The 55,000-nt window shown below is 73.3% G+C and carries 53 protein-coding genes and 3 pseudogenes (1 of these 56 cut by a window edge); 33 read left to right on the plus strand and 23 right to left on the minus strand.

Translation table 11 applies throughout. The annotated features are described in order from the left end of the window. Nucleotides 1-492 precede the first annotated feature (492 nt). From ACFW3D_RS11845 to ACFW3D_RS11855, 3 genes are all read right to left on the minus strand, one after another. A complete protein-coding gene (locus tag ACFW3D_RS11845) occupies nucleotides 493-1,782 on the minus strand; it encodes a DUF2637 domain-containing protein (protein ID WP_500503934.1) in 1,290 nt (429 codons plus the stop codon). Nucleotides 1,783-1,901: 119 nt separating this feature from the next. Then, complete coding sequence (locus ACFW3D_RS11850) at nucleotides 1,902-2,606, minus strand: DUF3558 domain-containing protein (RefSeq protein WP_500503935.1); 705 nt, start codon at nucleotides 2,604-2,606, stop codon at nucleotides 1,902-1,904. A gap of 65 nt (nucleotides 2,607-2,671) precedes the next feature. Further along, the gene (locus ACFW3D_RS11855) at nucleotides 2,672-3,478 is read right to left on the minus strand and encodes a hypothetical protein (RefSeq protein ID WP_500503936.1); all 807 of its coding nucleotides are present in this window, start codon (nucleotides 3,476-3,478) and stop codon (nucleotides 2,672-2,674) included. Nucleotides 3,479-3,695: 217 nt separating this feature from the next. Between ACFW3D_RS11855 and ACFW3D_RS11860 the strand changes: the two genes are divergently transcribed. Then, nucleotides 3,696-4,889 (plus strand): RtcB family protein, encoded by a 1,194-nt coding sequence (locus ACFW3D_RS11860; RefSeq protein ID WP_500503937.1) that lies wholly within the window; start codon nucleotides 3,696-3,698, stop codon nucleotides 4,887-4,889. Nucleotides 4,890-4,961: 72 nt separating this feature from the next. Here ACFW3D_RS11860 and ACFW3D_RS11865 read toward each other — a convergent pair whose 3' ends face one another. The 5 genes from ACFW3D_RS11865 to ACFW3D_RS11885 form a co-directional block, all read right to left on the minus strand. After that, entirely contained in the window at nucleotides 4,962-5,537 is a 576-nt protein-coding gene (locus ACFW3D_RS11865) for a L,D-transpeptidase family protein (RefSeq protein ID WP_500503938.1), read from the minus strand. A 151-nt stretch (nucleotides 5,538-5,688) separates the two neighbouring features. Beyond that, on the minus strand, nucleotides 5,689-6,039 hold the full coding sequence (locus ACFW3D_RS11870) for a hypothetical protein (protein ID WP_500503939.1): 351 nt from the start codon (nucleotides 6,037-6,039) through the stop codon (nucleotides 5,689-5,691). A 267-nt stretch (nucleotides 6,040-6,306) separates the two neighbouring features. Further along, nucleotides 6,307-7,404, minus strand: coding sequence for a peptidoglycan-binding protein (locus ACFW3D_RS11875; protein ID WP_500503940.1), 1,098 nt, complete (start codon nucleotides 7,402-7,404; stop codon nucleotides 6,307-6,309). Between the two features lie 415 nt (nucleotides 7,405-7,819). Further along, nucleotides 7,820-8,575 (minus strand): SDR family NAD(P)-dependent oxidoreductase, encoded by a 756-nt coding sequence (locus ACFW3D_RS11880; RefSeq protein WP_500503941.1) that lies wholly within the window; start codon nucleotides 8,573-8,575, stop codon nucleotides 7,820-7,822. A gap of 362 nt (nucleotides 8,576-8,937) precedes the next feature. Then, nucleotides 8,938-10,437 carry an FAD-dependent oxidoreductase gene (locus ACFW3D_RS11885; protein WP_500503942.1) on the minus strand — a complete coding sequence of 500 codons (1,500 nt, stop codon included), beginning with the start codon at nucleotides 10,435-10,437 and terminating at the stop codon, nucleotides 8,938-8,940. A gap of 128 nt (nucleotides 10,438-10,565) precedes the next feature. On the opposite strand from ACFW3D_RS11885, the gene ACFW3D_RS11890 reads away from it, so the two are divergent. Together ACFW3D_RS11890 and ACFW3D_RS11895 are read left to right on the plus strand one after the other, a co-directional pair. After that, nucleotides 10,566-11,144, plus strand: coding sequence for a TetR/AcrR family transcriptional regulator (locus tag ACFW3D_RS11890; RefSeq protein WP_500503943.1), 579 nt, complete (start codon nucleotides 10,566-10,568; stop codon nucleotides 11,142-11,144). A 59-nt stretch (nucleotides 11,145-11,203) separates the two neighbouring features. Continuing rightward, a complete protein-coding gene (locus tag ACFW3D_RS11895) occupies nucleotides 11,204-12,190 on the plus strand; it encodes a 2-hydroxyacid dehydrogenase (protein WP_500503944.1) in 987 nt (328 codons plus the stop codon). Nucleotides 12,191-12,251: 61 nt separating this feature from the next. On the opposite strand, the gene ACFW3D_RS11900 is transcribed toward ACFW3D_RS11895, so the two are convergent. Next, the gene (locus ACFW3D_RS11900) at nucleotides 12,252-13,001 is read right to left on the minus strand and encodes a hypothetical protein (RefSeq protein WP_500503945.1); all 750 of its coding nucleotides are present in this window, start codon (nucleotides 12,999-13,001) and stop codon (nucleotides 12,252-12,254) included. Nucleotides 13,002-13,318: 317 nt separating this feature from the next. Between ACFW3D_RS11900 and ACFW3D_RS11905 the strand changes: the two genes are divergently transcribed. Beyond that, a complete protein-coding gene (locus ACFW3D_RS11905) occupies nucleotides 13,319-14,302 on the plus strand; it encodes a phosphotransferase family protein (RefSeq protein ID WP_500503946.1) in 984 nt (327 codons plus the stop codon). A 253-nt stretch (nucleotides 14,303-14,555) separates the two neighbouring features. Beyond that, nucleotides 14,556-16,013 carry a VCBS repeat-containing protein gene (locus tag ACFW3D_RS11910; protein ID WP_500503948.1) on the plus strand — a complete coding sequence of 486 codons (1,458 nt, stop codon included), beginning with the start codon at nucleotides 14,556-14,558 and terminating at the stop codon, nucleotides 16,011-16,013. Between the two features lie 103 nt (nucleotides 16,014-16,116). Here the strand turns inward: ACFW3D_RS11910 and ACFW3D_RS11915 are convergent, their stop codons facing one another. Continuing rightward, nucleotides 16,117-16,647, minus strand: coding sequence for a hypothetical protein (locus ACFW3D_RS11915; protein WP_500503950.1), 531 nt, complete (start codon nucleotides 16,645-16,647; stop codon nucleotides 16,117-16,119). Between the two features lie 114 nt (nucleotides 16,648-16,761). On the opposite strand from ACFW3D_RS11915, the gene ACFW3D_RS11920 reads away from it, so the two are divergent. Further along, complete coding sequence (locus ACFW3D_RS11920; RefSeq protein ID WP_500503951.1) at nucleotides 16,762-17,493, plus strand: DUF429 domain-containing protein; 732 nt, start codon at nucleotides 16,762-16,764, stop codon at nucleotides 17,491-17,493. Between the two features lie 277 nt (nucleotides 17,494-17,770). Here the strand turns inward: ACFW3D_RS11920 and ACFW3D_RS11925 are convergent, their stop codons facing one another. The 3 genes and pseudogenes from ACFW3D_RS11925 to ACFW3D_RS11935 form a co-directional block, all read right to left on the minus strand. Further along, on the minus strand, nucleotides 17,771-18,199 hold the full coding sequence (locus tag ACFW3D_RS11925) for an ATP-binding protein (protein ID WP_500503952.1): 429 nt from the start codon (nucleotides 18,197-18,199) through the stop codon (nucleotides 17,771-17,773). After that, the gene (locus ACFW3D_RS11930) at nucleotides 18,199-19,101 is read right to left on the minus strand and encodes an MEDS domain-containing protein (RefSeq protein WP_500503954.1); all 903 of its coding nucleotides are present in this window, start codon (nucleotides 19,099-19,101) and stop codon (nucleotides 18,199-18,201) included. The genes ACFW3D_RS11925 and ACFW3D_RS11930 overlap by 1 nt, the downstream gene beginning before the upstream one ends. Before the next feature lie 313 nt (nucleotides 19,102-19,414). After that, nucleotides 19,415-19,972 (minus strand): annotated as a pseudogene (locus ACFW3D_RS11935) (metallophosphoesterase family protein); the annotation flags it as partial. A 513-nt stretch (nucleotides 19,973-20,485) separates the two neighbouring features. Here ACFW3D_RS11935 and ACFW3D_RS11940 point away from each other — a divergent pair. From ACFW3D_RS11940 to ACFW3D_RS11950, 3 genes are read left to right on the plus strand one after another with little or no spacing between them, the layout of a single operon-like run. Continuing rightward, complete coding sequence (locus tag ACFW3D_RS11940; RefSeq protein WP_500503955.1) at nucleotides 20,486-24,403, plus strand: Pls/PosA family non-ribosomal peptide synthetase; 3,918 nt, start codon at nucleotides 20,486-20,488, stop codon at nucleotides 24,401-24,403. Then, entirely contained in the window at nucleotides 24,400-25,764 is a 1,365-nt protein-coding gene (locus ACFW3D_RS11945) for a M1 family metallopeptidase (RefSeq protein WP_500503956.1), read from the plus strand. Before ACFW3D_RS11940 ends, ACFW3D_RS11945 begins: the two co-directional genes overlap by 4 nt. Further along, on the plus strand, nucleotides 25,761-26,051 hold the full coding sequence (locus ACFW3D_RS11950; RefSeq protein ID WP_500503958.1) for a glutaredoxin domain-containing protein: 291 nt from the start codon (nucleotides 25,761-25,763) through the stop codon (nucleotides 26,049-26,051). The genes ACFW3D_RS11945 and ACFW3D_RS11950 overlap by 4 nt, the downstream gene beginning before the upstream one ends. Here ACFW3D_RS11950 and ACFW3D_RS11955 read toward each other — a convergent pair. The 3 genes from ACFW3D_RS11955 to ACFW3D_RS11965 form a co-directional block, all read right to left on the minus strand. Continuing rightward, complete coding sequence (locus tag ACFW3D_RS11955; RefSeq protein WP_500503959.1) at nucleotides 26,030-26,470, minus strand: protein-tyrosine phosphatase family protein; 441 nt, start codon at nucleotides 26,468-26,470, stop codon at nucleotides 26,030-26,032. The genes ACFW3D_RS11950 and ACFW3D_RS11955 overlap by 22 nt on opposite strands. A 4-nt stretch (nucleotides 26,471-26,474) precedes the next feature. Further along, a complete protein-coding gene (locus ACFW3D_RS11960) occupies nucleotides 26,475-27,203 on the minus strand; it encodes a hypothetical protein (protein WP_500503960.1) in 729 nt (242 codons plus the stop codon). 79 nt (nucleotides 27,204-27,282) lie between these two features. After that, the gene (locus tag ACFW3D_RS11965) at nucleotides 27,283-27,513 is read right to left on the minus strand and encodes a hypothetical protein (protein WP_500503961.1); all 231 of its coding nucleotides are present in this window, start codon (nucleotides 27,511-27,513) and stop codon (nucleotides 27,283-27,285) included. Between the two features lie 519 nt (nucleotides 27,514-28,032). On the opposite strand from ACFW3D_RS11965, the gene ACFW3D_RS11970 reads away from it, so the two are divergent. Beyond that, nucleotides 28,033-28,335 carry a hypothetical protein gene (locus ACFW3D_RS11970; protein ID WP_500503962.1) on the plus strand — a complete coding sequence of 101 codons (303 nt, stop codon included), beginning with the start codon at nucleotides 28,033-28,035 and terminating at the stop codon, nucleotides 28,333-28,335. Nucleotides 28,336-28,367: 32 nt separating this feature from the next. Here the strand turns inward: ACFW3D_RS11970 and ACFW3D_RS11975 are convergent, their stop codons facing one another. Then, nucleotides 28,368-28,946: a hypothetical protein gene (locus ACFW3D_RS11975; protein WP_500503963.1), complete on the minus strand. Its 579-nt coding sequence runs from the start codon at nucleotides 28,944-28,946 to the stop codon at nucleotides 28,368-28,370. A gap of 106 nt (nucleotides 28,947-29,052) precedes the next feature. On the opposite strand from ACFW3D_RS11975, the gene hemL reads away from it, so the two are divergent. The 8 genes from hemL to ccsB all read left to right on the plus strand — a co-directional run bounded on the left by hemL (nucleotide 29,053) and on the right by ccsB (nucleotide 37,380). Further along, on the plus strand, nucleotides 29,053-30,366 hold the full coding sequence (gene hemL, locus ACFW3D_RS11980) for a glutamate-1-semialdehyde 2,1-aminomutase (protein WP_500503964.1): 1,314 nt from the start codon (nucleotides 29,053-29,055) through the stop codon (nucleotides 30,364-30,366). Next, a complete protein-coding gene (locus ACFW3D_RS11985) occupies nucleotides 30,363-31,037 on the plus strand; it encodes a histidine phosphatase family protein (RefSeq protein ID WP_500503965.1) in 675 nt (224 codons plus the stop codon). Before hemL ends, ACFW3D_RS11985 begins: the two co-directional genes overlap by 4 nt. A 255-nt stretch (nucleotides 31,038-31,292) precedes the next feature. After that, nucleotides 31,293-32,591: a polysaccharide deacetylase family protein gene (locus ACFW3D_RS11990; RefSeq protein ID WP_500503966.1), complete on the plus strand. Its 1,299-nt coding sequence runs from the start codon at nucleotides 31,293-31,295 to the stop codon at nucleotides 32,589-32,591. 46 nt (nucleotides 32,592-32,637) lie between these two features. Next, entirely contained in the window at nucleotides 32,638-33,063 is a 426-nt protein-coding gene (locus ACFW3D_RS11995; protein ID WP_500503968.1) for a DJ-1/PfpI family protein, read from the plus strand. Nucleotides 33,064-33,150: 87 nt separating this feature from the next. Further along, nucleotides 33,151-33,768 carry a TlpA family protein disulfide reductase gene (locus tag ACFW3D_RS12000; protein ID WP_500503969.1) on the plus strand — a complete coding sequence of 206 codons (618 nt, stop codon included), beginning with the start codon at nucleotides 33,151-33,153 and terminating at the stop codon, nucleotides 33,766-33,768. A 1-nt stretch (nucleotide 33,769) separates the two neighbouring features. After that, nucleotides 33,770-34,528, plus strand: a complete 759-nt coding sequence (locus ACFW3D_RS12005; protein WP_500503970.1) for a cytochrome c biogenesis CcdA family protein — start codon at nucleotides 33,770-33,772, stop codon at nucleotides 34,526-34,528. Nucleotides 34,529-34,531: 3 nt separating this feature from the next. After that, nucleotides 34,532-36,304 (plus strand): cytochrome c biogenesis protein ResB, encoded by a 1,773-nt coding sequence (gene resB, locus ACFW3D_RS12010; RefSeq protein WP_500503971.1) that lies wholly within the window; start codon nucleotides 34,532-34,534, stop codon nucleotides 36,302-36,304. Next, complete coding sequence (ccsB, locus tag ACFW3D_RS12015) at nucleotides 36,301-37,380, plus strand: c-type cytochrome biogenesis protein CcsB (protein ID WP_500503972.1); 1,080 nt, start codon at nucleotides 36,301-36,303, stop codon at nucleotides 37,378-37,380. Before resB ends, ccsB begins: the two co-directional genes overlap by 4 nt. A gap of 61 nt (nucleotides 37,381-37,441) precedes the next feature. Here the strand turns inward: ccsB and ACFW3D_RS12020 are convergent, their stop codons facing one another. Both ACFW3D_RS12020 and ACFW3D_RS12025 read right to left on the minus strand, forming a co-directional pair. Next, nucleotides 37,442-37,888 carry a nucleoside deaminase gene (locus ACFW3D_RS12020; protein ID WP_500503973.1) on the minus strand — a complete coding sequence of 149 codons (447 nt, stop codon included), beginning with the start codon at nucleotides 37,886-37,888 and terminating at the stop codon, nucleotides 37,442-37,444. A 21-nt stretch (nucleotides 37,889-37,909) separates the two neighbouring features. Beyond that, nucleotides 37,910-38,320, minus strand: a complete 411-nt coding sequence (locus tag ACFW3D_RS12025) for a PLD nuclease N-terminal domain-containing protein (RefSeq protein WP_500503974.1) — start codon at nucleotides 38,318-38,320, stop codon at nucleotides 37,910-37,912. A gap of 88 nt (nucleotides 38,321-38,408) precedes the next feature. Here ACFW3D_RS12025 and ACFW3D_RS12030 point away from each other — a divergent pair, with 88 nt between their 5' ends. Both ACFW3D_RS12030 and mqnP read left to right on the plus strand, forming a co-directional pair. Then, nucleotides 38,409-39,860 carry a menaquinone biosynthesis decarboxylase gene (locus ACFW3D_RS12030; RefSeq protein WP_500503975.1) on the plus strand — a complete coding sequence of 484 codons (1,452 nt, stop codon included), beginning with the start codon at nucleotides 38,409-38,411 and terminating at the stop codon, nucleotides 39,858-39,860. Next, nucleotides 39,857-40,780, plus strand: a complete 924-nt coding sequence (gene mqnP / locus ACFW3D_RS12035) for a menaquinone biosynthesis prenyltransferase MqnP (protein WP_500503976.1) — start codon at nucleotides 39,857-39,859, stop codon at nucleotides 40,778-40,780. The genes ACFW3D_RS12030 and mqnP overlap by 4 nt, the downstream gene beginning before the upstream one ends. A 27-nt stretch (nucleotides 40,781-40,807) precedes the next feature. Here the strand turns inward: mqnP and ACFW3D_RS12040 are convergent, their stop codons facing one another. Continuing rightward, nucleotides 40,808-41,410, minus strand: coding sequence for a DUF4870 domain-containing protein (locus ACFW3D_RS12040; RefSeq protein ID WP_500503977.1), 603 nt, complete (start codon nucleotides 41,408-41,410; stop codon nucleotides 40,808-40,810). 44 nt (nucleotides 41,411-41,454) lie between these two features. Next, nucleotides 41,455-42,099, minus strand: coding sequence for a rhomboid family intramembrane serine protease (locus ACFW3D_RS12045; RefSeq protein WP_500503978.1), 645 nt, complete (start codon nucleotides 42,097-42,099; stop codon nucleotides 41,455-41,457). Between the two features lie 190 nt (nucleotides 42,100-42,289). Here ACFW3D_RS12045 and ACFW3D_RS12050 point away from each other — a divergent pair, with 190 nt between their 5' ends. The 5 genes from ACFW3D_RS12050 to ACFW3D_RS12070 all read left to right on the plus strand — a co-directional run bounded on the left by ACFW3D_RS12050 (nucleotide 42,290) and on the right by ACFW3D_RS12070 (nucleotide 45,811). Next, nucleotides 42,290-42,979, plus strand: coding sequence for a UbiX family flavin prenyltransferase (locus ACFW3D_RS12050; protein ID WP_500503979.1), 690 nt, complete (start codon nucleotides 42,290-42,292; stop codon nucleotides 42,977-42,979). Nucleotides 42,980-43,060: 81 nt separating this feature from the next. Then, on the plus strand, nucleotides 43,061-43,516 hold the full coding sequence (locus ACFW3D_RS12055; RefSeq protein WP_500503980.1) for an Lrp/AsnC family transcriptional regulator: 456 nt from the start codon (nucleotides 43,061-43,063) through the stop codon (nucleotides 43,514-43,516). Nucleotides 43,517-43,563: 47 nt separating this feature from the next. After that, complete coding sequence (mqnE, locus tag ACFW3D_RS12060; RefSeq protein ID WP_500504085.1) at nucleotides 43,564-44,727, plus strand: aminofutalosine synthase MqnE; 1,164 nt, start codon at nucleotides 43,564-43,566, stop codon at nucleotides 44,725-44,727. Nucleotides 44,728-44,883: 156 nt separating this feature from the next. Next, nucleotides 44,884-45,402 (plus strand): GNAT family N-acetyltransferase, encoded by a 519-nt coding sequence (locus ACFW3D_RS12065; protein WP_500503981.1) that lies wholly within the window; start codon nucleotides 44,884-44,886, stop codon nucleotides 45,400-45,402. Nucleotides 45,403-45,511: 109 nt separating this feature from the next. Further along, nucleotides 45,512-45,811, plus strand: a complete 300-nt coding sequence (locus tag ACFW3D_RS12070) for a DUF4229 domain-containing protein (protein WP_500504086.1) — start codon at nucleotides 45,512-45,514, stop codon at nucleotides 45,809-45,811. A gap of 62 nt (nucleotides 45,812-45,873) precedes the next feature. Here ACFW3D_RS12070 and ACFW3D_RS12075 read toward each other — a convergent pair whose 3' ends face one another. Then, a complete protein-coding gene (locus ACFW3D_RS12075; RefSeq protein ID WP_500503982.1) occupies nucleotides 45,874-46,734 on the minus strand; it encodes a MaoC family dehydratase in 861 nt (286 codons plus the stop codon). A gap of 602 nt (nucleotides 46,735-47,336) precedes the next feature. On the opposite strand from ACFW3D_RS12075, the gene ACFW3D_RS12080 reads away from it, so the two are divergent. After that, nucleotides 47,337-47,585 (plus strand): hypothetical protein, encoded by a 249-nt coding sequence (locus tag ACFW3D_RS12080; RefSeq protein WP_500503983.1) that lies wholly within the window; start codon nucleotides 47,337-47,339, stop codon nucleotides 47,583-47,585. An 87-nt stretch (nucleotides 47,586-47,672) separates the two neighbouring features. Here ACFW3D_RS12080 and ACFW3D_RS12085 read toward each other — a convergent pair whose 3' ends face one another. Next, nucleotides 47,673-47,876, minus strand: coding sequence for a cold-shock protein (locus ACFW3D_RS12085; protein WP_004943697.1), 204 nt, complete (start codon nucleotides 47,874-47,876; stop codon nucleotides 47,673-47,675). A 342-nt stretch (nucleotides 47,877-48,218) separates the two neighbouring features. On the opposite strand from ACFW3D_RS12085, the gene ACFW3D_RS12090 reads away from it, so the two are divergent. The 7 genes and pseudogenes from ACFW3D_RS12090 to ACFW3D_RS12120 form a co-directional block, all read left to right on the plus strand. Continuing rightward, nucleotides 48,219-49,055: a menaquinone biosynthetic enzyme MqnA/MqnD family protein gene (locus tag ACFW3D_RS12090; protein WP_500503984.1), complete on the plus strand. Its 837-nt coding sequence runs from the start codon at nucleotides 48,219-48,221 to the stop codon at nucleotides 49,053-49,055. 33 nt (nucleotides 49,056-49,088) lie between these two features. After that, a pseudogene (locus ACFW3D_RS12095) lies at nucleotides 49,089-49,439 on the plus strand (dihydropyrimidinase); the annotation flags it as partial. Nucleotides 49,440-49,573: 134 nt separating this feature from the next. Continuing rightward, nucleotides 49,574-51,292 (plus strand): protein kinase domain-containing protein, encoded by a 1,719-nt coding sequence (locus tag ACFW3D_RS12100; RefSeq protein WP_500503985.1) that lies wholly within the window; start codon nucleotides 49,574-49,576, stop codon nucleotides 51,290-51,292. Nucleotides 51,293-51,343: 51 nt separating this feature from the next. Continuing rightward, complete coding sequence (gene mqnC, locus ACFW3D_RS12105) at nucleotides 51,344-52,543, plus strand: cyclic dehypoxanthinyl futalosine synthase (protein WP_500503986.1); 1,200 nt, start codon at nucleotides 51,344-51,346, stop codon at nucleotides 52,541-52,543. A 9-nt stretch (nucleotides 52,544-52,552) separates the two neighbouring features. Continuing rightward, nucleotides 52,553-52,957 (plus strand): imidazolonepropionase-like domain-containing protein, encoded by a 405-nt coding sequence (locus ACFW3D_RS12110; protein ID WP_500503987.1) that lies wholly within the window; start codon nucleotides 52,553-52,555, stop codon nucleotides 52,955-52,957. Between the two features lie 252 nt (nucleotides 52,958-53,209). After that, nucleotides 53,210-53,899, plus strand: coding sequence for a demethylmenaquinone methyltransferase (locus ACFW3D_RS12115; protein ID WP_500503988.1), 690 nt, complete (start codon nucleotides 53,210-53,212; stop codon nucleotides 53,897-53,899). A 79-nt stretch (nucleotides 53,900-53,978) separates the two neighbouring features. Then, nucleotides 53,979-55,000, plus strand: a pseudogene (locus ACFW3D_RS12120) (geranylgeranyl reductase family protein); its annotated part runs 310 nt beyond the window's last position; the annotation flags it as partial.

A 55,000-nucleotide genomic window follows, 5' to 3' on the forward strand; every position in this document is an offset into this window, starting at 1 on the left:
GCCGCGAATATTCGAACGCGGTGGAGGCGTGCCCCGCGCTAGGGTCGTCGCACGCGGGGCGGCTCACGGTGTGCTTCCTTCTCTCACTTTCCCTGAACCAGCGCACCGGCTTCCCGCCCCGCCCAGGCGACCGGCGTCACCGGCCCGGACATGGGGACCGGGCACGGGACCACCGGTTCCCGGGGCGGCTCCCGGGTGTGCTTCCTTCTCTTCTCTGCGAAGTCGCCTCCGGCGATGGATTCCAGCGCGCCCACTTCCCGCCCCGGCACATCCACCAGGGGGAGACACCGGCATGTCCACGGCCACCACCGCCGCCGGCACGACCACGCCGCGCACGCTCACCGGCGTCCTGCTCGCCCGCCGCGGAGCCGTCTACCCGCCGGCCTCCCCGACCGGGCCCGCTGCACCCGGCGGCGCTCGACGCGGCGCAGGTGCGGCTGCTGTCGGCGTCCGACGTGGTCGCCTCGCCGGCCCCGGCCGCCGGCTGAGGCGCTACGACGCGAACTGGCCGTCGAGTTCGAGCCGGCGGCGCAGTTCGCGGACGTAGGGGCGCAGCGTGCTCTCGCTGAGCGGGCCGCCGTTGGGGCTGGAGATGCCGTACCGGTCCTGCAGGATCAGGCCGAACTGGCGGGCGTTGGGGAAGTTGCCGAACTGCTGGTGGTAGGCCCGGAAGGCGCGGTCGTAGATCTCCTCGCGCGAGGTGTCCTCCATGACCGGCTCCACCGGCTCCGGCTCGGTTTCGGCATCGGGGTAGTACTCCGGGTCCGGATCCGGGGTGAACTCGGTGCGGGGCGTGGGGATCACGCCGTTGCCGTCGGCGAGGGCACGGCGGCGGTTTCCGGCGCCGACCGGGGCGGTGACGGGCTCGGCCGCGGGGACGGGTGCCTGGTACGTCTCCGGCGCCCGGTAGGGCTCGGCCACCGGTTCCGGGGCGGCCGCGGCTTCGGGGGCCTGGTACTGGACCTGCGGTTCGGCCGGGACCGGCTCGGGGGCCGGTGCCGGGGCGGGCCGCTCGGGCGCGGGCAGCGGCGCCGGTCCGGGCGCGGGGGCCGCCTCGGCGGCGGGCAGCGCGGCGGCGGCCGGGGCCGGGGCCGGTGCCGGGGCCGGGAGGTCGATGCCCGCGGCGGCCAGGCCGAGGGCCGCGGTCTGCTCCATCGGCACTCCGTACCGGGCGAGCTTCAGCGGCATCAGGGCCTCGACCGGGGCCTTGCGGCGCCAGGCCCGGCCGTAACGGGCGCGCAGCCGGGCCCGGTAGACGAGACGTTCCTGCTCGACCCGGATGACCTCGTCGTAGCTGCGCAGCTCCCACAGCTTCATGCGCCGCCAGAGGCGGAAGGTCGCGAAGGGGGCCAGCAGCCAGCGGGCGAGCCGGACCGACTCCATGTGCTTGTCGGCGGTGATGTCGGCGACCCGGCCGATGGCGTGCCGGGCCGCCTCCACCGAGACGACGAAGAGGATCGGGATGATGCCGTGCATCCCGACGCCGAGCGGGTCCGGCCAGGCCGCCGCGCCGTTGAAGGCGATGGTGGCCGCGGTCAGCAGCCACGCGGTCTGGCGCAGCAGCGGGAACGGGATGCGCAGCCAGGTCAGCAGCAGGTCGAGCGCGAGCAGGACCACGATCCCGGCGTCGATGCCGATCGGGAACACGTTGGCGAACCAGCCGAAGCCCTTGTGCAGCGCCAGCTCGCGCACGGCCGCGTACGAGCCCGCGAAGCCGATCGCGGCGATGACCACCGCGCCCGTGACGACCACACCGGTCAGGATCCGGTGCGTCCGGTTCATGCGTATCGCGGACACCCGCGACCCTCCCAGGCTCGGAAACTGGCCTGCCCAGCCTGCCACACGGGGCAACGGGCAGGTTGCCCAAACGTGGTGAATCGGTACAGCGGATCGCGCAGTTGTTACGCGTTCGCCGCCGCGACCGCGGTGGCCGCCTCCTTGGCCGCCTTGAGCGCGCCGGACTTCAGGCCGGACCCGGCCGGGGTCTTCGCGTCCTCGAAGCCCGCGCCGTTGTAGGTGAGCACCAGCACGGCGTTCCCGGTGCGGGCGACGACCGTGACGTCCCGGTACTCCTCCTTGTCCTTCTTCACCGTCGAGGTGATCGTGGTGCCCGCGTCCCACACGCCGTCCACCGTGACCGGAGCGCTCTTGGCGCCCTTCGCCCGGCCGGCCTCGGCGACCTGCTCGGCGTAGCGCTCCTTCGCCTGCTCCTCGGCCGAGCCGAGGCCCGCGACCGTGTCGTAGCGCTGGAGCGAGACGTCCAGCCAGCGGTACTGGTAGCCGTCCAGGCCGTTCCAGGAGCAGCCGCCGCGCTCGTCGCGCTCGGCGGAGTGCGCGGGGGTGCCCGCGGCCTTCTTCGCCTTGGGGACCAGGGACTTGACGGTCTTGGCGCCGATGACCCGGCAGGGGTCCGGGAGTTCGGTGAACCTGGCGGCGACGGCGCTGGGCGACGGTGACGCGGACTTCGACGCGGGGGACGGCGCGGCGGCCGCCTTCTGCGCGTCGTCCTTCGACGAGTCCGAGCCGGAGGAGCAGCCGGCGACGAGCATCACCGGCACGGCCGCGCCCACCAGCAGGCGGGCGAGGTGCGGGGCTGATCGGTGCATGGATCCTTCGCTCATTTCGTTGCGTGTCATGTCATGGCACAAACGGCCAGACTACGCGCTTCGTCTCATTCGTCGAGTTGATCTGCCAGCTCCGCGGCGACCCGCCGGGCGCCCAGCTGCAGCTCCTCGCTGGGCGGTTCGACCGATTTGTCCGTTGACCATTGCGAGAGTTCGACGGTGACCAGGACGTTCGCCATGCGGAAGACCACGGTGATGTCGCGGTGGAGTCCGGAGCCCTGGGTCTTGAGGACGTCGTTGAGGAAGGCCCCGTCGCCGAGGTCGTCGAGGGTGCGCAGGGAGATGTCGCCGGTGGCCGTGACGGACGGCGAGGGGGTGCCGGAGGCCGCGGGGCTCCCGCCCTCCGGGCTGGGCGGGCCGGCGGTGGCCGACGCGGAGGCCGCGGCATCGGCGGGCGCCGTGGCGGCCGGGATGTGGGCCTGCGCGGCGCGGCTGTCGAAGTCCGCCGTCGCCTGGCTCTCGTCGCTGACGGATGTGTCGTACGACACGACGCGCTCGAGGTTGATGTGCAGGTAGCGGTTGCCGAGGCCGGTGCGGCCGGTCCACCTGCAGCCCACCTTGCGGTCCGTGTCGAATGTCACGGTCGCCTCGCCCGCGTAGTCGTCCGCGTCCGGGACGAACTTCTTGAGCGTGTCCGCGGCGATCGAGCCGCACGGCTCGGGCAGAACGCGGTACCGGCCGGGCGGGGCCGCCGGGGTGGACTGCCTGCCGCCCGCGATGTCGCCGTTGCGCGCGCCGTCCCCGGAGCCGCTCGACCCCGAGCACCCGGCCAGCGTCGCGACGGCGAGCGCGGTCGTGCATGCCGCGGCCACCAGGCCCCGGACCGGGTGGACGCGGTCTCCCCTTGGCAGCACTTGAGGTGGCCCCTTCCTCCGGCGATCGGTCCGGCGCCCGCATAAATCCCTTGGCGGGGGTGGGCGACGGGTAGACACAATGTCTACCGCACGCGCTGCGGCCGTCGCCGGATCATGGGGCTGTATGGCTGACTTCGCCCTTTATTTCGCTTTCCATCGAGACGCGTTGTTTGTGTTGTCCTGATGGATTCCACCGTCCGACCCAGGGGGGAACGACATGTCGTACACAGAAGTGCCCGGAGTGCGGGTGCCGATCCGCATGTGGACGGACCCGGCCGCGGTCGAGGGCGTCGCCATGCAGCAGCTGCGCAACGTCTCCTCGCTGCCGTGGATCAAGGGGCTCGCCGTCATGCCCGACGTCCACTACGGCAAGGGCGCCACGGTGGGTTCGGTGATCGCGATGCACGGCGCGGTCTGCCCGGCCGCGGTCGGCGTGGACATCGGCTGCGGCATGAGCGCCGTACGGACCTCGCTGACGGCGAACGACCTGCCCGGTGACCTCTCGCGGCTCCGCTCCAAGATCGAGCAGGCCATCCCGGTCGGCCGCGGCATGCACGACGAGGCCGTCGACCCCGCCCGGCTGTACGGTCTGTCCGCGGCCGGCTGGGACGGGTTCTGGGACGGCTTCGACGACCTGGCCGAGCCCGTCCGGTTCCGGCACGAGCGCGCGACGAAGCAGATGGGCACGCTCGGCTCCGGCAACCACTTCATCGAGGTCTGCCTCGACGAGGACGGCGCGGTCTGGCTGATGCTGCACTCCGGCTCGCGCAACATCGGCAAGGAACTCGCCGAGTACCACATCGGCGAGGCCCAGAAGCTGCCGCACAACCAGGGCCTGGTCGACCGCGACCTGGCCGTCTTCATCGCGGACACCCCGCAGATGGCGGCCTACCGGCGCGACCTGTTCTGGGCCCAGGACTACGCGAAGCGCAACCGGGCGATCATGATGGCCCTGTTCCAGGAGGTGCTGCGGCGCGAGTTCCGCAAGGCCAAGGTCACCTTCGACCAGGTCATCTCCTGCCACCACAACTACGTCGCCGAGGAGCGCTACGAGGGCATGGACCTGCTCGTCACCCGCAAGGGCGCGATCCGGGCCGGCAGCGGCGACCACGGCATCATCCCGGGCTCCATGGGCACGGGTTCGTACATCGTCCGCGGCCTCGGCAACACCGACGCCTTCAACTCCGCCTCGCACGGCGCGGGCCGCAAGATGAGCCGCAACGCGGCGAAGAAGCGGTTCTCCACGCGGGACCTGGAGGAGCAGACCAAGGGCGTCGAATGCCGCAAGGACTCCGGCGTGGTGGACGAGATCCCGGGCGCGTACAAGCCGATCGAGAAGGTGATCGAGCAGCAGCGCGACCTCGTGGAGGTCGTCGCGAAGCTCAAGCAGGTCGTCTGCGTGAAGGGTTAGCCCGCCGGACGGCGGGGCTCCCGCCGTCCGGCCCCTCGGCACTCGCGGCGCCGAGGCGTTCTTGCCGCCGTGTCAGGACACGACGCGCAGGTGAGTCGGCCAGCCGATGCGGTCGAGGAGTCGGAACATCTCCTTGATGTGGGTCGGGTGCAGCTTCACACACCCCCAGGACCTGTAGTCGCCGGCGCCGTTCCATCGGCGGTCCTCGTTGGCGCCCGGGCTGCCGTCGCGGTTCATCTCGGAGTGGATGAACATCTCCGTACGCTTCACGGTGCCCTTGGAGCACCGCATGTCCTCGAGGTGGACGGCGTAGCCCTTGATGAGCCGGCCGTTGTAGGTGCGGGACTTGAGCTTGATCTTCCAGTTGCCGTTCGGAAGCCAGCCCCTCTTGAGCGTGCAGTCGTTCTTGTCGCCGAGACCTGATCCGGCACGGTAGGCGGCCATGAGCCTCTTGCCCTGGTAGACCGAGAGCCGCGAGTTGGTGGGGTCGGTGGGGTTCTTGTCGTAGACCAGGGAGGTTGCCGTGACCGCCGACGGCGCCTTGGCGGGCTCCTGCGCCGCGAGTGCCGGTGCCAGGGTCAGGGTCAGGGTGGTCGCCGCGGCTCCGGCGATCACGGCGGCACGCAGGCGACGTCCGTTGCTGTTCATGTTCTTCCTCGTTCTTCCCGCACGGCTCTTTGGCTCCGGCCGCGCATGTGCGGTGTTCGTGATGTGTGGTGGGCGCTCGTGAGTGCCGTGGTCCGGGCTGTGAGCGCATCCGCGGGCCGGGGCGGGCGGCGTGACCCGCCCCGGCCCGCGGTCAGGCGATGGCCAGGCGGGCCTGTGCGGACTCCGTGCCGGTGAAGGTGAAGGAGAACTGCTCGCGGACCCCGGAGGAGCACGCGGACTTCGTGCGGTAGTCACCGTTACCGGCGTTGATGCGGACCACGGCGCACTTGGCGTCCCTGCGGGTGTCCTGGAGCCAGCCGGCCACCGTGACGTTGCCGCCGGAGCAGCGCAGGGTCCAGCTGGCCGAAGCGCCGTCGATCACCGGGGACGCGGAGGACGGACAGGTGGCCGCGCTGGCCTGACCGGCGGCGGAGACCGCCAGCCCACTGGCGATGACGGCGGCCGACGCGGCGGAGGTGATGAACTTGCGGACAGCGGACATGAGTGACCCCTTCGGGCAGCGTGCTGACAGGAAGCGGACCGGCGGAGGACCCGGACCTGCCGCCCCGTCGACGAGGCGGGCCGTCCAGGAGTGCCGGCCGCGGAATCAGCATTGCCGCGACGACTGGGTGACGGAACACGATTCCGGCCGCTTACCGAGGCACATCGATGCACCCCGCATGCCAGGGCTCTGACCTGCTGCTATGGGCCGATGCATGCGTGGCGCGTCATGCGGACGCCATGCCCCCGGGCGGGTGTGCCGTGCTTGTCACTCGGAAGCCGACGACGGCCGGCTCGTGGTCCGCTGGTACGCCGGCGTATCGACTGGCTGGGCCTGCTTCACCAGCAGGGCCAGCCAGGTGTTCTCGTCGACCCGGCCTGACTCGCGCAGGCCGTGGGTGCGCTGAAAATAGCCCACGTCCTCGGCGGTGGCCGCCGTGAACCGCCCTGTCACCGGGGTACCGCCCTGGTCCACGTTGTTCAGGAGTTCCTGCACGGCCCGCACGGCAAAGGCGTTGGACCCGGGACCGACCTTCCCCTTCACCAACGCCGGCCAGGTGAGCTTGCCGACCTTGCCGTCGGTCGGCAGCTCCTCCCGTTTCTGGAAGTCCACGACGGCGTCCCTGGTGTCTTCCCTGAAGAAGCCGTCGGCCCGGACCTTGTAGCCGTGCGCGTTCAGCAGGTTCTGCAGGGCGCGGGCGCGGGTGAACTGGTCGGCCTTGCTCATGTACAGCAAGGGCCACTCGTACCGAGCCTCGCCGGCGGAGGCGGCACCAGATGCACCGTCGGCCGTGGCCACGCCGTCCCGGGCGGAGAGCCGTTCGTGGAAGACCGCTCCAGCGGTGAACGCCAGCGCCACGGACGCCGTGACCACGACCAGCCGGAGCCGTCGGAAGCGGGACAGGCCTGCCGTGCCCCGGACAACCCAGCGGTACGCACCGACGGTGCCGCCGGTGGCCGTGGCCCCCTTCATCGCGGGGGTGACACCCGGTCCGGATGTTGCGTCGGAGCCGCCTGCGCCGTCGGCCGGTGTGGCGTGCTCTCCGCTGCTGTCGGCGACCCGGTGGCGGGCGTTCTCCTGCAGCGCGGCCCGGCACAAAGCCCGGGCCCGTTCGAGATCCGGCGCCGGGGCGCGCAACTGAATGTGCAGGGCCTCGACCACTCTCAAAGGAGCGTTCGACACGTGTTTCGGATTCAAGTACCGCGAGAGCGTCGTCTGGTCGACCCCCAGCCTCGCGGCCAGCGCCTGCTGAGTAGGCCGGATGCCGCCGTCCGGGCCCCCGGCCTCCTCCCACCAGCGGCGCAGCAGCCTCGCCAACTGCACCCCTGCGCTCTCCCGGTCGTGGGCATCCTGCTCGTGCACCATGTACGTCCGTCCCCGTCGTCGAGTCGGGCCTCCGCATCGCCTGCATGGCCACATAACAGCAGGTCAGGTGCGTGCATGATGACAGGCATCGATGCATCGGCCTCAGGGGCGGAGATCGTAACGATGTTGTCGGGGCGTTCGGCACGGGCGCTCGCGGGCGGTTCGCGGACCTTCACCCGGCTCTGGACGTTCCGTGGCCGTGCGGCCAAGCCGCCGCCACCTTCGGCGAGAGCGAATGGCCCTTTGGTGGTGACGATCAACAGTCACCCGGACGAGTGCGTGCGCGGCACGGGGCAGGAGCGGTCGGCTCACCCGTGGGAAGGCAGGCCCGGACGGCCACCCCGACGAAGTCGTCGTGGCCACCCGGGGCACCCTGCTCGCGCTGGGACTCTGACGGCGCCGGGGCCCTGGGGGCCTACGGCTCCCGGTGCACGCGGTGCTGGGCGGCCTGGGCGCGGGGGCGGACGACCAGCAGGTCGACGTTGACGTGGGACGGGCGGGTGACTGCCCAGGTGACGGTGTCGGCGATGTCGTCGGAGGTGAGGGGCTCGGCCACGCCCGCGTAGACGGCGGCGGCCTTCTCCTCGTCCCCGTGGAAGCGGGTGAGGGCGAAGCCCTCGGACTTCACCATGCCCGGGGCGATCTCGATCACGCGGACCGGCTCGCCGAGCAACTCCAGACGGAGGGTGCCGGCGAGGGCGTGGGTGCCGTGCTTGGCCGCCACGTAGCCGCCGCCGCCCTCGTACGGGGTGAGGGCGGCCGTGGAGGAGAGCACGACCACGGTGCCGTCGCCGGAGGCGATCAGCCCGGGCAGGAAGGCCTGGACGGTGTGGAGCACGCCGAGGACGTTGACCTCGTACATCGTGCGCCATTCCGCGGGGTCGGCGGTGGCGACCGGGTCCGCGCCGAGGGCGCCGCCGGCGTTGGCGAACAGGACGTCCACCCGGTCCAGCGAGGCGGCGAGCGCGTCGACGGCGCTCCGGTCGGTGACGTCGAGGGCGACGGCGGCCGCGGAGTGGCCCGCGGCGGTGATCTCCTTGGCGAGCGCCTCCAGACGGTCGGCGCGGCGGGCGGTGAGCACGACGTGGTAGCCGGCTTCGGCCAGCCTGCGGGCGGTGGCGGCACCGATGCCGCTGCTCGCGCCGGTCACGACTGCGGTACGGGGGCTCATGGTCGTGCTGCCTTTCGCCGGTCGGGAGGTCGGGAGGTCGGGAGCGACAAGTGCCCGCCCACGCTTGCAGCATAGGCGCGGTGGTGCCGGGCGCTCTCAGGGCGGTCCGCCGGGTGAACCACGGCAGGAACACCCTCGCGCCGCCCGCCGGTGCCGCGAGGGCCTGATGACCGGCGGCTCCGCCGCAGGGCCCCGGCGAGCCGGAGACGACCTGAGGACGGTCCGGGAGAGGACGGCGTCGACCGCAACGAGCGCCGGCCGGAGTCCGGGCCGGGCGCGGACAGGCCGAAGGACGCCCCGCCGCGCCGCGCCGTGCCCGGCCCCCGTCGGACGCGGGTGCCCGCGGTCGGCCGGGACATCCGTCATGCCGCCCCGGCTTCCCCGGCCCAGGCGGCGAGGGCGGCGGCGCGGTCCCCGCCGGCGGCGTCCTCTGCGGCCCAGGCGACGTAGCCGTCGGGGCGGACGAGCAGCGTCGTGCGGCTGCCGTCCGTGCGGATGACGTGGACGGCGCGCGGGTCGGCGGAGGCGGGGCCGTCCGCGGGCCCGGCGGGGGTGACGAGCACGAAGCGGCCGGCGCGCAGCGCCTCGTACAGCCGGCCCTCGCGCAGGGGCAGGTCGGGCGCGCGCCCGCCGGTCAGGGGGTGGGCGCCTCGCGGAGCGGGGTAGGCGATGCCGATGCCGGTGACCGCGCCCAGGGCCCTGCGGCGCAGCGGCGGGAGGTGGCCGACGGCGAGCGAGACCAGGTCGCGGAGGGCCCGCTGCGGGGCGGTGTGGGCCATGGCGAGCCGGATGATGCCGCCGCTGCTGCGCAGCACCGTCGCGCCCACCGGGTGCCGTTCGGCCTGGTAGGTGTCGAGCAGGGTGTCGGACGCGCGGGCCCGGACCACGGCCGCGAGCTTCCAGCCGAGGTTGGCGGCGTCCTGCAGACCGGTGTTCATCCCCTGGCCGCCGGCGGGGGAGTGGACGTGCGCCGCGTCGCCGGCGAGCAGCACGCGGCCGGCGCGGTACACGGGCACCTGGCGCTCGTCGCTGTGGAAGCGGGAGAGCCAGCGGGCCTCACCCATGCCGTGGTCGGTGCCCAGGGCCCGGCGCGTGATGTCGCGGACCTCGTCGAGGCCGACCGGGTCGCCGTCGGGCCGCTCGCCGGTGCGGTCCCAGCACATCACGCGGTACCAGCCGTCGCCGAAGGGCGCGATGAAGGCGAAGGCGTCACCGGTACCGGCCACGGTCAGCAGCTCCGGGGGCGGCTCGGCGAGCCGGACGTCGGCGAGCACGATCGACCGGATCACGGACCGGCCGGGGAAGGGCAGGCCCAGGGCGGTCCGGACGGCGCTGCGATGGCCATCGGTGCCGACGGCGTACGCGGCGCGGCGGGTGGCGACGGTGCCGTCCGCGGCGCGGACGTCGAGCGTGACGCCCCGGTCGTCCTGGTGCACGGCCAGTACCTCGGCACCGTGCTCGAAACGCACGCCGGCGGCGCGGGCACGGCGCTCCAGCAGCCGCTCGACCTCGTACTGGGGGGTGATCAGCAGGTACGGGAAGCGGGAGGGCAGTTCCGCCAGGTCCAGCGAGAGGCGGCGGAAGAGCCGCAGGCCGCGCAGCCGGTGGCCGGTGGCGACCAGTTCGTCGGCGAGGCCGCGGGCGTCGAGGAGTTCGAGGGTGCGGGCGTGGACACCGAAGGCCCGGCTCAGGTTGCCGTGTCCCGTGGCGCGGCGCTCCAGGACGGTGACGGGGACGCCGGCGGCGGCGAGGTCCCCGGCGAGCAGCAGGCCGGTGGGGCCCGCCCCCACGACGAGGACCCCGGCCGGGTGGTCGGCGGTGCCGGGGCGGTGGACGGCGTCGGTGCGGTTCTCGGTGGTCATGGCGGCCTCCTGGGAGTCGGCGCCTGCGGGCCGACGCTGTTGGTCAACAGTTGTTTGCCAACGCTTGTTGGCAAACGTAACCCCACTCTTCGGTTGATGTCAACGCGTGTTGGCCTACAGTTGTGGGCATGACCGCGACCTCCTCCGCCCCCCGCCGATCCGACGCCACCCGCGCAGCGATCCTCACCGCGGCGCGCGACCGCTTCGCCGCCGACGGCTACGAGCGCGCCACCATCCGGGCCATCGCCCGGGACGCCGGCATCGACCCCTCGATGGTCATGCGCTACTACGGCAACAAGGAGGGGCTCTTCGCCGCCGCCTCCGAGTTCGACCTGCGGATGCCGGACGTCACCGCGGTCGCGGCCGAGGACGTCGGGGCCGTCCTCGTCACGCACTTCCTGGAGCGCTGGGAGGAGGACGAGACGCTGACCGCGCTGCTGCGCGTGGGCGTCACCAATCCGGCCGGGGCCGAGCGGATGCGGTCGATCCTGCAGCGGCAGCTCGCACCCGTCGCCGCCGCCGTGTGCCCGGACCCGGAGCCGGGCCGGGCGGCGGAACGCGCCGTGCTCGTGGCCTCGCAGATCCTCGGCATGGCCGTCAGCCGGTACGTGCTGCGCTTCCCGCCGGCCGCGGCGATGCCGCGCGAGGAGGTCGTGGCCTGGCTGGCGCCCACCGTCCAGCGATACCTGACGGCCGAGGGGCCCTGACCCCCACGGGCGGTCACCGTCCGCGCGGGCGGATCCGCGAACGAAGGGACTGACGACGCATGGAACAGCCGAAGAAGGTCCTCGCGGTGGTCGCGCCGCACGTCGGGGGCCGCGCCGTCGGTGCCGCCCTGGCCCGGCTCTTCGAGGGGCGGGCCGCCGTCACCGTGGTCGAGTCCACCGACGAGGACCCGGCGGCGCTGGCCGCGGCGCACGTGATCATGACGGCGCTGGGCCCCGTGACGGCCGGGCACCTCGCCCGGGCCTCCGCCCTGGGACTCGTGCAGTGCACCAGCCACGGCCACGAGCACGTGGACGTCGCCGCCGCCCACGCCCGCGGCGTGACCGTGTGCACCATCGGCTCCAGCGGGGCCGTGACGCAGAGCGTCGCGGAGCAGGCCTTCGCGCTGATGCTCGCCCTCGCCAAGCGGATCGTCCCCGGGCACGAGGCGCTCTCCCGCGGCGAATGGCCGCTGCCCCGCCTGCAGCGCTCGCTGACCGAGCTGGACGGCAGGGTCCTCGGCGTGATCGGCCTCGGGGCGATCGGACAGGCCGTGGCCCGGCGTGCCGCCGCCTTCGGGATGACCGTGCTCTACACCTCGCGCGGGCCCGTACCGGCCGCGACCGAGCGGCTGCTCGGGGCCCGTCGCGTGCCGCTGGAGGAGCTGCTGGCCGGTGCCGACTACGTCTCCGTCCACGTCCCGCTGACCGATGCGACCCGGCATCTGCTCGACGCGCGCCGGCTGGCGCTGCTCAAGCCCACGGCCTTCCTGGTCAACACCGCGCGGGGCGCGATCGTCGACCAGGACGCCCTCGCGGACGCCCTGGAGGGCGGGCGTCTGGCGGGTGCGGGGCTCGACGTCTTCGACCCCGAGCCGCCGCCGGCCGGGACGCGGCTGCTCCGCGCGCCCAACGTCCTCCTGTCGCCGCACGCCGGCGGCGCCACCCGGGACACGCTGGCGCGGATCGCGCAGGCCGCCGTGCGCAACGTCCTGGACCACCTCGACGGCCGTCCGCCCCGGGACGTCGTGCCCGCCGCGGAGGCCTGAACGGGACGCCCCCCGCACGGCAGGGGGCGGTTGACGGACACCGCCGCGGTCGGCCCCCGGCTCAGGCGCTCTGGTCGCCCTCGACGTTGGTGCCCGGGCCGAGCCCGGCGAGCGCGTCCTTGGCCGCCGTCAGGGCGCCGTCGCGGACCTCGCCGTCGATCGGCGCCTTCTTGTTCTCAAAGTCGCTGCCGTTGTAGGTGACCGTCACGACCGCGTTGCCCTTGCGGAACACGACGACCGCCTCGCGCGTCTGCTGCTTGTCCTCGGTCGTCAGCTCGACCGACACGGAGGCCTCGTCACCGATGCCGGACGCCGGGATCGACTTCTTCAGGCGTTCGTACGAGGCCTTCGCCGCCGCCTCGCCGTCCTGGCCGCCGCGGGTAGTGGACACCTCGAAGGTCACGTCGAGCCACCGGTAGTCGAAGCCCTTGAGGGCGTTCCACGAGCAGCCGGTGCGGTGCGAGGGGTCGGTGAGGGACAACTGCTTGCCCGCCGTCTTGGCCTCCGGCACCAGCTTCTTGATGGTCGCGGCCTTGATCGCGGTGCAGGGCGCGGGCGGCTTGGAGTACGTGGCGGGCGCGTCTTTCGAGCCGTCCGATCCGGAACCCGGGCCGGAGCCGGAACCGGAGGACCCGGACCCGGACCCGGAGTCCGATCCCGAGCCGGACGGCGCGGCGGAGCCGGTCTGGGATCCGTTCGCCGACGTGCGGCCGGCCTCCTCGTGGGACGAGGAGGCCATCGTCCAGCCGACGATGGCGAGTATGGCGGTGGGCAGCAGACGAGCCGCCAGGGTGAGGGGCAGGGACGCCACGGCGGTCTTCTCTTCGTCGATCCTGAGGAACCTGGGGCAGAGGAGTGAGCGTGGGGGACGTGGGGCCTGAGCGTACGACGTGAAGATGAGATTGCCATATGAAAGTGGCCCGGGAACAGACCAGTCGCGTAGGGGTTGCGGCACCGGGCGTGACGGGTGTACCCGCGCGCCCCCCGGATCCGGGTGCGCCGCGGTTGCGCCGGCCGCCCGCGGCCGGCGGCACGGGTACGCCGAGGGCGGCGGCCGCGCCCGTGTTCCTCGCGTCGTCCGTTTCCGGCCGGTGACATCGTGGGAGCGCTCTCATAGCATGCGGGGGCATGAGGAGCCTGACCAAGCGCGCTCTGTCCGCCGGTCAACTGGCCGCCCTGCTGCGGGAGTCGGCGGGCGTCGGCTGCAGCGTGGAGGCCGAGCTGACGGACGGCTGGTTCAACGCGGCCTACCGGGTGCGGCTCGACGACGGGCGTCCGGCGGTGGTGAAGATCGCCCCACCGCCGGACGCCGTCGTGCTCCGTTACGAGCGCGGCATCATGGCCACGGAGGTCATGGCGCACCGCCGCATGGCCGCCCTCGGCGACGTCCCGCTGCCGGAACTGCTCCACGCGGCACCGGACTTCCTGGCGCTGTCGGTCCTGCCCGGCACCCCCTGGGACAAGGCCGCCGACCGTATCCCCGCGGACCGGCAGGCCGCGCTCCGCCGTGAACTGGGCCGGATCGTGGCCCGGTTGCACACACTCGCCCCGGAGGACGGCCGGTACGGCTACCCGGCGCCCGAGGCCGGGCTGTCGGCGGCGGACTGGCCGACGGCGTTCGGCGCCATGGTGGACGCGCTGCTGGACGACGCCGGGCGCTGGGACACGCCGCTCGGCGTCGCGCCCGACGGGATCCGCGCACTGGTCGCGGAGGGCGCGGACGTCCTGGCCGAGGTGACCGAGCCGCGGCTGGTCCACTTCGACCTGTGGCCCGGCAACGTCTTCGTCGCCGACGACGGCTCCGCCGTCACCGGGCTCATCGACCACGAGCGGGCCTTCTGGGGCGACCCGGTGGCCGAGCTGGTCTCCCTGGCCCTCGGCGGCGACGCCGGCCCCGGCAGCGATCTCGTCGCCGGCTACCGGGAGGCGGGCGGCGTCCTCGACTTCGGGCCGTCCGTGCTCCACCGGCTGGCCCTCTACCGGGTCTACCTGGGTCTGATCCTGGTCGTCGAGTGCGGCCCGCGGGGCTACCCCGCCGACCACGCGGACCACGTCCGCGACCTGCTCGGCCGGTGGGTCGCGGAGCTGCGGACCGTCCGGCGGGGCTGGTAGGCACTGTCGTCACGTGTCCTCCCCCGGCGTTCGGGAGGGGGAGCCGTCGAATCGTCCGAGCGGCCCACCACGAGGACGATCCTCAGCCCCGCGATGCACCGCACCTGGGGGCACCCCCCCAGCGGCGGCGGGAGGGGAGCTCATGTGACGATACGGCGCAGTACAACCCGGGTGGCCCATCGTGGGTCTCCTCCCCGCGGCACCCGGGTCCCGGGCTCCCGCCCGACCCCGTCCCCCGCTTGGAGACACGCAAGTGAAGCACCCCCTGCGCGGCGCCGCCGCGCTGGCCACCCTGCTCGCCGCGGGCCTGGCCCCGTTCGCCCTGTCCTCCCCCGCCTCCGCCGCCCCCTCCGGCCTCGCGGGCGACTTCAACGGCGACGGCTACCGGGACGTTGCCGTCGCCGCCCCCGCCGCCAAGGTGAGCGGGAAGCTCTGGGCCGGCCAGGTCGCCGTGGTCTACGGGACGGCGAGCGGGCTGAACCCCGCCAGGCACCAGGTCATCAGCCAGAACACCGCGGGCGTCCCCGGCGCGGCGGAGGCGGACGACGAGTTCGGCGACCAGGTCGCCGCCGCGGACCTCAACCGCGACGGCTACAGCGACCTCGTGATCGGTGCCCCGCGCGAGAAGGTCGGCAGCCACCCGGACGCGGGCATGGTCGTCATCGTCTGGGGCTCCAAGAGCGGCCTGTCCGGTGGCACGGCGGTGAAGAACCCGCTCTCGTTCGCCGGTAGTTACTTCGGCACGGGCCTCGCGGCCGCCGACTTCACCGGTGACGGCAAGCCCGACCTGGCCGTCTCGGCGCAGGGCAACACGGGCGAGGCCTCCTGGCGGATCCGACTGATCCGCGGCCCGTTCGCCAAGTCGGGCAGCACCGGCACGGTGTCCTCGTACGCCCCGGGCATCGACCGGCCCGCCCTCACCGCGGGCCGGGTCGACGGCGACAACCGGGCCGACCTCGTGGCCACCGGCGGCAAGGCCAACCGCGACCAGCTCGGCTCCGCCGTCTACTACCGCGGCACCGCCTCGGGCATCACCAAGGGGGCGACCCTGCGGCCCGCCGAGACGGCGGCGATCGGAGACCTGAACAAGGACGGCTACGGCGACATCGCGCTCGGCAACCCCGAGGACCGGGCCGGCGAGCCCTCGGGCACCACCGGCGGCAGGATCGACGTCGTCTACGGCACGTCGTCCGGTCCGAGCGCCACCAGGCGCGTCGCGCTCACGCAGAACTCCGCGGGCGTCCCGGACTCCTCCGAGACCGGGGACCGCTTCGGCCAGGCACTCGCGATCGGGGACTTCGACAAGGACGGTTACGGGGACCTCGCGGTCGGCGTGCCGGGCGAGTCCTTCGGCGACGCCGTCGACGTCCGGACGTGGGCCGGGGCGGTCACGCTGCTCCGGGGCACGGCCTCAGGCGTCACCACGACCCGGTCGGTGTTCCTCACGCAGGACAGCCCCGGCGTGCCCGGCGCGACGGAGATGGCAGACACCTTCGGCCACCGCCTCCTGGCCTCCGACGTGAACCGCGACGGCCGTGCCGATCTCACCGTCGTCGCCGACGGGGAGAACGACCCCGAGGGCGGGGTCTGGTTCCTGCCGGGTGCCGCGTCCACGCTCTACTCGACGACGGCCTCGACGAGCTTCGGCCCGGCCAAGGTGGGGCTGCCGGCCCGCACCTACACGGCGTTCGGCTTCGACCTCGCGGGCTGATCCGCCGGCCGTACCCCCCGGTTGAAGCGGAAGAGGTCGCCGGGGTCGAGGGCCGACTTCAGACGGTCGAGGCGGTCGAGGTCGGGTGCCGGGTGGCCGGGAGCTATCCGGCGGCGGTCGTGGGCTGCTCCACCACGTTCCGGCCGAGCGGTGCCACCCTGCCGGGGTGCTCCGGCTGCCGGTCCGGCGTCAGCCCCGTGCCGGACGCCGAGGCGGGGGTGTGAGCGGGGGCGTGAGCGGGGGTGGGGGTGTGCGTGGCGGTGTGGGCGGACGTGTGGGCGGGGGCGGCGTGGGTGGGCGCCGCGTGGGCACCGCCGGACTGCTGCGCGGCGCCCGGGGCGATCGCCATCGGTGCGGCGGAGGAGGGCACCGCCGCGGTCACCGCACGGGTCGCCTCCGTCTTCGGGTGCTCGTCCTTGTCGGGCGCGTGGCTCACGCCGAAACGGGTCCGCAGGTGGTGTCCGGCCGCCTCATCGAGGCTCACGGGACGCTGCAGCCGCACCGCCAGCCGGCTCGCCTCACGGCCCAGCGCGGCGAGGTCCTCCCACCGCAGGTGCACGACCAGGGGCAGTTCCGCCTCGCCGTCGGGGAGCGCTTGGAGGCCCTGGAAGGGGACGTTGCTCTGACTGTTCATCGGCCGGTCCTCACCATTGGCTGCAGTGCGGTACGGCAGGGGATACGCGCCCCGGCACCGGAGTGTTCAGCCGCGCCCGCGCGGCGCCCCCGGTCCGGCGGGGATGATGGGACGGTGCGCACCCTCGGGATCGACCTCGCCGCGAGCCCCCGGACGACCGCGGTCGCGGTCGTCACCTGGCCCGGGGACGGCACGGCCGTCGTCGCCCCGCCGCTCCTCGGTTGCGCCGACGACATCCTGGTCGGCCTGCTGTGCGGTCTGGAACCCGGGGAACGGGCCGGGGTGGACTGCCCCTTCGGCTGGCCGGTCCCCTTCGTCGAGGCCGTCGCCGCGCACGCGGCGGGCACGCCTTGGCCGGGGCGGGGCACCGACAGCGCCGCGCACCGGGCGACGCTGCGCCACCGCCGCACGGACATCCTCACCCACGAGGAGCTCGGCGGCCGGTGGCCGCTGTCCGTCGCCTTCGACCGGCTCGGCGCCACCGCAGCCCGCTGGGCCCACCTCGCCGACGAACTCGCCGCCCGCGACCGGCCCGTGGCCCGCGACGGCTCCGGGCGGATCGCCGAGGTGTACCCGGCGGCGTCCCGCAGACGCTGGGGCCTCGGCCCCGAACGCTCCACGGCGCAACTCTGCGCGGCCGCACCCTGGCTGCGGTGCGGCCCGGCCGAACGGGCCGCGTACGACGGCAGCGAGCACGCCTTCGACGCCCTGATCGCCGCCCTGGCCGCCCGCGCCGTCCAGCGCGGACTCACCCGGGGCCCGGAGGGTCCCGAACAGACCCGCGCGGCCCGCGTCGAGGGCTGGATCCACCTCCCCCGTGCGGGCACTCTCCCCGCCCTGCCGTGAGCCCCCGCGCGCCCGGGCACGCTTCCGGGACTTCGGCGGTGCGGGGTGCGTGGCGCGTGGGCGTCCCGGCCGCCGCCCTCACACGCCCTCAACGGCGCTGCCCGAGGGCGCGTTCGGCGGACTGCCGGCGGCGCCTGCGCGGCGGCTCGGCCGCGGCTTGCGGCGGCCCGCGGGTGGGGCGGGGGCCTGCTCGGGCGGCCGGTACGCCGCGGCGCGCCCGCACCGTCCCGGCGGCGGGGAACCGGGCATCGCCCGGCGCGCGCCGCCGGTCGCCCGCTCAGCGGAGGCGGATCGTGAGGGTGACGACCGCGCCGACCGGCCCCTGACCGATCGTGAGCCGGTCGGTGACCAGCCGGGCGAGCCACAGGCCGCGCCCGCAGCGGGAGTCGAGGCCGGGGAGCAGTTCGGGGATGACGGCGGCGTCGAATCCGGGGCCGGAATCGGTGATCCGGCACTGCACCTCGCCGTCGGTCCGGCGCAGCATCAGGCGGCCGCGGCCGCCTCCGTGGGTGATCGCGTTGGAGGCCACCTCGTTCACCGCCAGGACGAACTCGCCGCGGCGCGCGGCCGGGAGGCCTGCCCACATCGCGAACTCCTCGGTCAGCAAGCGCAGCCGGGGCAGGTCGCCCTCCGCGAACTCGCGTTCCAGCCCGCAGCCGTCGGCGGCCGGGTCGTCGGCGGGTGGCTCCCGCAGTTCCTCCAGCATCAGCCGCTCACCTCGTTCAGCGTCAGCCCCGGCAGGGACGGTGCGCCCAGCCTGCGCAGCAGCGTCAGGTGGAAGGCCGAGCAGTGGACCTCCACCCGCACCCCCCGCTCCCCGGCGGCGGCCACCAGCGACAGCAGCTCCGCCGCGCATCCGACGTCGAGGAAGTGCAGGTCGCGCAGGGCCAGTACGAGCCGCCCGCCCTCGGCGGTCCGGCGCAGCGCGTCCCCGACGACGGCGTGGAACCGTTCCCGGGTGCTGAGGTCGGCCTCGCCCAGGAGCCGCAGCAGTCCCTCGGTGTGCGTCGCGTGCAGCGCGCCGAGCCGGGTCAGCAGGTTGCGCGGGTGCGCCTGCGCCATCGCGTCGAGCACGTCCCCGGTGAACCAGCGGCGGTCGTAGGCGCAGACCTCCGCGTACGGGCGTCCGGTGAAGAGGTGGTCGGCGTGGGTCTCGCGGTGCACCATCGCGTCGATGGGCGCGCCCATGTCGCGCACCCAGTGCATGTCGATGTACGCGCGCAGGCCCGCGTACCCGTCGCGGACCGCGCGGTCCGTCTCCTCGGCGAGCCGGCCCTGCTGCCGTACCGCCGTGAACTCGCGGTCCGGGCGGATCAGTTCGCGCATGCTGCTCAGCACGAGCTGCCCGCGCCGCTGCGCCGACCGCACCCACACGTCGGCGTCCCCGGCCTGCCCGGCATCGTCGGCCGGTCCCAGGTGGGCCAGCACGTCCCGGTCCGGCACGCCGGGGGCGGCGAAGACCATGACCCGCTCGCCGGCCGCCAGCCCGAGCCGCGCGAAGGCGGCCAGGACGTCCCAGCGTGTGTCGTCGCCGTCGTAGCTGACGAACGCGTGGTCGCCGGGCCGCATCCGCTGCACCGGCACGACCCGCACATCTGCGGCAGGCATCGGTCCTCACCCCCTGGTCTCCGAGCTGCCGAGGGTAGGAGCGCGTCCCGCGGGACCGCCAGGCGGGACCGACTCTGCACGGGATCGCGCGGGGAGCGACCGCGGGTACGCCGGAGCTGCCCGGAACCGCCCGTCCGTCAACACGATGTGACGGACGGGCGGTCAACGCGCCGGTCGGCCGGTCGGCCGGTCGGAGGGTCGGAGGGTCAGGCGTTCAGGCGTTCATGGACCGGTCCGGGGTGAGGGCCCGGTCGCAGATCCGGACGTCGCCGATCCAGCCGTGCAGCAGCTGGTCGAGCTGCCCCCCGTACTCGTAGCCGCCCGGGCTCGCGCCGCCGAAGGCGGGCCTGCTGCGGAACCGGTGCGGGCCGAACACGTCCAGGTAGGGGCTGTCGCCGCGCTGGTCGTCGGTGGACGAGCCGACGTCGTGGTTGCCGGCGACGACGCTGCAGGGCACGCCCGCGCGGTCCAGGACGCGGAAGGCGTCGTCCACGGCGGCGAATTCACCGGCCTGGCCGTTCTGGGTGACGTCACCCAGATGCTCCATGAAGACGATGTTCTCGTCCCTGCCGTGGTCCAGTAGGTAGCGGAACGACGCCTCGACGGAGGCCGGATGGATGCTCGCACCGTCGAAGAGGTACTGCGTGTCCGGCATCACGACCAGCGTGAAGCGGGGGTCGTCGGTGTCGGGGCGCCACGGGCCGCCGTGTGCCGTCGTCGCGGTGGCGGGCGCGGCCGACGCGGCCGACGCGACCGGCGCCGCCGCGGTCAGTCCCGCGACGGCGGCGCCCGCCAGTACCGCCCCCACCAGCAGGGAGCGGCGGCTCGTGCCAAGCTGGGGTCCGTCAGGTCTGTGGCGTGTGTCACACACGGCGATCCCGCTTCCCGCCGGTCGGGCAGTGTCGGCCGAGGACGCCACGGGCGGCGTACGGGTCCCGGCCCAACCGCCCGGGAAGGGCCGGTGAACGGCGCGGGGACCGTCGGATCGGCCGTGGGAAGGAGGTGGCGGCGACGCTCCGCCGGGCCCGGTACGACTGTGAGAGCGGCCACGTGCCCCCTTTTCGGCGGGCTGCGGGGATTAAGCGACGGTAAACTCCCTGTTCGCCATTTGTGACGCCGGGTGAAGGACCCCATGCCACGGGCCGTCCCGCCCGGACGGCCGCGGTACGGGGACGCCGGGCGTGCGTCAGACGCGGGGGCGGTCCCGCGCGCCGGGACACCGTGGTCCCCGGCCGGCCGGGGGTCACCGGCACCGCAGTGGTCCTGAGTTCTCTGGAGGGTTTGACATGCGTCCGTCTCTGGCCGTGAGCGACCGGAACAAGGTGCCCTGCACGTCCGCCGCCGCGCCACCGACCCCCGGCTCGGCCGAGCCGGGGAGCACCGTATGACGCTCGTCGAATCACCCTTCCCGCTCCTCGAGGAGCCCGCGTCCGCCGGTGTGGCCGGCACCTCCGGCGTCCTGTGTCCGGCACGGGCCCTCTTCCGGGCCGGCGACGCCGCCCCCGAGCGCACCCTGCTCGGCGTCCTGGCCGCCACCGCCCGGGCGCACCCCACCGCACCCGCCGTCGACGACGGCACCACGACGCTGAGCTACCGCGCCCTCGCCGCCGCGACCGAGCGCCTGCGCCGCCGCCTGGCGGAGGCCGGCATCGGTGCCGGCGACCGGGTCGGCGTACGCGTGCCCTCGGGCACCGCCGACCTGTACGTGGCGGTCCTCGCCGTGCTCTCCGCGGGCGCCGCCTATGTGCCGGTGGACGCCGAGGACCCCGACGAACGCGCCCGGCTGGTCTTCTCCGAGGCGCAGGTCTGCGCCGTCATCGGCGAGCACCTCACGATCACCCCGTGCGCCGGGCCCCGAGGCACCGTCGGCCGCCGCCCCGGGCCGGACGACGACGCGTGGATCATCTTCACCTCCGGCTCGACCGGCAGGCCCAAGGGCGTCGCCGTCACCCACCGCTCGGCCGCCGCGTTCGTCGACGCCGAGGCCCGGCTCTTCCTCGCCGACGAGCCGCTGGGACCCGGCGACCGGGTGCTGGCCGGGCTGTCGGTGGCCTTCGACGCCTCCTGCGAGGAGATGTGGCTGGCGTGGCGGCACGGCGCCTGCCTGGTGCCCGCGCCGCGCTCCCTCGTCCGCACCGGACTGGACCTCGGCCCGTGGCTGGTCGAGCAGGGCATCACGGTCGTCTCCACCGTCCCGACCCTGGCCGCGCTGTGGCCGGTCGAGGCGCTGGACGACGTCCGCCTGCTGATCTTCGGCGGCGAGGCCTGCCCGCCCGAACTGGCCGAGCGGATGGCCGTCGAGGGTCGAGAGGTGTGGAACACCTACGGCCCGACCGAGGCCACCGTCGTCGCCTGCGCCGCCCAGCTCACCGGGGAGGGCCCGGTCCGCATCGGGCTGCCCCTGGACGGCTGGGAGCTGGCCGTCGTGGACGCCCACGGCGAACCGCTGCCCATGGGCGCGACCGGCGAGCTGGTCATCGGCGGGGTCGGCCTCGCCCGCTACCTGGACCCCGCCAAGGACGCCGAGAAGTACGCCCCGCTGCCCGCCCTCGGCTGGCACCGCGCCTATCGCAGCGGCGACCTGGTCCGCGCGGACGCCGAGGGCCTGGTCTTCGTCGGCCGCGCCGACGAGCAGGTCAAGCTCGGCGGCCGCCGCATCGAGCTGGGCGAGATCGACGCGGCCCTGCAGGCGCTGCCCGCCGTCGCCGGCGCGGCCGCCGCCGTACGCACCACCAAGGGCGGCAACCAGATCCTGGTCGGCTACGTGGCGGTGACCGAGGACTTCGACCAGACCGACGCGCTCGCCCGGCTCCGCGAGGCGCTGCCGGCCGCCCTCGTCCCGCTGCTCGCCGTCGTGGACACCCTGCCCACCCGGACCTCCGGCAAGGTCGACCGGGACGCGCTGCCCTGGCCGCTGCCCGGGCTCGACGCGCCCGCCGCGGAACTCGCCGGCACCGAGGGCCTGCTCGCCGGGCTGTGGGGTGAGCTCCTCGGCGCTCCGGTGACCGGGCCGGACGCCGACTTCTTCGCGCTCGGCGGCGGCAGCCTGACCGCCGCCCGCCTCGTCTCCCAGCTGCGCACCCGCTACCCCGCGGCCGCGGTCGGCGACGTCTACCAGCACCCCACCCTCGGGGCGCTCGCCGCCCGCCTGGACGAGGCCGACGCCCGCCGCGCCGCCGCCCGCCCGGTACGGCCGGTGCCGCGGCGGGCCGCCGCGGCGCAGCTGGCGCTGATGCTGCCGCTGCTCGTCCTGGCCGGACTGCGCTGGGGCGTCGTGGCGGCCGCCATCGGCAATGCGCTGAGCCTCCTCGGCACCTTCCCGTCGGTCCCCGCCGTCTCCTGGTGGTGGGTGCTGGCCGGCTGGGCCCTGCTCATCAGCCCCGCCGGACGGGTCGCGATCTCCGCGGGCGGCGCCCGGCTGCTGCTGCGCGGAGTGCGCCCTGGCACCTACCCGCGCGGCGGGGCGGTGCACCTGCGCCTGTGGGCCGCCGAGCGCCTGGCGCAGGTCAGCGGCGCCGGCAACCTCACCGGCGCCTGGCTGAGCCACTACGCCCGCGCGCTGGGCGCCAGGGTCGGCGACGGCGCCGACCTGCACTCGCTGCCGCCGGTCACCGGCATGCTCAAGCTCGGCAAGGGCAGCGCGGTCGAGCCCGAGGTCGACCTGTCCGGGCACTGGCTCGACGGCGACCTGCTGCACATCGGCAAGATCCGCATCGGGGCGGGCGCCACGGTCGGCTCCCGCAGCACCCTCCTGCCCGGCGCCCGGATCGGCAAGCGCGCCGAGATCGCCCCCGGTTCCGGCGTCGTGGGCGCCGTCCGGGCCGGGCAGCGCTGGGGCGGCGTGCCAGCCGTCCGCACCGGCAAGGCCCCGCACCGCGGCGCCGACGCCCGGCCGCCGCGGCGGCTGCGCTGGGCGGCGGCGTACGAGGTGACCGCCTTCGCCCTGGAACTGCTGCCCGCGGTGTCGGCGCTGCCCGCCCTGCTGGTACTGGCCCGCTTCCTGCGCGGCGCCGGCGCCGCGCCGCTGTCCGCCGCGCTCACGGCCGTCCCCCTGGCCACGCTCGCCTGGCTGCTGACGTACGCGCTGCTGGTGCTGGCCGGGGTGCGGCTGCTGGGCGTCGGGCTGCGCGAGGGCCACCACCCCGTGCACGGCCGCGTCGCCTGGCAGGCCTGGACGACGGCCCGGCTGATGGACCGGGCCCGCGCGCACCTGTTCCCGTTCTACGCCAGCCTGCTGACGCCGGTGTGGCTGCGGGCGCTCGGCATGAAGGTCGGCCGCCATGTGGAGGCGTCCACCGTGCTGGCGCTGCCCACGATGACCACGGTCGGCGACGGGGCCTTCCTCGCCGACGACACCATGGTCGGCAGCTACGAGCTCGGCGGCGGCCGGATGCGCATCGCCGAGGCCCGGATCGGCAAGAAGGCCTTCCTCGGCAACTCGGGCATGACCGCCCCCGGCCGCTCGGTGCCGAAGAACGGCCTGGTCGGCGTGCTCTCGGCGACGCCCAAGGGCGCCAAGGCGGGCAGCTCGTACCTGGGCATGCCGCCGATGAAGCTGCCCCGGGTCCCCGAGGAGGGCGACCGCAGCCGCACCTTCGCGCCGCCCCGGCGGCTCGTGCTGGCCCGCGCGGCCGTCGAGCTGTGCCGGGTCGTCCCCGTGATGTGCGCGGTCGCGCTGGTGGTGCTGGTGCTCGCCGGGTACGCGGCGGTGGCGGCCCGGTACGGGGTGCCCGTGGCGCTCGCCGCCGGCGGGGCGCTGCTCGCGGGCGCCGGTGCGGCCGCCTGCGCGGTGGCCGTGGTGATGAAGTGGCTGCTGGTCGGGCGGGTGCGGGCGGGTGAACGGCCGTTGTGGAGCTCGTTCGTGTGGCGCAACGAACTGGCCGACACCTTCGTCGAGGTGCTGGCCGTGCCGTGGCTCGTCGGCGCGGTCGGTGGCACCCCGCTGATGAACCTGTGGCTGAGGTGCCTGGGGGCGCGGATCGGGCGCGGCGTATGGTGCGAGACGTACTGGCTGCCGGAGGCGGACCTGGTCCGGGTCGGGGACGGCGCGACCGTCGGCCGCGGCTGCGTGGTACAGACACACCTGTTCCACGATCGGATCTTGCGGATGGACGAGGTCGTACTCGGGGAGGGCGCGAGCCTCGGCCCGCACGGCATCGTGCTGCCCGGCGCGACGGTCGGGGCCCGGAGCGCGATCGGCCCGGCCTCGCTCGTCATGCGGGGCGAGGGCGTGCCCGAGGGCACCCGCTGGCTCGGCAACCCGATCTCCGCCTGGCACACAGAGGGGGCCCGCACAGGGTGAGCAACGGCAAGCGCGTGCGTGGCGGGGCCGCCGTCCCCGCCACGCCCGGGGCGGAGGTGTCCGCGGACTCCTACTTCCCCGAGCACGGCAACGGCGGCTACCGGGTCACCCACTACGACCTGGAACTCGACTACCGCCCGGCGGCCAACCGCCTGTCGGGCCGGGCCCGGATCTCCGCGGTGGCGGACCGGGCCCTCTCCGCGTTCAGCCTCGACCTGGGCGCCTTCCGCCTCGACCGGGTCCTCGTCGACGGGCGTCCGGCCCGTTACACCCACCGGGCGGGAAAGCTCCGCGTGAAGCCCGCGAAGGCGCTGCCCGAGGGCCCGTTCGCGGTCGAGGTCCGCTACGTCGGCAACCCCCGGCCCGTCCGCTCCCGCGACTGGGGGGAGCTCGGCTGGGAGCAGCTGGAGGACGGCGCGCTCGTCGCGAGCCAGCCGATCGGCGCGCCCTCCTGGTTCCCCTGCAACGACCACCTCGGTGACCGGGCGGGCTACCGGATCACGGTGACCGCGCCCTCGCCGTACGCGGTCGTCGCCAACGGCAGCCTGGAGTCGTACCGGGTGGGCGCCTCCACGACGACCTGGGTGTACGACCAGCCGAAGCCGATGCCGCCGTACCTGGCGACCGTGCAGATCGGCCAGTACGAGCTGATCGACCACCTCGGCGGCTCCGTACCCCAGCCTGCCGCCGTCCCGCCGCGCCTGACCGCCGACTTCGACCACGACTTCGGGCGCCAGCCGCGGATGATGGAGGTGTTCAGCGAGCTCTTCGGGCCCTACCCCTTCGGCGAGTACGCGGTCGTCGTGACCGACGAGGAACTGGAGGTCCCGGTCGAGGCGCACGGGCTGTCCGTCTTCGGCAGCAACCACCTGGACGGGCGCCGCGGCTCCGAACGGCTCGTCGCCCACGAACTCGCCCACCAGTGGTTCGGCAACAGCCTCGCCCTCGCCGACTGGCGGCACATCTGGCTCAACGAGGGCTTCGCCGCGTACGCGGAGTGGCTGTGGGCGGAGTCCTGCGGCGAGATGACCGCGGCCCGCAACGCGGCCCGCGCCCACGCCCGCCTCGCCGCCCAGCCCCAGGACCTGCGGCTCGCCGACCCCGGTGTCCGGCGCATGTTCGACGACCGGGTGTACAAGCGCGGCGCCCTCACCCTGCACGCGCTGCGCACGGTCATGGGCGATCCGGCGTTCTTCCGGCTGCTGCGGGCCTGGACCGCGGCCCACCGCCATGGCACCGTGACCACCGGGCAGTTCACCGCCCTGGCGCAGGAGCACACCGACCGGCCGCTGGAGGCGCTGGTCTTCCACCCGTGGCTGCACGGGACGCGCCTGCCACGTCTGCCGATCGGGGGAGCATGAGCGACGTACACACCGACGAGGGCGGCATCGTCGTCTACTGGCGGCCCGGCTGCACCTTCTGCATGAAGCTGCGCGCCCAGCTGCTGTTCGCGCGGCTGCGCCACACCAAGGTCAACATCTGGCGCGATCCGGACGCCGCCGCCTTCGTGCGCTCCGTGGCGGACGGGAACGAGACCGTGCCGACCGTCACCGTGGCGGGTCGGCCCATGGTCAACCCGTCGCTGCGGCAGCTGAGGGAGGCGGTCAGGGCGTACGCCCCGCACCTTCAGCCGAAGCGCGACACGTAGCGGCGCTGCCAGGGCGTCTCCACCGCGCGCCGGGCATAGTGCTCGCGCACATAGGCGACGGCCTCCCCGGACGGCACCCCGTCCAGCACCGCCAGGCAGGCCAGGGCCGTCCCGGTGCGGCCGATCCCGCCGTGGCAGGCGACCTCCACCCGCTCGCCCGCCGCCCGGCCCCACGCCTCGCGCAGCGCCTGCGCGGCGTCCGTACGATCCCCGGGCAGCCGGAAGTCCGGCCAGCGCACCCAGCGGCTCTCCCAGGCCGTCTCCGGGGGCTCGTGGGCCAGCAGGTACAGCCCGAACGCGGGGACGGGCCCGGCCGGCAGCGGATGCCGCAGCCCCCGACCGCGCACCAGCCGCCCCGACGGCAGCCGCAGCACCCCCGGCGCGCCCGGCTCCCAGCCGGGCGCGGGCTCAGCGCCCACGGGCTCACCGCCCATGGCCGCCGCACGCCGCCGTCGCCGGGTAGAGCACGGCGCCGGTCAGGCCGCCGTCGTCGGCGGCACCGGCCGCGAGGCCGGACAGCCGCAGGCACGCGTCCTCGGTGGCGTCCACGCGGGGGCACTCGACGCCCACGGCGGCGACCTCGGTCACGGAGCCGCGGTGGTGGAGTTCGCCGGCGGAGGACGGCGCGGGCAGGCCGCCCTGGAGGGTGCCGAGGGCGACGACGTCACCGGACGCGCCCGAGGCCTCGCGGATGTCGAAACGCCAATGGGCGTCACTCGCTTTGAGGAGGTATTTCCCGGACCTCCCGCATTCCGCCAGGGAATCCCCGCGGTCGCGGACGAGTTCGGCTATCGCGCAGCACAATGGCGCGTCATGTCCGGCCGCCGTGCGGAAACGGCTGAAACCGGCGAGCGGGGCGGACCGCATGGCGCGGTCGAGGAGGACGACCGCGGACTCCCGTGCGTGCGGATGGCCGTGCTCGGCGATGTCCAGCAGGAAAGGGGCCGCGACCACGGCACCGGGGAGCGTCTCGCCGTTGCCCCCGCGGAGCAGGGAACCGCTGGTCAGGGCCGTCACGGCGGAGGCGACCGAGTCGAGGTCCCGCGCGGCGGCCAGCGCCCTCAGGCCGTCCCGGGCATCCGCGGTCCGAGGGCGCGGCCGCGGCGAGGGAATGGCATTCCAATTGACGGCGTCGATCTCGGTGAGCAGCATCCGCACATGATTCCACCCGCTCCGGAATCTCGCGGTTCCGCATGCGGGACAAGCGTTCGAGCGGCTATCCTCCGCCGCCTCAGGCGGTGTGACGCAGATACAGCGCGCCGCAACTGTGGCAGAACGGCTGCGCCTGCGGCGTCCCCCACACGTCCTCCGCCTGTACGGCCGCCGCGGGGGAGAGCTCCCGCCCGCACAGCCCCGTCACGGCGCCGTCCTCGACCATGTGCCACGCCCGCAGCGGGCTGTCGCCGCCCGCGGGGCCGCCGTCCTCGGTGTCGTACTCCGCACGCATCTCGTACACGGGCATCGCGGTGCCTCCGGGTGGTCATGCCCTTTGTGGTGCCGGTAGTCCAGTATGTCCGTATGCAGCGCCCTCGGCGATCGCAGTCCGGGCGGCTCGGGCAACGGACTTTCGGTGCCGATGAGTTGGGCGCCGGCGGGTGGCGGCCGCCGCGGCCCCTCCCCGCCGTCGGCGCGACCCGGCCGGTCCGTGCGCGAGCCGCCCCGTGTGACCGGTGAGCGGCACACCGTCACCGGATTTGTCACATTCAGTGACCGGAGAAGTTCCCACCGCATGAATGGAGTCCGAAATTAGGGGATTTCACCCTATGTATTGACTGCGGGGAGTAATGGAACCTAAGGTTCATGTCAGAGGACGACTCCTATGAGCCGCATCCCGTCCGACACTTCACCTCTGTGATGGTGCGTCCGCACCCGAGGTCCGGGCGCACCCCCGTCGCACCGTGCCACGCGCATCGGCCGGTGCGGCCAGCGCGCGGTCGCACACGACCGGCGCCGACGTTCCGCACCTTGAAGGGGAACGACAATGCGCGTCCAGAGCACGACCATCCGCCGCGTCGCCGCAGCGGCACTCGCGGCACCGATCCTCGCCCTCGTCGGAGCCGGCGCGGCCGGCGCCGCGCCGCAGCAGGCGGCCCCCGCCTCGCACCAGTCCGTCGTCGCCCACGGGGACGGCTGCCGGGGCTACGGGGACTGGGGTTACGGATGGCGTTACAACCACCACTTCTACAACAACTGCGGCTACGGCTACGGCTACGGCTTCGGAGGTTACGGCGGCTACGACAACGGCTACGGCTACGGCAACGGCGTCGTCGTGGTGGTCCTGTAACCGTCAGTGAACCCGCATCCGCCCGGCGCCCGTCACGGCCACACCAGGCAGTACAGCTGGTGCCCGCTCTCGTGACAGCGCTGGGCGAAGTCCTGCCACTCGTGCAGCATCTTGTAGATCACGAACGCGTCCCGCGGACCGCGGCGGTCGGGAACGGTGGACCAGATGAACGCCGCGGCGCCGAGGGCCTCCTCGTCGGCCTTGCGCAACGGCTCGACGACGGAGTGCGGCAGCTTGACGACGGCGTAGTCGGGATGGAGCACGACGAGTTCCAGCGGCGGGACCTTCGCCGGGGGTATGCCCTCGATCCCGGTCAGCACCATCGCGGCCATCGTCTCCGGCTTGACCTTGGTGTACATCCCCTGGCCCAGCTCGTCACCGCCGAGTTCCTCGGGCCGCATCGAGATGGGGACCCGAGCGGCGGTCGCACCATCGGGTGCGCCGAAGTACTTGTAGGTCACCCCCACTCGGCCACCCCTGCTCCCGCTTTTCTCAACGGCCCTGTCGCGCTCTTTCGGCGGCCGGCGGCGCCGACCGGTGGGGCGGGCGTGCTCCGCGTCGGGGTCGTCCGCCCCGCCGCCCGCGTCACCGCGTTCGCCACCGCGCTGCATTCCACTACCCGACCATCCGCAGACCCAACCGCGCAACCCGATCATCGTCTCAGATGCACGGTCGATACCTCGTCGCGCAACGCCCGGCATTTGAGAGCATGTGCTTGTGAGCTATCCGTACGCCTACGAAGCGCCAGTTTCTCAGACCTTGTTCGATCGAGCAGCCGCCGTGACCCCTGGTGGGGTGAACAGCCCGGTACGCGCCTTTCGTGCGGTGGGCGGTACGCCCCGGTTCATGGTGTCCGGAACGGGTCCCTACCTGAAGGACGCGGATGGTCGCGAATACGTCGACCTCGTCTGCTCCTGGGGGCCGATGATCCTCGGCCACGCCCACCCCGAGGTGATCGCCGCCGTGCAGGCGGCGGTTGCGCGGGGTACGTCCTTCGGCACGCCCGGTGAGGGCGAGGTGGAACTGGCCGAGGAGATCGTGGCGCGCGTCGCGCCGGTCGAGCAGGTGCGGCTGGTCTCCTCCGGCACCGAGGCCACGATGTCGGCGATCCGGCTGGCGCGCGGGTTCACGGGCCGGGCCAAGGTGATCAAGTTCGCGGGGTGTTACCACGGTCATGTGGACGCGCTGCTGGCCGCCGCGGGTTCCGGGGTTGCCACGTTCGGGTTGCCCGACACCCCCGGGGTGACGGGCGCACAGGCCGGCGACACGATCGTGCTCCCGTACAACGACCTCGAGTCCGTGCGGGCCGCGTTCGCCGCCCACCCCGGCGAGATCGCCTGCGTGATCACCGAGGCGTCGCCCGGCAACATGGGCGTCGTGCCGCCCGCCGAGGGCTTCAACCAGGGCCTGGCGGACCTCTGCCGCGAGAACGGCGCGCTCTACGTCTCCGACGAGGTCATGACGGGCTTCCGCGTCTCGAAGGCCGGCTGGTACGGCATCGACGGCGTCCGCCCCGACCTGATGACCTTCGGCAAGGTGATGGGCGGCGGCTTCCCCGCCGCGGCGTTCGGCGGCCGCGCCGACGTGATGGCGCACCTCGCGCCCGCCGGCCCGGTCTACCAGGCGGGCACGCTCTCCGGTAACCCGGTGGCCACCGCGGCGGGTCTCGCCCAGCTGCGGCTGCTGGACGACGCGGTGTACGAGACGGTGGACTCCGTCGCCGCCGAGGTGTCGGGGCTGGTCACGCAGGCGCTCTCCAAGGAGGGCGTGGCGCACGGCCTGCAGACCGCGGGCAACATGTTCTCGGTGTTCTTCACCGAGGACCGGGTGAGCAACTACGACGAGGCGAGGAAGCAGGAGGCGTTCCGCTTCACCGCCTTCTTCCACTCGATGCTCGCCCAGGGCGTGTACCTGCCGCCCTCCGCGTTCGAGTCGTGGTTCGTCTCGTCGGCGCACGACTCCGCCGCCGTCGAGCGCATCGCCGCGGCCCTGCCGGCCGCCGCCCGCGCCGCCGCGGAGGCCACGGCATGAGCGAGATCACCGTCGTCCACCTGATGCGGCACGGCGAGGTGGAGAACCCCACCGGCGTGCTCTACGGGCGCCTGCCCGGCTACCACCTGTCCGACCTGGGGCGGAAGATGGCCGACCGGGTCGCCGAGCACCTCACGGGCCGCGACATCACCCATGTCGTCGCCTCCCCGCTGGAGCGCGCCCAGGAGACCGCGACGCCGATCGCCGCCGTGCTCGGGCTGGACATCGCGAGCGACGAGCGGCTGATCGAGGCCGACAACGTCTTCCAGGGCAAGACCTTCGGTGTCGGGGACGGTGCGCTCAAGCGCCCGGCCAACTGGAAGCACCTGGTCAACCCGTTCCGGCCGAGCTGGGGCGAGCCGTACGCGGACCAGGTCGTCCGCATGACGGCCGCGCTGGAGGCGGCCCGGGACGCGGCCCGCGGCCACGAGGCGGTCTGCGTGAGCCACCAGCTGCCGATCTGGATCGTGCGCAGCGCCATTGAGCAGCGGCGACTGTGGCACGACCCGCGCAAGCGGCAGTGCACCCTGGCGAGCCTGACGTCCTTCACGTTCGAGGACGACCGGATCGTCTCGGTCGGCTACACCGAGCCCGCCCGCGACCTGGTCCCGGCACACCTGCTGGCCGGGGCGAAGCCGGTCAAGGGCGGCAGCAAGGGCTTCGGCGCGTAGGTCCTGCCGTCAGCCCCCCGCCGCGGAGCCCGGCCGGGGGAGCCACGCCGACGACAGGACCCGGCGACCGTCTCTCACGAGGGCGCCGGTCACGGAGACCGGCGCGCTCCGGCACGCCCTGTGACGGCTGCCCGCCGCGTGGCCCGATCAGGGCCCCGTCCCGGTGAATTGCCGCACCCCGGGAAGGAACCCGCCGCACGTGGACGGCATCTAGCGCGGTGGGGGGCCGAGGCGACACGGGGATTGGGGCGTGGAATGCGGGACATCAGCCGACGAGGAGTGCTGGGCCTGGCGGCCGGAGCGGCCGCGGCCGGGCTGGCGGGCTGTGCCGGGGAGAGCCCCGGCGGCCGGCACACGAGCGGGGGGTCCCTGCCGTCGGCGACGCCGTCCGCGAGCCGCCCGCAGGTGCGGCCCTCCCCGTCCCCATCGGTGCGGACGATAGGTGACGGCTCCACGGCCGACACCGGGCCGCAGCCCCACCAGCCCGTGGTGGACCGCCTGGAACCGGGGCAGACGCCGCCGCAGTTCGTGATCTTCTCCTGGGACGGGGCGGGGGAGCTCGACAACGGCCTCTTCGAGCGGTTCCGGAAGCTCGCGGCCGAGCACGGGGCGAAGATGACCTTCTTCCTCTCCGGCGTCTACCTGCTCCCCGAGTCGAAGAAGAGGTTCTACAAGCCGCCGCGCAACCCCGTCGGCGCCTCCGACATCGGCTACCTCACCGACGCCCACGTCCGCGCCACCCTGCAGCAACTGCGGCTGGCCTGGCTGGAGGGCCACGAGATCGGCACCCACTTCAACGGCCACTTCTGCGCGGGATCCGGCTCGGTGGGCCGCTGGAGCCCGGCCGACTGGCGCAGCGAGATCGAACAGGCCGTCGGCTTCGTCGAGAACTGGCGCACCCACACCGGGTTCACCGACCTGCCCCCGCTGCCCTTCGACTACCGCAAGGAACTGGTCGGCGGCCGTACGCCCTGCCTGCTGGGCCAGCGTTCGCTGCTGCCCACCGCCGCCCGCCTCGGCTGGCGCTACGACGCCAGTTCCCCGGGCGGTCTGCAGGTGTGGCCGGGCAGGAGCCACGGGCTGTGGAACCTGCCGCTGCAGGCGCTGCCCTTCCCCGGTCGCTCCTTCGAGGTGCTGTCGATGGACTACAACATGCTGGCCAACCAGTCGGTGAACTCCACCCGCGGCAACCCCGCCCACTACCCGGCCTGGCAGCGGCAGGCCCGCGACGCCTACCTGGCGGGCTTCCGCCGGGCGTACGAGACCAACCGCGCGCCGCTGTTCATCGGCAACCACTTCGAACAGTGGAACGGCGGGATCTACATGGACGCCGTCGAGGACGCGCTCCGGCGGATGGCCGACCACCGGGACGTGCGGCTGGTGTCGTTCCGGCAGTTCGTGGACTGGCTGGACGCGCAGGACCCCGCCGTCCTGGCGAAGCTGCGCACCCTCGGGCCGGGGCAGCGTCCGGCGGGCGGCTGGCGCCGTTTCCTCGCGCAGGAACGTTCCTCCTTGTCCCCCTCCTCATCCATGTCCCCCTCCACCCACTCCTAGGGCGATGCATCCGCTTCGTCCGAAAGGGGACGGGCAGGCCGAGCCGGTGAACGGGAACGTCGACCGGGCCGGCGCCTTCCCCGCCGGCGACACGCTCGGGGAGGGGGTCGTCGCGGACTTCGACGCGTTGGCGCTCCCCGGGCGGCCTCGCCAACCCCACATGCTGCGCACGGACCCGGACGCCGTCGGCTTCACCAGGGACTTCTTCGCCGAGGGCCGCCCGGTCCCGGCGATCCGCCACGCGCCGTGGCTGCCCGTGGAGGCCGGTGTCGTGCACGGACGCACCCTCACCTCCTGGCCGGGCGTGTGCGCCGACGTCACCGACGCCGGCGGCGCCTGGACCGGCCAGGAGGTCGTGGTCGACTGCGACGGCCCCAACGTGCTGGTCAGCAGCCGTAGGCCCGGTGATCTCAAGGCCTTCCGGGACGCACTGGCGGACGAGTTCGCGCAGCAGGCCGGAAGGCGCGATTAACCGTCGCTTACTTGGGGCATTTGCCGCTTTCGGCAAAGGTGTCGGGGGTGCGCAAGATCGCCTCCGGCCTCATGCGAAACTTTTCACATGAGTCCTACGCGCGCCCTCCGACGCCGTCCGCTCCGCGGTGCCGCGGCACTCGCCGGGGCAGCGACGTTCGCGCTGGTCGTCACGGCCTGCTCGACCTCCACCGCGTCCTCCAACGGCACCGGCTCGGGGACGAACTACGTCGGCGGCACCGGTGAGATCTCCACGGTCGAGCCGGGGCACCGGGTGGCCGTCCCGCAGCTGAGCGGGAAGTCCGTCGAGGGCGCTCCGCTCAGCCTCGCCGACTACAAGGGCAAGGTCGTCGTCCTCAACATCTGGGGCTCGTGGTGCCCGCCCTGCCGGGCCGAGGCACCGCACCTGGCCAAGGTGGCGAAGGAGACCGAGTCCCAGGGCGTGCAGTTCCTCGGCATCAACACCCGGGACCTGCAGACCGCCCAGGCGAAGGCCTTCGAGAAGGAGTTCGCCATCCCCTTCCCGAGCTTCTACGACCCGTCCGGCGACCTGGTGCTGCGCTTCCCCAAGGGCAGCGTCAACCCGCAGGCCATCCCTTCCACGCTGATCATCGACCGCCAGGGGAAGATCGCGGTGCGCGCGCTGAAGGAACTCGGCGCGGACGAACTGCACGAGGTCCTCGACCCGGTGATCGCGGAGAAGTGACGTGAGCGTACTCGCCGCCGGTGCCAACCAGACCGTCGTGAACGGCGCCCTGCTCGCCGCCGTGCCGGTCGCGCTCCTGGGCGGCCTGGTCTCGTTCTTCTCGCCGTGCGTGCTGCCGCTCGTCCCGGGCTACCTGTCGTACGTGACCGGCGTCACCGGCACCGACCTGGCCGAGGCCCGGCGCGGCCGGATGTTCGCGGGCGCGTCGCTGTTCGTCCTCGGCTTCACCGCGGTCTTCGTCTCCGGCGGCGCGCTGTTCGGCAACTTCGGCACGACGCTGCTGGAGCACAAGACGGTCATCACCAGGGTGCTCGGCGCGCTCACCATCGTCCTGGGGCTCGCCTTCATGGGGGTGGTCGGCGGCATCACCCAGCGCGAGCTCCGCTTCCACCGCAGGCCCACGATGGGCCTGGCGGGGGCGCCGCTGCTCGGCGTGCTCTTCGGCATCGGCTGGACGCCGTGCCTGGGTCCGACGCTGAGCGCCGTCAACTTCCTCGCCTTCAACGAGGCCAGTGCCGGTCGCGGGGCTCTGCTCACCGCCGTCTACTGCCTCGGACTCGGCCTGCCGTTCATACTGGCCGCCATCGCCTTCCGCCGCGCCCTCGGCGCCTTCGGCTGGGTCAAGCGCCACTATGTGTGGGTGATGCGCCTCGGTGGTGGCATGCTCGTCGCCGTCGGCCTGCTGCTCGTCACCGGCGTGTGGGACCACATCGTCTACCAGATGCAGATCTGGTCGAACGGCTTCACTCCAGGGATCTGATCGATGAGCTCCAAAGACACCGCGGGGGCACCCCCCGGCGCGGCGGATGACACCGGTACCGACCTCGGCGCGGCGGGCGCACAGCTGTCGACCGCGCCCGTCGAGGACCTGGGTCAGGCCGTCCCCGGCTCCTTCGGCGGCGTCCGCCGGCCGGGCCCGGCCGGCGCGCTCGCCTGGACCGGCCGCGAGGCCGGGGGCTGGGTGCGCTGGACGTGGCGTCAGCTCACCTCGATGCGGGTGGCGCTGATCCTGCTCTTCCTGCTGTCGCTCGCCGCCGTCCCCGGTTCGCTGGTGCCGCAGACCGCCGTCGACGAGATCAAGGCGCAGAACTTCAAGGACGCCCACACCACGGTGGCGCCGCTGTACGAGAAGCTCGGGCTGTTCAACGTCTACAGCTCGGTGTGGTTCTCGGCGATCTACATCCTGCTGTTCGTCTCGCTCGCCGGCTGCATCGTCCCGCGCAGCTGGCAGTTCGTCGGCCAGCTCCGCGCCAAGCCCCCGGCGGCGCCGCGCAACCTGACCCGGCTCCCGGCGTACGCGACCTGGCGCACCGAGGCCGAGCCGGAGGCCGTGCTCGCCTCCGCGCAGCGCGTGCTGCGCGGCCGCCGCTTCCGCACCCAGGTGGCCGGCACGGCGGTCGCGTCGGAGAAGGGCTTCCTGCGCGAGGCGGGCAACCTGCTGTTCCACGTCGCCCTGTTCGGGCTGCTGATCTCCTTCGCGGTGGGCGGGCTGTTCAAGGCCGAGGGCGGCAAGCTGATCGTCGAGGGCGACGGCTTCAACAACACGCTCACCCAGTACGACGACTTCAAGCCGGGCACCTTCTACAACGCTGACGACCTGGACACCTTCGGCTTCAAGCTGGACGGCTTCACCGCCTCGTACGCGCGCAGCGGCCCCCAGAAGGGCACCCCGCGCACCTTCCGCGCCAACATCCGCTACTGGACGAGCCCCGGCGGCGCGCAGAAGAAGTCCGCCATCGAGGTCAACGAGCCGCTGGAGGTGGGGAGCTCCAAGGTCTACCTGATCGGCCACGGCTACGCCCCCGTCGTCACCGTCAGGGACGGCCAGGGCAACGTCGCCTTCCAGGGCCCGGTCCCGTTCCTGCCGCAGGACGGCAACCAGACCTCGGTGGGCGTGATCAAGGCGATGGACGTCCGCGACCACGCAGACCGGAAGACCCAGTACGGCTTCCAGGGGCTGTTCACCCCGACCTTCGCGCTCAACGCGCAGCAGGGCCCGCACTCGTCCTTCCCGGCCCTGGACTACCCGGCGCTGATCCTCACCGCGTACCACGGCGACCTGGGTGTCGACGCCGGCCTGCCGCAGAACGTGTACCAGCTCGACACCGACAAGATGAAGCAGTTCAAGGACGCCGACGGCCAGATCGTCAGCAAGGCGATGAAGCCGGGGGAGACCCTCGAGCTGCCCGACGGGGACGGCTCGCTCACCTTCGACGGCGTCAAGACCTGGGCCACCTTCCAGGTCTCCCACCAGGCCGGCAACGGCTGGGCGCTGGTCAGCGCCGTGTCCGCGATCGCCGGCCTGGCCGGCTCGCTGTTCATCCAGCGCCGCCGGGTCTGGGTGCGCGCGGTGCGCGGCGACGACGGGACCACCGTCGTCGAGCTGGCCGGACTCGGCCGCAGCGAGTCCGCGCGGATCGCCGACGAACTCGGCGAACTCGCCGGCGACCTCACGGTCACGGCACCTCCGCTGCCCGCGGCGGAACCCGAAGCACCAGAAGAACCCCTGCCCCATGACGAAGGAGCGCGCGCGTGACCATCGCTGCCGCGGTCAACGAGAACGTCGCCCACATCAGCAACCTGCTGATCTACTCGGCGATGGCGGTCTACACGCTGGCCTTCCTCGCGTACATCGCGGAGTGGGTCTTCGGCAGCCGCAGCAAGGTCGCCAGGACCTCCGCCGCGCTCGCCCCCGCCGCCGGGTCCGCGCCCGCGGTCACCGTGACCGTGAAGCAGGGCGGCGGCACCGCCACCCTGGCGCGTCCCGAGGTCGTCACCCGGGCCGGCGCCAGTGACCGCGGCTTCGCCGACGGCCCCGGCGCGGCCGGCGGTACCGAGCAGGGCGACCTCTACGGCCGTATCGCCATCTCCCTCACCGTGCTCGCCTGGGCGCTGCACGTGGGTGGTGTCGTGGCCCGGGCCGTCTCGGTGCAGCGTGCCCCCTGGGGCAACATGTACGAGTTCTCGACGACCTTCGGCGCCTGCGCGGTCACGGCGTACGTCGTGCTGCTCGCGCTCGGCAAGAAGGTCCGCTGGATCGGGCTCTTCCTCACCACGACCGTCCTGCTCGACCTCGGTCTCGCCGTCTCCGTGCTCTACACCGACAGCGACCAGCTGGTCCCGGCCCTGCACTCCTACTGGCTGTGGATCCACGTCTCCTGCGCGATCATCTCCGGTGCGGTGTTCTACCTGGGCGCGGTCGCGACGCTGCTCTACCTCTTCCGGGACCGCTACGAGACGGCCCTGACCGCCGCGGGCAAGGCCGAGGGCACCTGGGCGGGCATCATGTACCGCCTGCCCTCGGCCGCGAGCCTGGACAAGTTCGCGTACCGCGTGAACGCCATGGTCTTCCCGCTGTGGACGTTCACGATCATCGCCGGCGCGATCTGGGCCGAGGCCGCCTGGGGCCGCTACTGGGGCTGGGACCCCAAGGAGACCTGGTCCTTCATCACCTGGGTGGTCTACGCGGCCTACCTGCACGCCCGGGCCACCGCCGGCTGGAAGGGCCGCAAGGCCGCCTACCTGGCGCTGCTCGCCTTCGCCTGCTTCCTGTTCAACTACTACGGCGTGAACATCTTCATCACCGGCAAGCACTCCTACGCCGGCGTCTGATCCCGTCCCCGGCGCACCGGCGTGACGCGGGTGCGCCGGGGCCCGGGGCCGGCGGCGGGGATCACGCGCCGATGTCCTCGTTCCACAGCCCGGGACGGGCCGCGACGAACTCCGTCATCAGGGCGACGCACTCCGGGTCGTCCAGCAGGACGATCTCCACGCCGTGCTCGGCCAGCCAGTCGTGGCCGCCGTGGAAGGTGCGGGCCTCGCCGATGACGACCCGGGAGATCCCGAACTGCCGGACCAGGCCGCTGCAGTACCAGCACGGCGACAGCGTGGTCACCATCGTCGTGCCGCGGTAGGTGCGCTGCCGCCCGGCGGCGCGGAAGGCCGCCGTCTCGCCGTGCGCGGACGGATCGCCGTCCTGCACACGGCGGTTGTGGCCGCGGCCCAGCACCGTACGGCCGTCCGGGCCGTACAGGGCCGCCCCGATGGGGATCCCGCCCTCCGCGAGGCCCGCCCGGGCCTCCGCGACGGCGGTCGCCAGCATCGCCTGCGCGTCGTCCATGACGCCCAGTGTCCCGCAGGATCAGCCGCGGTGCTGGTTGTCCTGGCCGTCGCCGGAGCCGTTCTCGCGCTGCCGCAGCTCCTCCTCGCGGCGCCGCAGGTCGGCCTCCCAGCTCTTCAGCAGCTGCTCGTCCTTCTTGTTCTCCTCGCGGAGCGAGTGCAGGAACTCCGGGTTGTCGTCCGGCGCGACCCACTGCGTGCGGTGGTTGCGGTGCCACTCCGCCGGCGTGCTCCCGCCGGCCGGGGCGGTGCGGTGCTTGCCGGCCACCAGCCACGCGATGGGGCCGATCAGCACCTCGCCGAAGAGCAGGATGACGATGACCCAGACGACCTTGGGGAGGCCGCGGACCTGCTCCTCGGGCGTGTTGAGGCAGTCGATGAAGGCGTAGATCCACAACGCCAGCACCAGCAGGAACGGGATGTACCGGATCATCGCGGGAGTGCCCCCCAGGCAGCGGCGGCGGGGCGCGGCAGGGCCCCGGTGACGGGTACAGGGTAGTCCGTGCCGGATACTGGACCGCATGGCTTACGACGATCTTCGCTCGCTGCTGAGGGCCCTGGAGAAGGAGGGTGACCTGAGGCGCGTCAAGGCCGAGGTCGACCCGTACCTGGAGGTCGGTGAGATCGTCGACCGCGTCAACAAGGCGGGCGGCCCGGCGCTGCTGTTCGAGAACGTCAAGGGTTCTTCGATGCCCCTGGCGATGAACGTCTACGGCACCGACCGCCGGCTGCTGAAGGCGCTCGGCCTGAAGTCCTACGCCGACATCGGCGACCGCATCGGCGGGCTCCTCAAGCCGGAGCTGCCGCACGGCTTCGTCGGCGTGCGCGAGGCCTTCGGCAAGCTCGCCGGGATGACGCACGTGCCGCCGAAGAAGGTGAAGGACGCCCCCGTCCAGGAGGTCGTGCTCACCGGCGACGACGTCGACCTCGACGCGCTGCCCGCGCTGTTCACCTGGCCCGAGGACGGCGGCTCCTTCTTCAACCTGGGCCTGACGCACACCAAGGACCCGGAGACCGGCGTCCGCAACCTGGGCCTGTACCGGCTGCAGCGGCACGACCGCCGCACCATCGGCATGCACTGGCAGATCCACAAGGACAGCCGCAACCACTACCAGGTGGCCCAGCGGCGCGGCGAACGGCTGCCGGTGGCCATCGCGTTCGGCTGCCCGCCCGCCGTGACGTACGCCTCCACCGCGCCTCTGCCGGGCGACATCGACGAGTACCTCCTCGCCGGCTTCGTCGGGGGCAGGCGCATCGAGATGGTCGACTGCAAGACGGTGCCGCTCCAGGTGCCCGCCCAGGCCGAGGTGGTCCTAGAGGGCTGGCTGGAGCCCGGGAGGATGCTGCCCGAGGGGCCGTTCGGCGACCACACGGGCTTCTACACCCCGCAGGAGCCCTTCCCGGCGCTGACCATCGACTGCGTGACGATGCGCCGCCGGCCGCTGCTGCAGTCCATCGTGGTGGGCCGTCCGCCGACCGAGGACGGCCCGCTGGGCCGGGCCACCGAGCGGTTCTTCCTCCCGCTGCTGAAGGTCATCGTGCCGGACATCGTGGACTACCACCTGCCGGAGGCGGGCGGCTTCCACAACTGCGCGATCGTCTCGATCGACAAGAAGTACCCCAAGCACGCCCAGAAGGTCATGCACGCCATCTGGGGCGCGCACATGATGTCGCTGACCAAGCTGATCGTCGTCGTCGACGCCGACTGCGACGTGCACGACCTGCACGAGGTCGCCTGGCGGGCGCTGGGCAACACCGACTACGCCCGCGACCTGTCGGTCGTCGAGGGTCCCGTGGACCACCTCGACCACTCCTCGTACCAGCAGTTCTGGGGCGGCAAGGCCGGCATCGACGCGACCCGGAAGCTGCCCGAGGAGGGCTACACCCGCGACGGCGGCTGGCCCGAGATGGTGCTCTCCGACCCGGAGACCGCCGCGAAGGTCGACCGACGCTGGAAGGAGTACGGCCTGTGAGCGCCGAATCAGCGACGCCGGATCTCTTCGGGCCCTCTCCCCGCCCGGACGGCAAGGTCCGGGCGTTCCTGCGGCTGGTGATGATCGAGCACTCGGTCTTCGCCCTGCCCTTCGCCTACATCGCCGCGCTCAGCGCGATGTTCGCCGAGGACCGGTCCGTCCACTGGTGGCAGCTCCTCCTGATCACCGTCGCCATGGTGGGCCTGCGCACCTTCGCGATGGCCTGCAACCGGATCATCGACCGCGAGATCGACGCCCGCAATCCCCGCACCGCGGGACGCGAACTGGTCACCGGCGCGGTGTCCGTGCGCTCGGCGTGGACCGGCGCCCTGATCGCCATGGTGTTCTTCCTGGGCGCCGCCGCGCTGCTCAACCCGCTGTGCCTGGCGCTCGCGCCGGTCGCGGTGGTCCCGATGGTGGTCTACCCGTACGGCAAGCGGTTCACGGACTACCCGCACGCCATCCTCGGCCTCGCCCAGGCCATGGGCCCGGTCGGCGCCTGGCTGGCGGTCTCCGGCTCCTGGTCGTGGGACGCCGTGATCCTCGGCCTCGCGGTGGGCGTGTGGATCGGCGGCTTCGACCTCATCTTCGCCTGCCAGGACGTCGCCGCCGACCGCGCCCACGGGGTGCGCTCGGTGCCGGCCCGCTTCGGCATCGACGGCGCGCTGTACGGCGCACGGGTGAGCCACGTGGTGACGACCGTCCTGCTCGTCTGGTACGGACTGGCCGTCGGTGCCGGGGCCTTCTGGTGGGTCGGCATGCTGATCGTGGGCGGCGCCTTCGTCTACGAGCACAGCATCGTGAAGCCCGGCGACCTCAGCAGGCTCAACCGGGCGTTCTTCACCGTCAACGGCTTCATCGGCATGGCGCTGTTCCTCTGCGCCCTGCTGGACCTCGCGGTGCGCGGCCTGGGCGTCTGACGCCCGGGCCGCTCCGGCCGCGACCGCTCAGCCGCGCACGAACGGCAGGGCGAAGAACTTCGGGTAGTTCCACCACTGGCCGCCGTTGGCCTTCGTGCTGCCGATGATGCAGAGGATCAGCCCGGCCAGCAGGTGCAGCCCGGCCACGGCCAGCAGCCCGAAGGCCGCGACGGGCAGCCAGCCCGGGCTGCCGTCGTCGTACGCGGCGAGGCTGACCAGGCCGCCGACGTAACCGGCCACGGCGAGCAGGCCCACGATGGCCGTGGTGATGCCGTAGTTGATCGCCTGGGCGGCGTGGTGCCGGATGAAGGGGTCGTGCTTGTTGTGCTGGTTGGAGCGGATGACCAGCGGGGCCACCCAGGCCAGCGCCCAGCCGATGCAGCAGACGCTGCTCCCCGCCACCAGGGTCAGCAGCGCGCCCAGGTGGGCCCACATGGCGGGTGTGGTGGGCGGCCGCACCGGCGGCGGCGGGTACGGCAGCGGTCCGTGCGCGTAGCCGTAGCCGTACGGCGGCGGTGGCTGGGGCGGCGACGGCATGGCGTGGGGACCCTGTGCCGGGCCCTGCTGCGGTGGCACGGGCGGTGCCGCGTCCCGCGGTGGTACGCCCTCGTGCTTGCTGAAATCGGTCATGGAGAACCGCCCCCCCGTCGCTTCGTTCCCGGGATCCTACGACGTCATCTGATCAGCCCGTCGGCGGGGCGGTCCCGGAAGAGGAAGGCGCCCACGACACCGCCGACGAGGCCGAAGAGGTGGCCCTGCCAGGAGACCCCCTGCGCGGTGGGCAGGACACCCCACAGGATCGAGCCGTACGCCACCGCGACGACCAGGCCGACCGCGATGTCGATCAGGCGCCGGTCCACGAAGCCGCGCACCAGCAGGTAGCCGAACAGGCCGAAGACGACGCCGGAGGCGCCGGCGGTGTTGGTGTGCTCCGGGGCCACCAGCCAGACCCCGCCGCCGCTCGTCATGACGATGACGAAGACCACGCTCAGCAGACGGCCGGTGCCGCGCAGCGCCGCGAGGAAGCCCAGCACCAGCAGTGGCAGGCTGTTGGCGGCGACGTGGTCGAAGCCGAAGTGGATGAAGGCGGCCGGGATGATGTCGCGCAGCTCGCCGATCTGCCGCGGCGCGATCCCGAAGGTGTCGAGCGCGTGATGGGTCATCACGTCGACGCACTCGATCAGCCAGAGCAGCCCCACCCAGATGAACATGATCGCCGCGGCCGTCTTCGCCCGCTCGCCCGGACCCGGCACGGCGTCGTGGCCGGCGCGCCGCCGCGCGTCACCGGCGTCGCGCCCGGCGATGGGTTCGTACGCCACACGTCCCCCCTCGTGGTGGTCCACCGCCCGCCCGGCAGGCCGGGCTTCCCTCACGGTAGACAACGACAACGGCATCCGTGGCGGTTCCCGGGCCTACTCGTCCATTCCGCCCATCATGACCGCGTCGCGGCCGCACGTGACGTCCCGGGGGCAGGGCGGCGCCGTACCGGCGTCCGGATAGGCTCGCGGCATGGACGACAGCGAGCGCGGGACGCCGTGGGTGGTCGGGGTCTCCGGGGCCTCCGGGACGCCGTACGCCGCGGCGGTGCTGCGGGCGCTGCTGCACGCCGGGGAGGCGGTGGACCTGGTGGTCAGCCGGGCCGCCCGGCTCACCGTCCTGGACGAGACCGGGGCGCCCTTCCGGGACGCCCACTGGCGCGAGGACCTGGCCCGCTGGCTGGCCCGCGGCGCGGACGGCACCCCGGACCGGTTCGAGACGGACCTGGGCCGGGTGCGGTACTGGTCCGCCGGGGACCTGGCGGCCGGGCCGAGCTCGGGCTCGTACCCGGTCAAGGGGATGCTGATCGTGCCGGCGAGCACGGCCTGCGTGGCGGGCGTCGCCCTCGGGCTCTCCAAGGACCTGCTGCAGCGGGTGGCGAGCGTCACCCTCAAGGAGCGCCGCCCGCTGGTGGTCGCCGTACGGGAGGCGCCGCTGGGCGGCCAGACGCTCCGGCACCTGGTCGCGCTCGACGAGGCGGGCGCCGTGGTGCTGCCGGCCTCGCCCGCCTTCTACGCGGGGGCCCGGGACATCCAGGACCTGGTGGACTTCGTGGCCGGCCGGGTGCTGGACGCCGTAGGGGTCCCGCACAAGCTCTACCGCCGCTGGGAGGGCGAGCTGGGTGCCGCCGGGGCCGGGGTCGACGGGGCGGCCGCGGATTGATGCGCAGGGCACATCCCCGTGCATGCCTTAGATTCTTGTCCTGACAGCGCAGTCGCGGCACGAATGAAGGGGTCCAGTCTGATGGACGCGGTGGACAGGCAGCTCATCCAGGCCCTCCGTGAGAACGGCCGGGCCTCGTACGCCGAGCTGGGCCGGCTGGTGGGCCTGTCCGGACCGAGCGTCACCGACCGGATCAACCGGCTGGAGCAGGCCGGGGTGATCACCGGCTACCGCGCCACGATCCATCCCGCCGCCCTCGGCCTCGGGGTGACGGCGCTGGTGGGCCTGCAGCTCAGTGACGCCGCCGACCACGAGGACGTGGCCACCCGGCTGCGCGACCTGGACGAGATCGAGGACTGCTGGTTCATCGCCGGCGACGACTCGTACATGCTCAAGGTGCGCGTGCCCGACGTGGACGGGCTGGAGCACACCATCCGCCGGCTGTCCGGCACCAAGGGCGTCTCCCGCACCCGCACCACGATCGTGCTCTCCACGAAGTGGGAGAACCGGGTCGGCGAACTGCCCGAGAGCATCTAGGCGTAAGGTCGAACGGTCGATTTCGGATGGTGAAGGCGAGGCGGGCGATGGACGCGGGGCTCAAGCGCGAGCTGGAGGAGAAGGTCTACGCGGGTGAGCGGCTGACCCGCGAGGACGGCATCGCCCTCTACGAGTCCGACGACCTCGCCTGGCTGGGCGGTCTCGCCCACCACGTGAGGACGCGGAAGAACGGCGACGTCGTCCACTTCAACGTCAACCGCCACCTCAACATGACCAACGTGTGCACCGCCTCCTGCGCGTACTGCTCCTTCCAGCGCAAGCCGGGGGAGAAGGACGCCTACACGATGCGCATCGAGGAGGCCGTCCGGCTGGCGAAGGAGATGGAGGGCGACAACCTCACCGAGCTCCACATCGTCAACGGCCTCCACCCGACGCTGCCGTGGCGCTACTACCCGCGCTCGCTGAAGGCGCTCAAGGAGGCACTGCCGGACGTCTCCCTGAAGGCCTTCACCGCCACCGAGATCCACCACTTCGAGACGATCTCCGGGCTGAGCGCGAGCGAGATCCTGGACGAGCTCATCGAGGCCGGACTGGAGTCGCTGACCGGCGGCGGCGCCGAGATCTTCGACTGGGAGGTGCGGCAGCACATCGTCGACCACCGCACCCACTGGGAGGACTGGTCGCGCATCCACCGCCTGGCGCACGAGAAGGGCCTCAAGACCCCGTGCACCATGCTGTACGGGCACATCGAGGAGCCCCGGCACCGGGTGGACCACGTGCTGCGGCTGCGCGAGCTGCAGGACGAGACGGGCGGCTTCCAGGTCTTCATCCCGCTGCGCTACCAGCACGACTTCGTCGACCTGAAGGACGGCAAGGTCCGCAACACCCTCCAGGCGCGGACCACGATGGCCAGCGGCGCCGAGGCGCTGAAGACCTTCGCGGTCTCCCGGCTGCTGTTCGACAACGTGCCGCACGTGAAGGTGTTCTGGGTCATGCACGGCGTGCAGACCGCCCAGCTGGCGCTGCAGCACGGCGCGGACGACATGGACGGCTCGGTCGTCGAGTACAAGATCACGCACGACGCCGACAACTACGGGACGCCCAACAAGCTCACCCGTGACGACCTGCTGGAGCTCATCCAGGACGCGGGCTTCCGCCCGGTCGAGCGCAACACCCGGTACGAGATCATCCGCGAGTACCCGGGCCCCGACGCGGCGCGCCGCGAGTCGCCGCAGCCGATGCGCCTGTGATTCCGGGCGCGTCACCGGGCGTGGGGCCGCGTCCGGGTGCCCGCCGTCGTGCGACGGCGGGCACCCGGCGCTCCGTGGTCTCGCCTTAACCCCGATGTCGTCCGGCGGACGGACGCCCGTCGAACCCTGTCAGCCCGGGTGCCTAGGGTGTGCGCCATGGCACTGCGCTTCACCCTCGACCCCGAGCTCACCCCCGGTCTGCGGGAACAGCTCGTCTCCCTGTGGACCGACGTCACCAACGCGGGCGGCGCCGTCGGCTTCGTCGCGCCCGTGGGCCGGGCCGACGTCGCCCTGGAAGCCGAACGGCATTACTCGGCGCTGTCCGAGGGCAGGGCGCACATGGTCGCCGGTTTCGACGGCGACCGGCTCGCCGCCACGACCTTCCTCACCTTCAACACCCACCGCCTGAAGAAGCACTGGGCCTGGCTGTACACCGTGATGGTCGACCCCTCCCTGCAGGGCCGCGGGCACGGCGCGGAGCTGATGCGGGCGGCGGAGCTGGCCGGCCGCGACCTCGGCCTGGAGGCGCTGAAGCTCAGCTGCCGCAGCGGCATGGGGCTGGAACGCTTCTACGCCTCGGCCGGTTACAAGGAGGTCGGACGTGTCCCCTCGGCGATACGCGTCGCCGCAGGTGACGACCGTGACGACATCACGATGTGGCTCCCGCTGACCTGACCGCCGCGGGCCCGTGCTTCACTGATACGGGTACGTCCGGTACGTCCCGCAGGCCGGAACGAGGCAACCGAAGGAAGTGGCAACGACCGTGAGCTGGAAGCCGAGCCCCATGCTGCGCTACTCCCTGATGCGTCTGGGCCTGTTCGCGGCCTGCTTCCTGGCGATCTGGGGCCTGGTCTACGTCCGTGCGCTGCCCGCCGGCCTCGGCGACTCCAACCTGCTCTGGGTGATGCTGCTCGCGCTGGTGATCAGCGCGCCGCTCAGCTTCGTCGTGCTGCGCGGGGTGCGCGAGGAGGCCTCCGTGCAGGTCGCCACGCGCGTGGAGCGCACCAAGGCGAACCTCGCCGCCAGCGCCGCCCAGGAGGACGAGGCGGACGACGCCTCGCGCGCGGCGGCGCAGAGCGGCTGACTCACCCGGGGGGCCGGGGCCGTCCGGGGGCACCTCCCGGCGGAGCCGGGGAGCCGGGGGACCTACTTCGGCGACACGGCCGGGGGGCCGACCGTTCCGGTGAGGTGGATCCGGTCCCCGGAGCGGACGGCGAAGTGCCTTACACCGCCCGGCTCGGAGGCGTCCCCGCCCGAGGCCGCGTAGGTGACGGTGGAGGGCAGCAGGACGGGGGCCCTGAACTCGGCCCGCAGGGTGACCGTTTCGGCGTCCGCGGGGACGGCCTCCGCGGCGCAGCGGGCGACGGTCCACATCCCGTGGGCGATGGCGCGCGGGAAGCCGAGCGGCCGCGCGGTCAGCGGGTGGACGTGGATCGGGTTCCAGTCGCCCGACACGGCCGCGTGCCGGCGTCCGAGGCCGGCCGGGAGCCGCCACTCCGCCACGGCGGGCGGTTCCGCCGCCCCGGCGGCCGCGGCGGCGCCGCCTCCCGTCCCCCCGCCGGTACGGGTCCGCGCGAGGTAGCCGCTGCGGTCCCGCCAGACGACCTCCCCGCCGGCGGACGCCTCCGTGACGACCACGACCTCCACGCCGCGCCGGTGGGGGCGCAACTCCTCGGCGTGGACGGTGATGTCGGGGCGGTCGCCGGGCCGCAGCGGGCGCAGTTGGACGATCTCGATCCAGGTGTGGACGAGGCCGAGCAGCGGCAGCGGGAAGCTCCGCCGGGCCATCAGCCGGGCGGCGAGCGGGAAACCGAGGACGTGCGGGTACGTCAGCGGCAGCCGTTCCGCGGGCGGGAAGCCGCACACCTCGGCGTACGCGGCGAGCCGCCGGGGGTCCACCCGGACGGCCGGCGCGGTCAACCGGTCGGCGGGCAGCGGCGCGTCGGCGGCCGGGCGCTTGCCGGCACCGGTCAGCACGCCTCGGGCGAGGGTGAGCAGCAGGGGCATCGTGGGTTCCCGCGGGGTCGGTGGGCGGACGGCCGGACGGACGGGCCGACGGGCGGCGCCGGCTCAGGCGCACAGCAGACTCTGCCCGCAGCCCCCGCCGCCGGCGGGACCGGGGTCTGCCCGCGGGCGTGCCGGGCGCCCTTCGGGGCCGGCGAGGACCCGCGTCCGGGCGGTGTCGAGGGCCTGCGCCCCGGAGGCGCAGGCGGCGTGGCCGCCGGCCACCCGTGCGCCCTGCCCGTGACACGGTGCAGCAGCCGGAACGGCTCCGGAGACGTCCCCGTCCACCCCACCTCCTCCGCCTCCCAGGCCGCCTGGATCCTCGCCGACTCCGGCACCGTCGCCTGTGCCGTGGAGACGGTCGAGCAGGCCAGGTCGGTCACCTCCCGCCGGGGAGAGCTGCCGCAGCCGGCGCACCTGTGGCAACTCGACGCCGGTGCCGTCGGCCAGCTGATGGCCGCCGGCCGCGGGGTGCCCGACGAAGCGGTCCTGGCCCGCCGCGCCCGCATGGGCCCCGGCACCGTCGCCACCCTGATCCACACCTCCGGTACCGCCGGCCGGCCCTGCTCACCCTCGACCCCGAGGACCTGGAGCACTGGAAGCGGATGCGCCGCAAGGCGGAGGCCCGCCCGGGTGGTCTTGTCTCCGACCCGGAACTGCCGGCCGACCTCCAGCCGGCCGTGGACGACGCGAATTCCACCGTTTCCCGTGCCGAGTCCATACACCGGTTCACCGTGCTACCGGTCGAATTCACGGAGCATTCGGGCCATCTCACCCCGTCCGTGAAACTCCGCCGCGCGGTCGTCGCCGCCGACTTCGTACACGAGATCGAATTGCTTTACGCCGCCTCCTGAGTGCGGCGCCGCAAAAGGCAGGAGCCCCGCACGACCGTGCGGGGCTCCTTGGGTACTGCTCGTCGGTTACTGCACGTCAGTCCGCGATCAGGCGGGGGTGACGTTCTCCGCCTGCGGGCCCTTCGGACCCTGGGTGACGTCGAAGGTCACCGCCTGGTTCTCCTCCAGCGAACGGAAGCCGGAGGCGTTGATCGCGGAGTAGTGGACGAAGACATCGGGGCCGCCGCCGTCCTGGGCGATGAAGCCGAAGCCCTTCTCGGCGTTGAACCACTTGACGGTTCCGGTAGCCATAAGCCCTCCTTGGGCCAAAGGGTTGCCCTGCTCCAGAACCTGCCCTGCTCACTGCAAGAAGTCTGAAAACTACAAAAGCCCGCGGTCACATGCTCCGCAGGCTCTGTACTGCAAGGGAAACCAAACTGCAACTTGCGACGACAGTAGCACGGAGCCTCTGCGGCGGGGAAGAGCGACAAGATCGGAATTAACGCGTCCCTCACGACGTCCGGACGCGGGGCCCGCCGCGCACCCGCCGGCGACGGTCCGGCGTGGGAGGCCGGGACCCGCCGGAAGTTCCGGGGGACGGGGGTCTAGCCTCCTGATGTGGACAAATCTGCGCCTCTTCCATCCGCCAGTGGTGTGCGCCGGACCCGGCCCCGCGTCGGGCACATCCAGTTCCTGAACTGCGTGCCCCTTTACTGGGGACTCGCCCGAACGGGTGCCCTGCTCGACCTCGAGCTGACCAAGGACACGCCCGAGAAGCTCAGCGCCCAGCTCGTCTCCGGGGACCTGGACGTCGGCCCGATCACCCTCATGGAGTACCTCCGGCACGCCGAGGAGCTGATCGCGCTCCCGGACATCGCCGTCGGCTGCGACGGCCCGGTGATGTCCTGCGTGATCGTGAGCCAGGTCCCGCTGGGTGCGCTGGACGGCGCCCGGGTCGCCCTCGGTTCCACCAGCCGCACCTCGGTCCGGCTGGCCCAGTTGCTGCTCGCCGAGCAGTACGGGGTCGAGCCCGAGTACTACACCTGCCCGCCCGACCTGTCGCTGATGATGCAGGAGGCCCAGGCCGCCGTCCTGATCGGGGACGCGGCGCTGCGCGCCTCGCTGCACGACGCGCCGCGGCTCGGCCTGGAGGTCCACGACCTCGGGCTGATGTGGAAGGAGTGGACCGGGCTGCCGTTCGTCTTCGCCGTCTGGGCCGCCCGCCGCGACTACCTGGAGGCCCGTCCCGCCGTGGTGCACGAGGTGCACCGGGCCTTCCTCTCCTCCCGCGACCTGAGCATGGAGGAGGTGGAGAAGGTCGCCGAGCAGGCCGCCCGCTGGGAGTCCTTCGACGCCCGCACCCTCCAGCGCTACTTCACCACCCTGGACTTCTCGCTCGGCCCCGAGCAGCTCACCGGCATCGCCGAGTTCGCCCGCCGGGTGGGCTTCCCGGAGCAGGCGCGCGTCGAACTGCTGGGCGCCGGGGGCTGACCCCACGGGCCGGCGGCACCCCGCCGCCGGCCCGGCCGCCGCGCCGTCGACCACGCGTTCCACATGACCGTGTCGGACGCCAACGAGAACAGCCCCGAGGAGACGGACCTCCTCGTCGGCGAAGGAGTCACCTCCTTCACGCCGTTCATGGCCCACCCCGGTGTGTTCTACGGCGACGAAGGCAAGATCCTGCGGGCCATGCAGCGCGGCGCCGCGAACGGCGGACTGGTCATGATGCACGCGGAGAACGGCATCGCCATCGACATGCCGGTCGAGCAGGCGCCGGCAGCCGGTCGGACCGACCCCCGCCACCACGGCGGGGTACGGCGGGAGCCTCCGGAGGCCGAGGCGGCCCACCGCGCGATCCGGCCCGTCCGCGCGGCCCACTACGATCGGCGGCGGCCCCGGCTCCGGTGCCGCCGCCGGACCCGCTCCGGCGCCGGCCGCGACGGCTGGGGTGACCACGGCGGCCACGGGTACAACTCCACTGACCTTCCGCACCGGCGAGAGGCGCGCAGATGCAGCCCCTGCAAGCGAACGACCCCCCGTCGATAGGCCCGTACCGTCTGCTCGGCCGGCTGGGCGCCGGCGGGATGGGCCGGGTCTACCTGGGGCGCAGCCCCGGCGGCCGGACGGTGGCCGTGAAGGTGGTGCGCTCGGAACTCGCGGACGACCTGGAGTTCCGCACCCGGTTCCAGCGCGAGGTCGACGCGGCGCGCCGGGTCGGCGGCACGTGGAGCGCGCCGGTGCTGGACGCCGACACCGACTCGCCGGTGCCGTGGGTGGCCACCCGCTACGTCGCCGGTCCCGCCCTGTCCGAGGCCGTCGCCACCTTCGGGCCGCTGTCCCCGCACGGCGTACGGGCGCTGGGCGCCGGACTGGCCGAGGCACTGGAGGCCGTGCACGGACGCGGGCTGGTGCACCGCGACATCAAACCGTCCAACGTGCTGCTCTCGCTCGACGGACCGGTGCTGATCGACTTCGGCATCGCCCGTGCCATGGACGCCACGGCCGCCCTGACCAGCAAGGGCGTGGTCGTCGGCTCGCCCGGCTACATGGCGCCCGAGCAGGTCACCGGCAGACCCACCGGACCCGCCGCCGACATCTTCGCCCTCGGCGCGGTGCTGGCCTTCGCCGCGACCGGCCGCGGCCCCTTCACCGGGGACAGCGCGGCCGTCCTGCTCTACAAGGTCGCCCACGAGGAGCCCGAACTCGACGGCGTACCGGACGAGTTGCGTCGGATCGCGGAGTCCTGCCTGGCCAAGGACCCGGCGGTGCGCCCGACGCCCCGGGAGCTCGCCGAACTGCTGGCACCCGGCGCGGAAGCCGCCTCGCTGGTGCGGGCCGGCTGGCTGCCGGCCCCGCTCACGGAGCGCCTGGGGCGGCAGGCCGTCGAACTGCTCGACCTCGAACCCACCCCGCACCCGGGGCCCGCGGGCCCGGCCGCCGGCACCCCCGACGGGACCGCCGGGGGTCCCAACGGGAGCCACGGCTCCTACGGTTCGCACCCTTCGTACGGTTCGCACCCCTCGTACGGGTCGTACGGCTCGTTCGGCCCGCCGCCCTCGCTGACCGAGCCCCAGGACGCGCCGCCGTTCGCCGCCACGCCACCTCCCGTCCCCGCCCCGGCCGGCCGTCGCGGCCGCGCCGCCGCGCTGGCCGTCACGGGGATCGTGCTGGCCGCGGCCGCCGTGACCCTGGCGCTCGTGCTGCCTGGTCTCCTCGACGGCTCGAACCAGGCCAAGGGCGGCGAGCGCACCCCTTCGCGGAGCGCGGGCTCCGGGACCACGACGGCCTCCTCGACCGGGTCCTCGTCCTCGGCCACGTCGTCGTCGCCGCCGTCCTCGCCGCCCGCGTCGGGACCGCGCCTGGACGCACTCCCCAAGGCCTTCGTCGGCACCTGGAAGGGCGACACCGTCACCGCCAACGGGGTGCCGGGGACGATGGAGATCACCCTCCGCGAGGGCAAGGTCGGCGCGGTCGTCGGCCGCGACAAGAGCGTGCTGGACCTCCTCGGCCAGTCCTACGACTGCAGCGGCGACTGGAAGCTCGCCGAGGCCACCGGGAAGAGCGTCGTGCTCGACACCAGCGGCGGCACCAACCCGCATCCGGGGATCTGCTCCGACGGTTCGGCCGACGAGAGGTTCACCCTCAACGCGGACGGCTCCCTGCACTACCGGTCGGGCGACTCCCTGGCCGGTCAGCCGGAAGGGGACCTCAGGAAGCAGGGCGGCTGACCGGCTGGCGTAGGCTGAGCGGGTCCGTCACACCCCTCGGAAGGATGCCCGGTGAGCGAGAACGCCGACCTCCAGTCCGTCCTCGACCGCGCCGCCGACGGCGGTCGCATCACCCCCGAGGAGGCGCTCGACCTCTACCGTTCCGCGCCTCTGCACGCCCTCGGCGCGGCCGCCGACGCCGTGCGCCGCCGCCGCTACGCGGGTACCGAGCACATCGCGACGTACATCATCGAGCGCAACATCAACTACACCAACGTCTGCGTGACGGCGTGCAAGTTCTGCGCCTTCTACGCCGCGCCCAAGGACACCGCCAAGGGCTGGACCCGGGACCTCGACGACATCCTGCGCCGCTGCGCGGAGACCGTCGAACTCGGCGGCACCCAGATCATGTTCCAGGGCGGCCACCACCCCGACTACGGCGTCGAGTACTACGAGAAGCACTTCAGCGCCATCAAGCAGGCCTTCCCGCAGCTGGTCATCCACTCCCTCGGCGCCTCCGAGGTCGAGCACATGGCCCGCATCTCCAAGGTGCCGGTGGAGGAGGCCATCACGCGCATCCACGCCGCGGGCCTGGACTCCTTCGCGGGCGCCGGAGCCGAACTGCTGCCGGCCCGGCCGCGCAAGGCGATCGCCCCCCTCAAGGAGAGCGGCGAACGCTGGCTGGAGATCATGGAGACCGCGCACGGGCTCGGCGTGGAGTCGACCTCCACGATGCTCATGGGCACCGGCGAGACGAACGCCGAGCGCATCGAGCACCTGAGCATGATCCGTGACGTGCAGGACCGCACCGGCGGCTTCCGCGCCTTCATCCCGTACACCTACCAGCCCGAGAACAACCACCTGAAGGGCCGCACCCAGGCCACGCTCTTCGAGTACCTGCGGATGATCGCGATCGCCCGGATCTTCCTGGACAACGTCGCCCACATCCAGGGCTCCTGGCTGACCACCGGCAAGGAGGTCGGCCAGCTGTCGCTGCACTACGGCGCCGACGACCTCGGCTCGGTGATGCTGGAGGAGAACGTGGTCTCCTCGGCCGGCGCCAAGCACCGCTCCAACCGCATGGAGCTGATCCACCTGATCCGCGCCGCCGGCCGGGTCCCGGCCCAGCGTGCCACCACGTACGAGCACCTCGTCGTCCACGACGACCCGGCGAACGACCCGGTCGACGACCACGTCGTCTCCCACCTGTCGTCGACCGCCATCGAGGGCGGTACGGCCCACCCGGAGCTGAAGCTGCTCAGCACCTCCTGACCCGCGCCGATGCTGACGATCCATTCCGGGACCGACGGCACGGCCCTGGTGGTCGACGGCGGCCTCCTCGCCGCCGTCGGCCCCCTCGACGCGGTGCGGGCGGCCCACCCGGGCGCCCGTGTCCGGACCTGGCCCGGCGCGCTGCGTCCGGGCCTGACCTACGAGGGCGAGCTCCCGCCGGCCCCCACCCCGCGCGAACGCGTGCACGCCCTGCTGCTGCGCGGGGTCACCGCCGTCGCCACCGCCCCCGCCGACCCCGCGCTGCGCTCCGCCCTGGACCGCAGCGGGCTGCTGCCGGCGCGCCAGGCCCCGCCCCTGGAGCCGGGTGCCCGCGCGGACTTCGCCGTCTTCGACGAGCGGGGCGCCTGCCTCGCCACCGTCGTCGCCGGCCGGCTCCTGCACCGCAGGGCCTGACGGACGCCGCGCGGGCCGCGCATCGCCCCCCGACCCGACCATCGCCCGGGGCCGGGCGAGGTGCGTCCTCCGCGCCCCGTGCCGCACGGCTGCCCGCGCTCCGCGCGGCGCTCGCCGCCGTGGCCCGGGCCGCCACGGGCGGGACCCGCCGGACCACTCCGGCCCGCGCCTGCCACCCGCCGCCCGCCGCTCAACGGACGCAGCCGGGGCCCCTGCGCGGGCCGCGCGGCCGCCGGGTGAACAATGGGGGGCGTGACCCGAGCCTCCCTGGACAAGCAGCCGCACGAAGTCGCCGCGATGTTCGACGACGTCGCGGCCAACTACGACCTGACCAACGACGTGCTGTCGCTCGGCCAGGACCGCCGCTGGCGCAAGGTCGTCGCACAGGCCCTCGCCGTCCGTCCCGGCGAGCGCGTGCTGGACCTCGGCGCCGGCACGGGGACCTCCTCGCTGCCCTTCGCCGAGGCGGGCGCCCGGGTCGTGCCGTGCGACTTCTCCCTGGGCATGCTGCGCGAGGGCAAGCGCCGGCACCCCTTCCTCCCGCTCACCGCGGGCGACGCGACACGGCTGCCGTTCGCCGACGGGGTCTTCGACGCCGTCACGATCTCCTTCGCGCTGCGCAACGTGCACGACACCGACGCCGCGCTGCGCGAGATGCTGCGGGTCACCCGGCCCGGGGGCCGGGTCGTCATCTGCGAGTTCAGCCACCCCACCTGGGCGCCGTTCCGCACGGTCTACACCGAGTACCTGATGCGGGCGCTCCCGCCGGTCGCCCGGGCGGTCAGCAGCAACCCCGACGCGTACGTCTACCTGGCCGAGTCCATCCGCGCCTGGCCCGACCAACCCGCCCTCGCCGGACGCCTGCAGAAGGCCGGCTGGTCGAGCGTCGCCTGGCGCAACCTGTCGGGCGGCATCGTCGCGCTGCACCGCGCGGTGCGCTGAAGGCGGGGCGCCCGGCCCCCGCGCGGAAGGGGCCACATAGACTGCTCGGGCCCGGTCCGGCCGCCACCGGACGGCCGGAACCAGGCCCGCAACAGCCCACAGCAGCGAGGAGTGCCGCACTGTGACCGAGACCGCCGCTTCGGAACGCAGCGCCGATGTGATCGTCGTCGGTGCCGGGCCCGCCGGTTCGACGACGGCCTACTACCTGGCGAAGGCGGGACTCGACGTCCTGCTGCTGGAGAAGACCGCCTTCCCGCGCGAGAAGGTGTGCGGCGACGGCCTGACGCCGCGGGCGACCAAGCAGCTGGTCGCGATGGGCATCGACATCTCCGAGGAGGCCGGCTGGCTGCGCAACAAGGGCCTGCGCATCATCGGCGGCGGCGTCCGGCTGCAGCTGGACTGGCCGGACCTGGCCTCGTTCCCGGACTACGGGCTCGTGCGCAAGCGCGAGGACTTCGACGAGCTCCTCGCCCGCCAGGCGCAGAAGGCCGGAGCCCGGCTGTACGAGCGCTGCAACGTGGGCGCCCCGATCCGCGACGAGCGCACCGGCCGCATCACCGGCGTCGAGGCCAAGCTGGGCGAGGAGAAGACCCCGGTCACCTTCCACGCCCCGCTGGTGGTCGCCGCGGACGGCAACTCCACCCGGCTCTCCCTCCAGATGGGCCTGCACCGCCGTGAGGACCGCCCGATGGGCGTGGCCGTGCGCACGTACTTCACCTCCCCGCGGCACGACGACGACTACCTGGAGTCCTGGCTGGAGCTGTGGGACCGGCGCGTCCCGGGCAACCCCCGGCTGCTGCCCGGCTACGGCTGGATCTTCGGCATGGGCGACGGCACCTCCAACGTGGGCCTCGGCGTGCTCAACACCTCCGCCTCCTTCAAGGAGCTGGACTGGCGCGAGGTGCTGAAGGCCTGGTGCGCCTCGATGCCCGAGGACTGGGGCTACACCGAGGAGAACATGACCGGGCCGATCCGCGGCGCGGCGCTCCCGATGGCCTTCAACCGCCAGCCGCACTACACCAAGGGCCTGCTGCTGGTGGGCGACGCGGGCGGCCTCGTCAACCCGTTCAACGGCGAGGGCATCGCCTACGCGATGGAGTC

The organism is Streptomyces sp. NPDC058864, from assembly GCF_042742985.1.
Lineage (GTDB): Bacteria > Actinomycetota > Actinomycetes > Streptomycetales > Streptomycetaceae > Actinacidiphila.

Coding starts and splice junctions, on each gene's coding strand:
- ACFW3D_RS11845 (WP_500503934.1), bottom strand. CDS start 1,782: ATGAACCGGACGCACCGGATCCTGACCGGTGTGGTCGTCACGGGCGCG.
- ACFW3D_RS11850 (WP_500503935.1), bottom strand. CDS start 2,606: ATGCACCGATCAGCCCCGCACCTCGCCCGCCTGCTGGTGGGCGCGGCC.
- ACFW3D_RS11860 (WP_500503937.1), top strand. CDS start 3,696: ATGTCGTACACAGAAGTGCCCGGAGTGCGGGTGCCGATCCGCATGTGG.
- ACFW3D_RS11865 (WP_500503938.1), bottom strand. CDS start 5,537: ATGAACAGCAACGGACGTCGCCTGCGTGCCGCCGTGATCGCCGGAGCC.
- ACFW3D_RS11870 (WP_500503939.1), bottom strand. CDS start 6,039: ATGTCCGCTGTCCGCAAGTTCATCACCTCCGCCGCGTCGGCCGCCGTC.
- ACFW3D_RS11875 (WP_500503940.1), bottom strand. CDS start 7,404: ATGGTGCACGAGCAGGATGCCCACGACCGGGAGAGCGCAGGGGTGCAG.
- ACFW3D_RS11880 (WP_500503941.1), bottom strand. CDS start 8,575: ATGAGCCCCCGTACCGCAGTCGTGACCGGCGCGAGCAGCGGCATCGGT.
- ACFW3D_RS11885 (WP_500503942.1), bottom strand. CDS start 10,437: ATGACCACCGAGAACCGCACCGACGCCGTCCACCGCCCCGGCACCGCC.
- ACFW3D_RS11890 (WP_500503943.1), top strand. CDS start 10,566: ATGACCGCGACCTCCTCCGCCCCCCGCCGATCCGACGCCACCCGCGCA.
- ACFW3D_RS11895 (WP_500503944.1), top strand. CDS start 11,204: ATGGAACAGCCGAAGAAGGTCCTCGCGGTGGTCGCGCCGCACGTCGGG.
- ACFW3D_RS11905 (WP_500503946.1), top strand. CDS start 13,319: ATGAGGAGCCTGACCAAGCGCGCTCTGTCCGCCGGTCAACTGGCCGCC.
- ACFW3D_RS11915 (WP_500503950.1), bottom strand. CDS start 16,647: ATGAACAGTCAGAGCAACGTCCCCTTCCAGGGCCTCCAAGCGCTCCCC.
- ACFW3D_RS11925 (WP_500503952.1), bottom strand. CDS start 18,199: ATGCTGGAGGAACTGCGGGAGCCACCCGCCGACGACCCGGCCGCCGAC.
- ACFW3D_RS11930 (WP_500503954.1), bottom strand. CDS start 19,101: ATGCCTGCCGCAGATGTGCGGGTCGTGCCGGTGCAGCGGATGCGGCCC.
- ACFW3D_RS11940 (WP_500503955.1), top strand. CDS start 20,486: ATGACGCTCGTCGAATCACCCTTCCCGCTCCTCGAGGAGCCCGCGTCC.
- ACFW3D_RS11950 (WP_500503958.1), top strand. CDS start 25,761: ATGAGCGACGTACACACCGACGAGGGCGGCATCGTCGTCTACTGGCGG.
- ACFW3D_RS11960 (WP_500503960.1), bottom strand. CDS start 27,203: ATGCTGCTCACCGAGATCGACGCCGTCAATTGGAATGCCATTCCCTCG.
- ACFW3D_RS11965 (WP_500503961.1), bottom strand. CDS start 27,513: ATGCCCGTGTACGAGATGCGTGCGGAGTACGACACCGAGGACGGCGGC.
- ACFW3D_RS11970 (WP_500503962.1), top strand. CDS start 28,033: ATGCGCGTCCAGAGCACGACCATCCGCCGCGTCGCCGCAGCGGCACTC.
- ACFW3D_RS11975 (WP_500503963.1), bottom strand. CDS start 28,946: ATGCAGCGCGGTGGCGAACGCGGTGACGCGGGCGGCGGGGCGGACGAC.
- ACFW3D_RS11985 (WP_500503965.1), top strand. CDS start 30,363: ATGAGCGAGATCACCGTCGTCCACCTGATGCGGCACGGCGAGGTGGAG.
- ACFW3D_RS11990 (WP_500503966.1), top strand. CDS start 31,293: ATGCGGGACATCAGCCGACGAGGAGTGCTGGGCCTGGCGGCCGGAGCG.
- ACFW3D_RS12000 (WP_500503969.1), top strand. CDS start 33,151: ATGAGTCCTACGCGCGCCCTCCGACGCCGTCCGCTCCGCGGTGCCGCG.
- resB (WP_500503971.1), top strand. CDS start 34,532: ATGAGCTCCAAAGACACCGCGGGGGCACCCCCCGGCGCGGCGGATGAC.
- ACFW3D_RS12020 (WP_500503973.1), bottom strand. CDS start 37,888: ATGGACGACGCGCAGGCGATGCTGGCGACCGCCGTCGCGGAGGCCCGG.
- ACFW3D_RS12025 (WP_500503974.1), bottom strand. CDS start 38,320: ATGATCCGGTACATCCCGTTCCTGCTGGTGCTGGCGTTGTGGATCTAC.
- ACFW3D_RS12030 (WP_500503975.1), top strand. CDS start 38,409: ATGGCTTACGACGATCTTCGCTCGCTGCTGAGGGCCCTGGAGAAGGAG.
- ACFW3D_RS12040 (WP_500503977.1), bottom strand. CDS start 41,410: ATGACCGATTTCAGCAAGCACGAGGGCGTACCACCGCGGGACGCGGCA.
- ACFW3D_RS12050 (WP_500503979.1), top strand. CDS start 42,290: ATGGACGACAGCGAGCGCGGGACGCCGTGGGTGGTCGGGGTCTCCGGG.
- ACFW3D_RS12055 (WP_500503980.1), top strand. CDS start 43,061: ATGGACGCGGTGGACAGGCAGCTCATCCAGGCCCTCCGTGAGAACGGC.
- mqnE (WP_500504085.1), top strand. CDS start 43,564: ATGGACGCGGGGCTCAAGCGCGAGCTGGAGGAGAAGGTCTACGCGGGT.
- ACFW3D_RS12065 (WP_500503981.1), top strand. CDS start 44,884: ATGGCACTGCGCTTCACCCTCGACCCCGAGCTCACCCCCGGTCTGCGG.
- ACFW3D_RS12070 (WP_500504086.1), top strand. CDS start 45,512: ATGCTGCGCTACTCCCTGATGCGTCTGGGCCTGTTCGCGGCCTGCTTC.
- ACFW3D_RS12075 (WP_500503982.1), bottom strand. CDS start 46,734: ATGCCCCTGCTGCTCACCCTCGCCCGAGGCGTGCTGACCGGTGCCGGC.
- ACFW3D_RS12080 (WP_500503983.1), top strand. CDS start 47,337: ATGCGCCGCAAGGCGGAGGCCCGCCCGGGTGGTCTTGTCTCCGACCCG.
- ACFW3D_RS12085 (WP_004943697.1), bottom strand. CDS start 47,876: ATGGCTACCGGAACCGTCAAGTGGTTCAACGCCGAGAAGGGCTTCGGC.
- ACFW3D_RS12100 (WP_500503985.1), top strand. CDS start 49,574: ATGCAGCCCCTGCAAGCGAACGACCCCCCGTCGATAGGCCCGTACCGT.
- ACFW3D_RS12110 (WP_500503987.1), top strand. CDS start 52,553: ATGCTGACGATCCATTCCGGGACCGACGGCACGGCCCTGGTGGTCGAC.